The 56,608-nt window shown below is 62.9% G+C and carries 51 protein-coding genes and 1 riboswitch (2 of these 52 only partly in view); of the genes, 28 read left to right on the forward strand and 23 right to left on the reverse strand.

Features of this window, described 5'->3' with window-relative positions; genetic code table 11:
- The 9 genes from BBX50_RS06790 to BBX50_RS06830 all read right to left on the reverse strand — a co-directional run.
- Positions 1-2,006 carry the 5' portion of an ASKHA domain-containing protein gene (locus BBX50_RS06790; protein WP_065774556.1) on the reverse strand. 67 nt of this gene lie to the left of the window's left edge, so 2,006 of the gene's 2,073 nt are visible here — the first part of the coding sequence; it begins with the start codon at positions 2,004-2,006; its stop codon lies beyond the left edge, outside the window.
- A gap of 174 nt (positions 2,007-2,180) precedes the next feature.
- Positions 2,181-2,513, reverse strand: a complete 333-nt coding sequence (locus BBX50_RS06795) for a hypothetical protein (RefSeq protein ID WP_065774557.1) — start codon at positions 2,511-2,513, stop codon at positions 2,181-2,183.
- A 163-nt stretch (positions 2,514-2,676) separates the two neighbouring features.
- The gene (locus tag BBX50_RS06800; RefSeq protein WP_065774558.1) at positions 2,677-3,639 is read right to left on the reverse strand and encodes a methyltetrahydrofolate cobalamin methyltransferase; all 963 of its coding nucleotides are present in this window, start codon (positions 3,637-3,639) and stop codon (positions 2,677-2,679) included.
- 82 nt (positions 3,640-3,721) lie between these two features.
- Positions 3,722-4,813 carry a methylenetetrahydrofolate reductase gene (locus BBX50_RS06805; RefSeq protein WP_065774559.1) on the reverse strand — a complete coding sequence of 364 codons (1,092 nt, stop codon included), beginning with the start codon at positions 4,811-4,813 and terminating at the stop codon, positions 3,722-3,724.
- The gene (locus tag BBX50_RS06810) at positions 4,810-5,412 is read right to left on the reverse strand and encodes a methylenetetrahydrofolate reductase C-terminal domain-containing protein (RefSeq protein ID WP_065774560.1); all 603 of its coding nucleotides are present in this window, start codon (positions 5,410-5,412) and stop codon (positions 4,810-4,812) included. The genes BBX50_RS06805 and BBX50_RS06810 overlap by 4 nt, the downstream gene beginning before the upstream one ends.
- On the reverse strand, positions 5,405-5,707 hold the full coding sequence (locus tag BBX50_RS06815) for a virulence factor (protein WP_065774561.1): 303 nt from the start codon (positions 5,705-5,707) through the stop codon (positions 5,405-5,407). Before BBX50_RS06815 ends, BBX50_RS06810 begins: the two co-directional genes overlap by 8 nt.
- A 339-nt stretch (positions 5,708-6,046) precedes the next feature.
- Complete coding sequence (locus BBX50_RS06820; RefSeq protein WP_065774647.1) at positions 6,047-6,850, reverse strand: formyl transferase; 804 nt, start codon at positions 6,848-6,850, stop codon at positions 6,047-6,049.
- A 45-nt stretch (positions 6,851-6,895) separates the two neighbouring features.
- Entirely contained in the window at positions 6,896-7,075 is a 180-nt protein-coding gene (locus BBX50_RS06825) for a hypothetical protein (protein WP_139108536.1), read from the reverse strand.
- Between the two features lie 398 nt (positions 7,076-7,473).
- Positions 7,474-8,247 (reverse strand): pyrroline-5-carboxylate reductase, encoded by a 774-nt coding sequence (locus BBX50_RS06830; protein ID WP_065774563.1) that lies wholly within the window; start codon positions 8,245-8,247, stop codon positions 7,474-7,476.
- Positions 8,248-8,703: 456 nt separating this feature from the next.
- Here BBX50_RS06830 and BBX50_RS06835 point away from each other — a divergent pair, with 456 nt between their 5' ends.
- Positions 8,704-9,318 (forward strand): LysE family translocator, encoded by a 615-nt coding sequence (locus BBX50_RS06835; protein ID WP_065774648.1) that lies wholly within the window; start codon positions 8,704-8,706, stop codon positions 9,316-9,318.
- Between the two features lie 19 nt (positions 9,319-9,337).
- On the opposite strand, the gene BBX50_RS06840 is transcribed toward BBX50_RS06835, so the two are convergent.
- Positions 9,338-9,958 (reverse strand): DUF1638 domain-containing protein, encoded by a 621-nt coding sequence (locus BBX50_RS06840; RefSeq protein WP_065774564.1) that lies wholly within the window; start codon positions 9,956-9,958, stop codon positions 9,338-9,340.
- Between the two features lie 39 nt (positions 9,959-9,997).
- Here BBX50_RS06840 and BBX50_RS06845 point away from each other — a divergent pair, with 39 nt between their 5' ends.
- A complete protein-coding gene (locus tag BBX50_RS06845) occupies positions 9,998-10,156 on the forward strand; it encodes an entericidin A/B family lipoprotein (RefSeq protein WP_065774565.1) in 159 nt (52 codons plus the stop codon).
- A gap of 102 nt (positions 10,157-10,258) precedes the next feature.
- Here the strand turns inward: BBX50_RS06845 and BBX50_RS06850 are convergent, their stop codons facing one another.
- A complete protein-coding gene (locus BBX50_RS06850; RefSeq protein ID WP_034788208.1) occupies positions 10,259-10,954 on the reverse strand; it encodes a B12-binding domain-containing protein in 696 nt (231 codons plus the stop codon).
- A 335-nt stretch (positions 10,955-11,289) separates the two neighbouring features.
- Between BBX50_RS06850 and BBX50_RS06855 the strand changes: the two genes are divergently transcribed.
- The 7 genes from BBX50_RS06855 to BBX50_RS06885 all read left to right on the forward strand — a co-directional run bounded on the left by BBX50_RS06855 (position 11,290) and on the right by BBX50_RS06885 (position 19,150).
- On the forward strand, positions 11,290-12,864 hold the full coding sequence (locus BBX50_RS06855; RefSeq protein ID WP_065774566.1) for a trimethylamine methyltransferase family protein: 1,575 nt from the start codon (positions 11,290-11,292) through the stop codon (positions 12,862-12,864).
- A 107-nt stretch (positions 12,865-12,971) separates the two neighbouring features.
- A complete protein-coding gene (locus tag BBX50_RS06860; RefSeq protein ID WP_065774567.1) occupies positions 12,972-13,673 on the forward strand; it encodes a ferredoxin in 702 nt (233 codons plus the stop codon).
- A gap of 154 nt (positions 13,674-13,827) precedes the next feature.
- On the forward strand, positions 13,828-14,355 hold the full coding sequence (locus tag BBX50_RS06865; RefSeq protein WP_065783991.1) for a hypothetical protein: 528 nt from the start codon (positions 13,828-13,830) through the stop codon (positions 14,353-14,355).
- A gap of 451 nt (positions 14,356-14,806) precedes the next feature.
- Positions 14,807-15,583: a sulfite exporter TauE/SafE family protein gene (locus tag BBX50_RS06870; protein ID WP_065774569.1), complete on the forward strand. Its 777-nt coding sequence runs from the start codon at positions 14,807-14,809 to the stop codon at positions 15,581-15,583.
- Positions 15,584-15,706: 123 nt separating this feature from the next.
- A complete protein-coding gene (locus BBX50_RS06875) occupies positions 15,707-16,456 on the forward strand; it encodes a phosphodiester glycosidase family protein (protein ID WP_065774570.1) in 750 nt (249 codons plus the stop codon).
- Between the two features lie 121 nt (positions 16,457-16,577).
- Positions 16,578-17,105, forward strand: coding sequence for an RNA polymerase sigma factor (locus BBX50_RS06880; protein WP_065774571.1), 528 nt, complete (start codon positions 16,578-16,580; stop codon positions 17,103-17,105).
- Positions 17,102-19,150: a VWA domain-containing protein gene (locus tag BBX50_RS06885; protein WP_065774572.1), complete on the forward strand. Its 2,049-nt coding sequence runs from the start codon at positions 17,102-17,104 to the stop codon at positions 19,148-19,150. The genes BBX50_RS06880 and BBX50_RS06885 overlap by 4 nt, the downstream gene beginning before the upstream one ends.
- Before the next feature lie 418 nt (positions 19,151-19,568).
- On the opposite strand, the gene BBX50_RS06890 is transcribed toward BBX50_RS06885, so the two are convergent.
- Positions 19,569-19,916 carry a hypothetical protein gene (locus BBX50_RS06890; RefSeq protein ID WP_065774573.1) on the reverse strand — a complete coding sequence of 116 codons (348 nt, stop codon included), beginning with the start codon at positions 19,914-19,916 and terminating at the stop codon, positions 19,569-19,571.
- A gap of 151 nt (positions 19,917-20,067) precedes the next feature.
- Here BBX50_RS06890 and BBX50_RS06895 point away from each other — a divergent pair, with 151 nt between their 5' ends.
- The 3 genes from BBX50_RS06895 to BBX50_RS06905 all read left to right on the forward strand — a co-directional run bounded on the left by BBX50_RS06895 (position 20,068) and on the right by BBX50_RS06905 (position 24,170).
- Positions 20,068-20,706, forward strand: coding sequence for a PAS domain-containing protein (locus BBX50_RS06895; protein ID WP_065774574.1), 639 nt, complete (start codon positions 20,068-20,070; stop codon positions 20,704-20,706).
- 138 nt (positions 20,707-20,844) lie between these two features.
- Entirely contained in the window at positions 20,845-21,972 is a 1,128-nt protein-coding gene (locus BBX50_RS06900; RefSeq protein ID WP_065774575.1) for a pyridoxal phosphate-dependent aminotransferase, read from the forward strand.
- Positions 21,973-22,202: 230 nt separating this feature from the next.
- A complete protein-coding gene (locus tag BBX50_RS06905; RefSeq protein ID WP_065774576.1) occupies positions 22,203-24,170 on the forward strand; it encodes an acyltransferase family protein in 1,968 nt (655 codons plus the stop codon).
- Between the two features lie 106 nt (positions 24,171-24,276).
- Here BBX50_RS06905 and bmt read toward each other — a convergent pair whose 3' ends face one another.
- Together bmt and BBX50_RS06915 are read right to left on the reverse strand one after the other, a co-directional pair.
- The gene (gene bmt / locus BBX50_RS06910) at positions 24,277-25,290 is read right to left on the reverse strand and encodes a betaine--homocysteine S-methyltransferase (RefSeq protein WP_065774577.1); all 1,014 of its coding nucleotides are present in this window, start codon (positions 25,288-25,290) and stop codon (positions 24,277-24,279) included.
- A 47-nt stretch (positions 25,291-25,337) separates the two neighbouring features.
- Positions 25,338-26,669, reverse strand: a complete 1,332-nt coding sequence (locus BBX50_RS06915) for an O-antigen ligase (RefSeq protein ID WP_161490853.1) — start codon at positions 26,667-26,669, stop codon at positions 25,338-25,340.
- Between the two features lie 387 nt (positions 26,670-27,056).
- Between BBX50_RS06915 and BBX50_RS06920 the strand changes: the two genes are divergently transcribed.
- Positions 27,057-27,923, forward strand: a complete 867-nt coding sequence (locus BBX50_RS06920; protein WP_065774579.1) for a D-alanyl-D-alanine carboxypeptidase family protein — start codon at positions 27,057-27,059, stop codon at positions 27,921-27,923.
- A 308-nt stretch (positions 27,924-28,231) separates the two neighbouring features.
- Here the strand turns inward: BBX50_RS06920 and BBX50_RS06925 are convergent, their stop codons facing one another.
- The 4 genes from BBX50_RS06925 to BBX50_RS30425 all read right to left on the reverse strand — a co-directional run bounded on the left by BBX50_RS06925 (position 28,232) and on the right by BBX50_RS30425 (position 32,393).
- The gene (locus tag BBX50_RS06925; RefSeq protein ID WP_065774580.1) at positions 28,232-29,278 is read right to left on the reverse strand and encodes a glycine betaine/L-proline ABC transporter ATP-binding protein; all 1,047 of its coding nucleotides are present in this window, start codon (positions 29,276-29,278) and stop codon (positions 28,232-28,234) included.
- Entirely contained in the window at positions 29,271-30,182 is a 912-nt protein-coding gene (locus BBX50_RS06930; protein WP_065774581.1) for a proline/glycine betaine ABC transporter permease, read from the reverse strand. The genes BBX50_RS06925 and BBX50_RS06930 overlap by 8 nt, the downstream gene beginning before the upstream one ends.
- Positions 30,183-30,477: 295 nt before the next feature.
- Positions 30,478-31,476 carry an ABC transporter substrate-binding protein gene (locus tag BBX50_RS06935; protein ID WP_065774582.1) on the reverse strand — a complete coding sequence of 333 codons (999 nt, stop codon included), beginning with the start codon at positions 31,474-31,476 and terminating at the stop codon, positions 30,478-30,480.
- Positions 31,477-32,249: 773 nt separating this feature from the next.
- Complete coding sequence (locus tag BBX50_RS30425) at positions 32,250-32,393, reverse strand: hypothetical protein (RefSeq protein WP_139108537.1); 144 nt, start codon at positions 32,391-32,393, stop codon at positions 32,250-32,252.
- Positions 32,394-32,643: 250 nt separating this feature from the next.
- On the opposite strand from BBX50_RS30425, the gene BBX50_RS06940 reads away from it, so the two are divergent.
- Entirely contained in the window at positions 32,644-34,101 is a 1,458-nt protein-coding gene (locus BBX50_RS06940) for a cobyric acid synthase (protein ID WP_065774649.1), read from the forward strand.
- A 166-nt stretch (positions 34,102-34,267) separates the two neighbouring features.
- A complete protein-coding gene (locus BBX50_RS06945; protein WP_065774583.1) occupies positions 34,268-34,891 on the forward strand; it encodes a class I SAM-dependent methyltransferase in 624 nt (207 codons plus the stop codon).
- Positions 34,892-34,907: 16 nt separating this feature from the next.
- On the opposite strand, the gene BBX50_RS06950 is transcribed toward BBX50_RS06945, so the two are convergent.
- Positions 34,908-37,136 (reverse strand): adenylate/guanylate cyclase domain-containing protein, encoded by a 2,229-nt coding sequence (locus tag BBX50_RS06950; RefSeq protein ID WP_065774584.1) that lies wholly within the window; start codon positions 37,134-37,136, stop codon positions 34,908-34,910.
- Between the two features lie 192 nt (positions 37,137-37,328).
- Positions 37,329-37,730: riboswitch (cobalamin riboswitch) on the forward strand.
- 132 nt (positions 37,731-37,862) lie between these two features.
- Here BBX50_RS06950 and cobU point away from each other — a divergent pair.
- The 6 genes from cobU (at position 37,863) to BBX50_RS06980 (ending at position 45,557) form a co-directional block, all read left to right on the forward strand.
- A complete protein-coding gene (cobU, locus tag BBX50_RS06955) occupies positions 37,863-38,387 on the forward strand; it encodes a bifunctional adenosylcobinamide kinase/adenosylcobinamide-phosphate guanylyltransferase (RefSeq protein ID WP_065774585.1) in 525 nt (174 codons plus the stop codon).
- A gap of 3 nt (positions 38,388-38,390) precedes the next feature.
- Positions 38,391-39,455: a cobalamin biosynthesis protein CobW gene (gene cobW / locus BBX50_RS06960; RefSeq protein WP_065774586.1), complete on the forward strand. Its 1,065-nt coding sequence runs from the start codon at positions 38,391-38,393 to the stop codon at positions 39,453-39,455.
- A 96-nt stretch (positions 39,456-39,551) separates the two neighbouring features.
- A complete protein-coding gene (cobN, locus tag BBX50_RS06965) occupies positions 39,552-43,619 on the forward strand; it encodes a cobaltochelatase subunit CobN (RefSeq protein WP_065774587.1) in 4,068 nt (1,355 codons plus the stop codon).
- Between the two features lie 151 nt (positions 43,620-43,770).
- A complete protein-coding gene (gene cobO / locus BBX50_RS06970) occupies positions 43,771-44,415 on the forward strand; it encodes a cob(I)yrinic acid a,c-diamide adenosyltransferase (protein WP_065774588.1) in 645 nt (214 codons plus the stop codon).
- A complete protein-coding gene (locus BBX50_RS06975; RefSeq protein ID WP_065774589.1) occupies positions 44,415-44,840 on the forward strand; it encodes an EamA family transporter in 426 nt (141 codons plus the stop codon). Before cobO ends, BBX50_RS06975 begins: the two co-directional genes overlap by 1 nt.
- Before the next feature lie 102 nt (positions 44,841-44,942).
- The gene (locus tag BBX50_RS06980) at positions 44,943-45,557 is read left to right on the forward strand and encodes a hypothetical protein (RefSeq protein ID WP_065774590.1); all 615 of its coding nucleotides are present in this window, start codon (positions 44,943-44,945) and stop codon (positions 45,555-45,557) included.
- Between the two features lie 833 nt (positions 45,558-46,390).
- On the opposite strand, the gene BBX50_RS06995 is transcribed toward BBX50_RS06980, so the two are convergent.
- The gene (locus BBX50_RS06995; protein ID WP_065774593.1) at positions 46,391-46,984 is read right to left on the reverse strand and encodes an isoprenylcysteine carboxylmethyltransferase family protein; all 594 of its coding nucleotides are present in this window, start codon (positions 46,982-46,984) and stop codon (positions 46,391-46,393) included.
- A gap of 582 nt (positions 46,985-47,566) precedes the next feature.
- Positions 47,567-47,782 carry a hypothetical protein gene (locus BBX50_RS07000; RefSeq protein WP_065774594.1) on the reverse strand — a complete coding sequence of 72 codons (216 nt, stop codon included), beginning with the start codon at positions 47,780-47,782 and terminating at the stop codon, positions 47,567-47,569.
- Between the two features lie 115 nt (positions 47,783-47,897).
- Here BBX50_RS07000 and BBX50_RS07005 point away from each other — a divergent pair, with 115 nt between their 5' ends.
- Positions 47,898-48,359, forward strand: a complete 462-nt coding sequence (locus BBX50_RS07005) for a hypothetical protein (protein ID WP_065774595.1) — start codon at positions 47,898-47,900, stop codon at positions 48,357-48,359.
- Here BBX50_RS07005 and BBX50_RS07010 read toward each other — a convergent pair.
- The gene (locus BBX50_RS07010; RefSeq protein WP_161490854.1) at positions 48,356-49,147 is read right to left on the reverse strand and encodes an IS1595 family transposase; all 792 of its coding nucleotides are present in this window, start codon (positions 49,145-49,147) and stop codon (positions 48,356-48,358) included. The genes BBX50_RS07005 and BBX50_RS07010 overlap by 4 nt on opposite strands.
- A gap of 232 nt (positions 49,148-49,379) precedes the next feature.
- Between BBX50_RS07010 and BBX50_RS07015 the strand changes: the two genes are divergently transcribed.
- Positions 49,380-49,664 carry a hypothetical protein gene (locus tag BBX50_RS07015; RefSeq protein ID WP_065774596.1) on the forward strand — a complete coding sequence of 95 codons (285 nt, stop codon included), beginning with the start codon at positions 49,380-49,382 and terminating at the stop codon, positions 49,662-49,664.
- Between the two features lie 1,158 nt (positions 49,665-50,822).
- Here BBX50_RS07015 and BBX50_RS07025 read toward each other — a convergent pair.
- Positions 50,823-51,608, reverse strand: a complete 786-nt coding sequence (locus tag BBX50_RS07025; RefSeq protein WP_065774598.1) for a TSUP family transporter — start codon at positions 51,606-51,608, stop codon at positions 50,823-50,825.
- Positions 51,609-52,059: 451 nt separating this feature from the next.
- Between BBX50_RS07025 and BBX50_RS30225 the strand changes: the two genes are divergently transcribed.
- The 5 genes from BBX50_RS30225 to cbiB all read left to right on the forward strand — a co-directional run.
- Positions 52,060-52,527 (forward strand): cobalamin biosynthesis protein, encoded by a 468-nt coding sequence (locus BBX50_RS30225; RefSeq protein ID WP_065774599.1) that lies wholly within the window; start codon positions 52,060-52,062, stop codon positions 52,525-52,527.
- A gap of 128 nt (positions 52,528-52,655) precedes the next feature.
- Positions 52,656-53,498: a uroporphyrinogen-III C-methyltransferase gene (cobA, locus tag BBX50_RS07035; protein ID WP_065774600.1), complete on the forward strand. Its 843-nt coding sequence runs from the start codon at positions 52,656-52,658 to the stop codon at positions 53,496-53,498.
- Positions 53,495-54,799, forward strand: a complete 1,305-nt coding sequence (locus BBX50_RS07040) for a cobyrinate a,c-diamide synthase (RefSeq protein ID WP_065774601.1) — start codon at positions 53,495-53,497, stop codon at positions 54,797-54,799. The genes cobA and BBX50_RS07040 overlap by 4 nt, the downstream gene beginning before the upstream one ends.
- Positions 54,796-55,821, forward strand: coding sequence for a threonine-phosphate decarboxylase CobD (gene cobD, locus BBX50_RS07045; protein ID WP_065774602.1), 1,026 nt, complete (start codon positions 54,796-54,798; stop codon positions 55,819-55,821). The genes BBX50_RS07040 and cobD overlap by 4 nt, the downstream gene beginning before the upstream one ends.
- Positions 55,822-56,608, forward strand: partial view of an adenosylcobinamide-phosphate synthase CbiB gene (cbiB, locus tag BBX50_RS07050; RefSeq protein WP_065774603.1) — the 5' portion only. Its footprint extends 185 nt past the window's final position; only the first 787 of its 972 coding nucleotides appear in the window; the start codon lies at positions 55,822-55,824; the stop codon falls past the right edge of the window.

The following is a 56,608-nucleotide window of genomic DNA, read 5'->3' on the forward strand; positions in this document are numbered from 1 at the left end:
GGCAGTGTCACCACCGTAGAGAGCTTCGGGAAGGTGTCGACCTTGTTTGGCATCGCCATGGCGTTGACGAAGTGCTCCTGAAACTTTGATTCAAGCGCCGTCTCTATCTTCTCGATTTTGCTGACGGTTTGCTCGATTTCACGGCGGTGGCCGCGGTTCAGCAGTGCCATCAGCGCGCCGGTGCCGGCGGCGTTGCCGACGGCTTTCACCTCGTCGAGGTCGCAGTCGGGGATGAGGCCCAGCACCATGGCGTATTTCGGGTCGATGAAGGAGCCGAAGGCGCCGGCGAAGCGGATGGTGTCGACGTGCTCGATGTCGAGCTTTTCCATCAAGAGCTTGATGCCGGCGTAAAGTGCTGCCTTGGCAAGCTGGATGGCGCGGATGTCGTTCTGCGTCACCGTGATGCGCTGTTCGCCCTCGTGCAGCAGGTAGGAGAAGGTGCGGCCGTTCGGGATGATGCGCGGGCTTTTGGCTGCCATCGCGCCATCGACGACGCCGTCCTCAGAGATAATGCCGGAAAGATACATCTCGGCGACGATCTCGATGATCGCCGAGCCGCAGATGCCGGTGACGCCCACGGAGGCGGCGGCTTCAGTAAAGCCTTCCTCGTCCGACCACTTGTCGACGCCGATCACGCGGAAGCGCGGCTCCAGCGTTTCCGGATCGATGCGTACGCGCTCGATCGCGCCGGGGGCGGCGCGCTGGCCGGAGGAGATTTCCGCACCCTCGAAGGCGGGGCCGGTGGGCGAGGAGGCGGCGACGACGCGGTCCTTGTTGCCGAGCACGATCTCGGCATTGGTGCCGACATCGACGAGCAGCATCATCTTGTCCTGGCGGTAGGGACCTTCCGACAGCGTGGCACCGGCCGCATCGGCGCCGACATGGCCGGCGATGCAGGGCAGCATGTAGAGCCTGGCGCCGCGGTTGACGTCGATGTCGAGCTCGTGTGCCCAGTATTGCAGCGCGCCGGAAACGGCGAGCGCAAACGGCGCCTGGCCGAGTTCCGTCGGGTCGATGCCGAGGAACAGGTGGTGCATGATCGGATTGCCGACGAAGACCATGTCGAGAATATCGTGGCGGTCGACTTCGCCTTCGGCGCAGACCTTGCCGATCAGCCCATTGACCGCCTCGCGCACCGCCTTGGTCATGGCCTCGCGGCCATCCGGGTTCATCATCACATAGGAGACGCGGCTCATCAGGTCTTCGCCGAAGCGGATCTGCGGGTTGGAGGCGCCCGAGGAGCCGACGATGCGGCCGGAAAGCAGCGAGACCAGATGCATGGCGATCGTGGTCGAGCCGATGTCGCAGGCAACGCCATAGGCCTCGTTCTTCAGACCCGGCCACAGGCCGACGATGAAGGGGCGCGATGAATCCATGTCGCGGTGGATGGCCGCGGTGACGGCCCAGTTGCCCTTGCGCAGGATGCCCTGCACCTGCGGGATCAGATGCGGCGCGATGAGCAGATCCTTCCAGCCCCAGTCCTTTTCCAGCATCACCTTCAGCCGGTCGAGATCGCCGAGCGGCTTGTGCATGTCGGGCTCGTCCACCTCGACATAGCAGAGCTGGACGGCGGCGTTGCGCTCGATGACGCGATCGGTCGCAGCCTTGCGCACGACCTGCGCATTGATGACGGTGTCCTGCGGCACGTCGATGACGAGATCGCCGAGGATCTGGGCGGAACAGGAGAGGCGGCGGCCATCGGGAAGACCGCGGATCTTCTCATAGCGCTCCTCCTTGGCACCCTTATCCGAGATGTGCTCGTTGGAGGAAATGATCTTGTGCTTGGCGAAATTGCCTTCCTGCACCTCGATCTGACAGCGCCCGCAGGTGGCGCGGCCACCGCAGACGCTTTCGACATAGACGCCGAGCTTGCGGGCGGCATCGAGAACAGGGGTCCCGACCGGGAAGCGGCCGCGCTTGCCCGAAGGCATGAACAGCACCAGAGGATCTTTTTGCGCGGCTTCGGTCATGTTGGTCTCGATCTCGGAGGTGCCTTCGATGCGCATGCTATCGGTTCTTTCGTCTGGTCCGCTCTCCAGAGTGAAGTACCGGTAAGGTGTTTCATCTCAAGAGCGAAGCACGGGTAAACGATTTCAGACTGCACCGGAACCCCGCCCGATAGTTGTCCAATCCCGACATGGGCCGATCTGTTTCAAACAGTTAGGCTGCGGCAGACAGGATCACTTGCGCTGCAGACGCCGGGCGTTGCTGCGCACCCGCTTGCCATAGGGCCTCAGCGCCGCGGACGCAATCGCCGTACCGTGGCCCGAGGCGGTGCCGCCGGTCATCAGCCGTATTGTATTGTCGAAGGCGGCCTTCCAGAGCGCGACATTGACAGCGACGACACTCTCGGCCGTAGCGGCAATCTTCTCGGAAACCATGCGGTGAAGCTCGGTCACATCCTGCGTCTTGCCCATCAGCGCCGCCATCTGCATTTCCTGCAGCCGGACGGCAATCACGAAGGGCGCTTCAAACCAGAGCGTTGCGGCATCGAGGCGAAGGCGGCGTGTCATGGGAAGTCTCCACGTTTGCGTTGCCGGATGTCAATCTCGAAGTCGCAATCCGGGCATGGATGGCCGGCTTCTCGATGACTAAAGGGAGAAAGACGGAAAAGAGGCTGAGATGCCTTTTAACGCCGTTCTCCCTTTTTCGTTCAGCCTGGCGCCGAAACAGAACCTATTCGCTTGCAGCGGCTCCGCCGGTGCGGGCCGCGCGACCGCCGCGGCGTCCGCCACCGGCGGCAGCTGGTGCGGCGGCAACCACGTGGCCGCCTTCGGCCGGCTTGTGGTCGCGATAGGTCTTGATCCAGTGGGTGCAGTTCGGGTCGGTGCCGTTGAGCACGTTGGCCGCACGCACCGCTTCCATTTCCTGCGGGCGGCAGGGGTTCATGATCGCAGACGTCATGCCGGCGCCGATGACCATCGGGATGAAGCCGGCATTGATGCCGTGGCGGTGCGGCAGGCCGAAGGAGATGTTGGAAAGGCCGCAGGTGGTGTTGACCTTCAGCTCTTCGCGCAGACGACGCAGCAGCGCGAAGACCTGCTGGCCGGCGGTGCCCATGGCGCCGATCGGCATCACCAGCGGGTCGACGACGATGTCGTGCGGCTTGATGCCAAAGTCGGCGGCGCGCTCGACGATCTTCTTGGCGACGGCGAAGCGCACATCCGGATCCTCCGAAATGCCGGTCTCGTCGTTGGAGATCGCGACAACAGGCACGTCGTATTTCTTGCAGAGCGGCAGGATCGCTTCGAGCTTCTCCTCCTCGCCGGTGACGGAGTTGACGAGCGGGCGGCCCTTGGCGACGCGCAGCGCCGCCTCGATCGCGGCCGTGACCGAGCTGTCGATCGACAGCGGCACGTCGACGAGGCCCTGGACGATCTCAAGCGTCTTGACGAGCAGCGGCGGCTCGGTCTCGTTCGGGTTGACGGCGGTAACGCCGGCATTGACGTCGAGCATCGTGGCGCCCGCCGCGACCTGTTCCAGCGCATCCTTGATGACAGTGTCGAAGTTGCCCTCGATCATTTCGGCGGCGAGCTTCTTGCGGCCGGTCGGGTTGATGCGCTCACCAATGACGCAGAACGGCTGGTCAAAGCCGATGATGATCTCGCGGGTGGCGGAAGCGACGATGGTCCGGGTCATTAAGGGTCCTTTGTCCTGGCGGGGGCAATGTAATCATGCCCGTGAAATCGATGATAGGCGTCGAGTGCTCGACGCCGGTTGGTCAATGCGGGTGATGGGCCGCGGCTTCGGCCATCTGCTGCTGGTTTTCTTCCTTGCCCTCGCGAATATGCTCCAGCCGCTCGGCAACCATCGCATCCTCGGGCAGCGTTTCGTGCTTCCAGGGCTTGCGGCCCTTCAATACGCCCGATTCATGCACGATTTCTGCGACATATTCTTCCTGGCGGTAGGCCATGACGTGGATGCCGGAGACGCCTTCGATCTCCTTCACCTCGTTGATGATGTCGATGCAGAGCTGCTTGCCTTCCTTCTTCTGGTCCTGCGCGCCTTCAAGACGCGCAACCACGCTGTCGGGAATATGGATGCCCGGCACGTTGGAGCGGATCCAGCGGGCGGTCTTGGCGGATGCCATCGGCCCGACGCCGACGAGGATGTAGCATTTCTCGTGCAGTCCGAGGTCGCGCACCTTCTTCATGTATTCGCGGAACATCGGCACGTCGAAACAGTACTGGCTCTGCACGAATTGCGCGCCCGCCTCGATCTTCTTGGCAAGACGATAGGGGCGGAAATCGTAAGGCGGCGCAAAGGGGTTGATCGCAGCGCCGAGGAAGACCTGCGGCGGCGTCGTCAGCTTGCGGCCCGAGAGGAACTTCGCGTTGTCGCGCATGATGCGCACGGTTTCGAGCAGCGACATGCAGTCGAGGTCGAAGACGGGCTTGGCGCCCGGCTGGTCGCCGGCCTGCACGCCGTCGCCGGTCAGGCACATGATGTTCTGTACACCCATGGCAGACGCGCCGAGCACGTCGCCCTGGATGGCGATGCGGTTCTTGTCGCGGCAGGCGATCTGCATGATCGGGGCATAGCCCATGCGCGTTAAGAGCGCGCAGATGCCGACCGAGGACATGTGGCAGTTGGCGCCTGAGGCATCGACCGCGTTGATGCCGTCGACCCAACCGTCGAAGATTGCCGCACGCTCATAGACGTCCTGCGGGTTGGCGCTGTCGGGCGGGTTGAGCTCGGCGGTGACGGCGAACTCGCCGCGGCGCAGAACACGCTCCAGACGGCCGCGGGAGGAATGGCCGGGCAGGGGCTCAAGCGGCGCGCCGGGATCGAAGGGATTGATGTCGGGGCTCATGCCTGGCCTTCCTTGGATGCCGCTTCACGGCGCGCTGCGGCTTCCGCCGTCACGCGCAGCCAGGACGAGGTTTCGCGCAGCGACTGGTTGACCGGCTTCTGCACGTTCATGATCGCGTTGCCCTTCTCCATGTTCTGCGAGCCCTTCCAGGCCTGCACCCAGACGCAGGGCATATCCGGCTCGACCTCGCAATTGCCGTTGGCGCGAACGCCGCCGCAGGGGCCATTGCGCAGCTGCTTCGGACAGTTCATCGGGCAGGACATGCCGGTCGACGACAGCGCGCACTGGCCGCACATGCGACAGTCGAAGAGGAAGCCCTTGACGTGACGCTCGACGAAGGTGATGGGCCGCTCCACCCGGCCATAGCCAAGGGCGTTCCACAGCGGATGAAGCAGCAGGAACATATCGGCGAAGCGGTTGTAGAACCATTCGAGGAAACGGGAGTTGCGCACGGCCCAGAGGCGGACCGTATACTTGTGGCGCGACCGACGGCTCGGAGAAACTCCGGTCGGGGTATAGGCGCCGGTCGCAGCCTTTGCCGCGGGCGCGGCATTGCCCTTCATGATCTTCGGTTCGCTCGGCGGTTTGGCATCAGCCATTGTCGCGGCCTCCGGCCTTGACCAGTGCGACGAGCCGCTCGCGGTCATAGGCCGCTTCGAGTTCGGCCGCGGCCTGATCCGCTTCCGTTTCCAGATCGTCGGAGACCGGCACCGCATCGGCCTTGCGCCATTCGGCAAGATAATCGTCGGTTTCCGCCGCACCGGTGCGCATGGCGCACATGTCGATCGCTTCGGTGAAGCGCAGCGATAGCTCGCGCTTTGCCGTCGTGCGGCCCTTCTTGATGATGACCTGGGCCGGTATGTCGCGCCAGTAGACGATAATGCGATCTGCCATCGGTTGTTGATCTCCTCCCCTGCATGTTTCCTTTGATCGGTACCGATCGAAGGCCAAAAACATGCAGCACTCTAAAGCGCTACAGCGAACTTTGCGCGTCTGACAGGACGCGCGGCGCTGTAGTGCGACAATGCGCATCAACCGGCGTCCGGGCTCATCTCGCCACGACGTTGGATATGTCCAAAAACGACGCTCGACAACGAGCCGCGACGGCCGTGCTTTTGGAGACGCGCGAGCGTCGGTCGAGCGGGCGGGCGTGTCAATGCAGTTCGCAGCGGATTGCCCGCAGTTTCAGGCTTTTAAGTCGCGGCCCGCCGGGGCGACAAGCCTTTGTTCCACCTACCAGATGCGGCGCGTCAGGCCGTTCCACAGCCAGGTCCAGATCGGCGGGTGGTACCATTGCCGTGACGGGCCTGCGACATCGACCGGGCGCAGATTTCCGGCAAGCGCATCCTCAATTGCAGCGACCACAATTTCGGTGGAGGCGGCGGTCTGCAGCAGCGGATAGGTGTGCATCGTGTCGTTTCGGGCGGGCTTCTGCCGCGATTGATAGAGCACGCCGCCGGTGTCGACGCCGGCATCGACCAGATGCACGGTCGCGCCGAAGTTTTCCGCGCCACCATTGACCCGCGCCCAGTAGCCGCCCATCAGGCCGCGATAGGCCGGGTTGATGCCCGCATGAAAATTGAGAACCGGGCAGGAGATGGCGGTCAAAGTCCCGGCCTTCAGCATACGGCAGCTAATGAGGAAGACGACATCGGGTTCCAGCGCGTGGATTTGCGCGATGGCCTCTGCATCGTTGATCGACGAGACCGATGTGAGCGGGATCAACGGTTCGGGTGTTCCCGAGACCTTGTAGGTGGCGAGGATTTCTTCTGCGCGGTTCCGGGTAAAACGCTTGCCGAAGCGCGAGGCGATCATGGTGGCAAGCTGGCCGAGTGCCGTCAGCCAGCCGAGCTTGCGCGCGCGGCGGCGCAGAAAAAGCCCCTTCGCTTCCGGCTGCTCCTTGATGACGGTGATATCGGCAAACCGCGCCGCGAGCGCGTTGATCATGATCCACGGGTTTTCGCCGCCGGCGGTGACCACGACGATGCGGCCGGGGCGCTTGCCGGCGGCTTGATTCGGACTGGCGATGTCGGTCATGGCGGCCCCGCGCGTGAACAGGGCCAAGATATGCAGGCTCGTCTGTTACCGGCGGCTTAACTGGTTCCAGTACCATTCGGCCACACCGCCGCCGAGCACGACGAGAGCAACGGATTCGACCAGCTTCACATCATCGGAGAGGCCGCAGACCGCACCGATCAACAGCGCCAGGAGCAGGCCGGCAGCGCAGCCGATGGCGTAGGGCAGGTATTCGAGGACTTTCACCAAATGCCTCCCGTTCCCTCTCAGCTTCGGCCGTTTGCAAAGCGAGATGAAACGCAGCGTAGCGCAGAACGCAGCTTTAGGAAGGGCTTATTTTTGTTGCCGTCGCGAGAGCGCAGGGGGCGCTCTTCAGCCCTACCTTGGGCGAGGCTGCGCCGGATCCTCGCGGACGTGGTTGCCCCTCTCCTCGGGTTTAACCCGAGGACTAACCCTCTCCCCGCAGGCGGGAAGAGGGGACGCGGACAGCCTGCAGCGTCGCTATGTGGCGCTGTTTCGATAGGGGATTCGATGCCTCTCTTGTTAGGCGAGCGAGCGCCACTGGGTTCCTTCTCCCCGTCAGAATGGGGAGAAGGTGGCCGGCAGGCCGGATGAGGGGCATTCTTCAGGCGCGTCTGAAAACCTCAAGACGCGGCGGTGATGCGCCTGTGGATGCCGTCGAGACTTTCCCTGAACTGCTCGAAGGTCCCGTGCTCCGTCAGTTCGCGCAGCACCTGTTCGTTGATGCCGCCGCGCGTTGCGTAGTCCTCTGCCAGATGCGCGAAGCTTAAATCCGGTGTTGTCTCCGGTGCCTGACCCAATGCCGCAAACAGCGAGGCCACATAATCGCGCCCCTTGGCGTCATCCACGCCGTGATCCTTTAGCCAGCTATGGATCGTTTCGAGATACTTGAAATAGCTGGCATAGGTGGCGGTCGCGACGCTCAGCGCATCGAACTCGCTTTCGCTCGCGACCTCGATCGCCTGGCCAAGCCGGCCGAAGAAGGCCGCAACGTCCGGATCAGGCGGGAAGAGGATCGTCGGCCCCTGGCGAATCGCGATCATCGGCATCGGCAGCGCCTTGGTGACGCGCTTGACCGGGCCGACCATTTCGGCGATCTCGTCACGGGAGAAGGTCGCGATCAGGCTGACGACATGATGATCGGGGCGGAAGCGCAAAGTGGGCAGCACCTCGCGGGCGATCTGCGGCCGGACGCCGAGCATGATCGTGTCACAGGCGTCGAGCACCGCCTGATTGTCGGCGGCAACGTGAACATCGGCAAAGCGGGCGGCAAGACTTGCAGCGATCTCTTCGTTGCGGGGTGAGAGGATGACGGAGGTGGTGTCGCACTCAAGCGTCTTGAGACCGGTGACGATCGCCGAGGAGAGCGCGCCGGTGCCGATGAAGCCGAGTTTCATGAGATGTCCTGTAGCAGCGGTTTAGGGTTGGCGAACAATAGTCGCAGATGCTGGAAGGGCAAGACGCTGCAAGGGCAAGACGCAGCAAGGACGTGTGGCTGAAAGTGCGAGTGGCTGCGATTTGGATCCCCACAATCAGCGAGGCAAATCCCGGTCACGAGGGGAGGTGATTGTCGGCGCTACCTTGGCTGCGGCATTTTTTCTCGGGATACAGGCGCGGCAATCGGCATAATTTTATGCCCCACGGCCCGCCGGCGCATTTATGTATTTCGTCCGCGCTCTGCCTGTTGCGGGTTGTATGCTTTATGTATTGGCAAGTGTTATCCCGCCGTTTATCGCGCTGACATATCTCGCTTTCAATTGTGATCAAATTCAGCTTGATCATGGCAGCCTCTATTGCTGTATCTTATGCGCGCATATAGGGTTTGTTCCGATTTCACTTCGCCGGTGTTTGCCATGTCGCTCGCTGTCTTCTTTGCCTACATGCTTGCGCTGTTCCTGGCGGCGGTCACGCCGGGGCCAGCCATGTTCGCGGTCATTTCCACCAGCATCAGCCGCGGCGTCGGTCCGGCGCTGGCTTGTGGCCTCGGTATCGCGCTCAGCGACATGGTGCTGGTGAGCGTCGCGCTCGCCGGTCTGACGGTCATCGCCCAGACGTTCGGCTGGCTGTTCCTTGCCATCAAATATGCCGGCGCTGCCTATCTGATCTTCCTCGGGTATCGGATGTGGCGCGCGGCTGCGACGGTTGCGGCCGAGGCGACGTCGGGTGAGCGCGGGTGGATCCGCTCGCTGGCGCTTGGCGCTGCCATCGGCTTCGGCAATCCCAAGGCGATCCTCTTTCACGCCAGCCTGATGCCGCTGATTCTCGACCTCGACAGCCTCGATCAGTTCGGGATCGCGACGGTTCTTGCCGTCGTTTTCGCGGTCAACATCGTGACGATGGGTGGCTACGCGCTCTTGTCCGCGGCATCGTCGCGCTGGTTTCGCACCACCCGGGCAATGCGGGCGCTGAACCGGGTCGCCGGCAGCACCATGATCGCGACGGGCGTCGTGATTGCAGCGCGCAGCTAGGCCTGCGGCCACCGCTCCATCACGCTCTCAGCAACGATGTCGCCAGGTCGCCATAGCCGGTGAAGCGGTACTCGTATTCGAGCCCGAGTGTTTCTGCCGCTTTCTTCGCCTTCTCCTGCAGCGCCTCGTCCTCCTGCTGCGAAAGATAGACGAGCTTGCGGTAGTGGCCGAAATACATGTCCCTCAGCTCCGGATGCCGATCAAGCCCAAGCGGTTCGATGACGAAGGCTTCGAACTGGCGGGCGAGGAAGTCGGTGAGGAAAAAGGCGGTGATGTCGTCGTCCCAGCGACGGGCGAAATCGGCGTTGCCGGCAAAGAAGGAATAACAGTGCGGGCCGGGGATGCGCTCGACCTTTTCCTCCTCGCAGAGGCGATCGAGATGGCCGCCAGTGCCGCAATCGGCATAGGCGACGAAGATGCGCTCAAAGCCTTGCGCCCGCGCCTTGGCGATCGCCTCGCGCACGCCGGGCGTGATCTTGTCCGGCGTGTTGTGCCAGATGGCGGGAAGACAGTTGAGGTCGACATGTGCGAGGCCGTTCGCCTCGCAGACCGCCAGGATTTCCCGCGCGATGGCGCCGCAGCCGATCACGTGAACTTTTTTCGGTTGTGCACGTTCTATTGCCGGCGATATTTTTTCCATCTTGATTCCATGTGGCTATCAGCGGGAAGGAACCTGCACATGACCGTAAAGACCCTTGCAATCGTCGGCGCCGTTCTCGTCGCGCTTTCGACGCTCAGCGCCTGCGGTAACACCATCCGCGGCATCGGTCGGGACACCGCAAGTGCGGTCAACGCCACACAGGACGCCGGTCGCAGCGTGGCGAAAGCCGCCAACTAAGCGCGCCGACCCGGAAGGCGCTTGTCCGCATGTCATAAATAAGAAAGCCGGCCGCGGATTTCACCCACGCGGCCGGCTTCTTTCATTCGGAACGCCCGAAGCTCAGCCAGCCAGACGGTTGTGCTTGCGCTTCATGAAGTCCTTGGCGGTTTCGACGGCGATCGCCGCGTCGCGGCAATAGGCGTCGGCACCGACGGCCTTGCCGAATTCCTCGTTGAGCGGCGCGCCGCCGACGAGAACGACGTAATCGTCGCGCAGGCCCTTTTCCTTCAGCGTGTCGATAACGACCTTCATGTAAGGCATGGTCGTCGTCAGCAGCGCCGACATGCCGAGAATGTCCGGCTGCTCGCGCTCGATGGCTTCGAGATAGTTCTCGACCGGGTTGTTGATGCCGAGGTCGACGACGTCGAAGCCCGCACCTTCCATCATCATGCCGACGAGGTTCTTGCCGATGTCGTGAATGTCGCCCTTGACGGTGCCGATCACCATCTTGCCGAGCTTCGGCGCGCCGGTTTCGGCGAGAAGCGGGCGCAGGATCGTCATGCCGGCCTTCATGGCGTTGGCCGACAGCAGCACTTCCGGCACGAACAGGATGCCGTCGCGGAAGTCGATGCCGACGATGCGCATGCCTTCGACCAGCGCCTGGGTCAGCACGTCGTAGGGCGTCCAGCCGCGCTTGAGCAGGATGTTGGTCCCGTCCTCGATTTCCTCCTTCAGGCCGTCATAGAGGTCGTCATGCATCTGCTGCACAAGTTCCTCGTCGGAAAGGTCCTCGAGAATGATTTCATCGTCTGCCATATTGGGGTTCCTCGGTTCCTGGCACGGTGGCGCGAAAATTTGGCACGCGTCCACCAATCCATAACGGTGGACAGCTAAAAATCTGTTTTCGAAAGCGACGTCGCATATGACAAAAAGCGACGGACAGGCAGCTTCTTGCGATGCCTGCATATTCTTAACAAAAACAATATATTCGCGCCATGCGGTTTTTGGCGCTGTCTGGTCGCTTCTCGGTAGTGTTCGAGTTGCGCCACTCCTTGGCGCATTGAGACCCGTACCGGCTTTGATGCTTGGTAGCATTAGGACAAATTGATGCTTGAAGGCGCAAGAAGTGATGCGCGGGAGAGGAAAAGCGAATGAGCGACGTGACAGATCAGGGCGCGGGTGAAGGCGGCGGCCGCCGCGCGCGTGGCGAGGGACGGGGCGCGGCAGCACGGCGTGCATCGCGCACCGGCGGCGGTCCGGGGCCGTCTCTGCCCTATATCCAGCGCAAGATTCGCGAGTACGAGGTGCTCGACGAGGAAGGCTTGCAGCTCATCGAGCGCAATGCCGACACGATCCTTGAAGAGATCGGCATCGAATTCCGCGACGACGCCGAGGCGCTCGAACTGTGGAAGCAGGCCGGCGCCGACGTGCGCGGCCAGCGCGTGCATTTCCCCAAGGGGCTTTGCCGCGAGCTCCTGAAGACGGCTCCATCAGAGTTTACCTGGCATGCCCGCAATCCGGAGCGCAGCGCCCAGGTCGGCGGCAAGGCGACGATCTTCGCCCCGGTCTATGGCCCGCCCTTCGTGCGTGATCTCGAAGGCAACCGCCGCTATGCGACGATCGAGGATTTCCGCAATTTCGTGAAGCTTGCCTATATGGCGCCGTCGATGCATTCGTCCGGCGGCACGGTCTGCGAGCCGGTCGACATCCCGGTCAACAAGCGTCACCTGGATATGGTCTACAGCCATATCAAATATTCCGACAAACCCTTCATGGGCTCGGTGACGGCGCCGGAACGCGCCGAAGACACGATCGCGATGGCGAAGATCGTCTTCGGCGACGAGTTCGTCGAAAACAATTGCGTCACGCTCAACCTCATCAACGCTAACTCGCCGATGGTCTTCGACGAGACCATGGTGGGGGCGCTCAAGGTCTATGCCCGCCACAACCAGGCCTGCGTGCTTTCGCCGTTCATCCTCTCCGGCGCCATGAGCCCGGTGACGGTTGCCGGCACCTTGACGCAGATTCTGGCCGAAGTGCTCGCCGGCGCCTCGTTCACCCAGCTCATCCGCAAGGGTGCGCCGGTTCTGTTCGGCACCTTTGCCGCCTCGATCTCGATGCAGTCGGGTGCGCCAACCTTCGGCACGCCGGAGCCGTCGCTGGTTTCCTACGGTGCAGCGCAGCTGGCGCGCCGCCTCAAGCTGCCGTTCCGTACCGGCGGCTCGCTCTGCGGCTCCAAGGTTCCGGACGCACAGGCAGCACACGAATCGGCCAGCACGCTCAACATGACGCTGCTTGCCGGCACCAATTTCGTGCTGCATGCGGCCGGCTGGCTCGAAGGCGGTCTCGTGTCTTCCTACGAGAAGTTCATGATCGACCAGGATCAGCTCGGCATGATGCAGAAGATGGCCGAGGGTATCGATCTCTCTGAAAACGCCCAGGCGCTGGACGCGATCCGCGAAGTCGGCCCCGGCAGCCACTATCTCGGCTGCGCCCACACCCAGGCCAACTTCCAGACCGCCTTCTACCGTTCGCCGCTCGCCGACAACAATTCCTATGAACAGTGGGAAGTGGAAGGCGAAAAGCGCATCGAGCAGCGCGCCAATGCACTCTGCCGCAGCTGGCTGGAGCACTACGAGGCGCCTTACCTCGATCCTGAGATCGACGAAAAGCTCAAGGCCTATATCGCGAGCCGCAAGGACTCGATGCCGGACGCTTTCACCTGAAAGGGTCCCGAGCGAGCCAGGGAGCAAGGCGGCGCGGCGCAGGTGGCCGACATGATCCAGAAAGAGGTCTGGCGCCCGCATTACGAACACCAGGGGCCGAAACCGAAATGACGGCGCCTTCCGCGGAAGCGGACAAGACCATTGAAACCATCCGTGCGGCGCTTGCGCCGCACGGACTTTTTTTGCGCGGAACGGTGAATTTCGAAACCGGGGAGGCAGTACCTCTGCTTGCCGACAGCCGGCCGGCCGCAAGCGTGGTGCTGATCGGCAATATCGGCGGCTCGCTCTGGCAGCCCTTCAGCGCCTGGCGGGACCTGCCCGACCGCGGCGGATCCGATCCGCTGGACACCTGGTCGAAGGCCGTGATCCAGCCGATCGCCGACGAGTGCGGCGCCACCGCATACTTTCCCTCAGACCCGCCCTGGCAGCCGTTCCAGCGATGGGCGATGCAGGCCGAGGGCCTGAAGACTTCTCCTCTCGGCATCCTCATCCATCCGCGCCACGGGCTCTGGCACGGCTATCGCGGGGCGTTCGCCTTTGACAGACGGCTTCCGGAAACGGGGGAGCGCGTGGGCAAACACCCTTGCGACGCCTGTGCCGCCAAGCCCTGCCTTGCTGCCTGTCCGGCCAATGCGCTCGCCGCCGAACGCTTCGATATCGGGCTCTGTCGCGACCATCTCGTCAGCGATGCGGGCAGGTCGGGATGCCTGTCGGCCGGTTGTCTCTCGCGTGAAGCCTGTCCCGTCGCAAGCGAGCATCGCTACCCGAAGGAGCAGTTGCGTTTCCACATGGCGGCGCTTCAGATTTAGCGCCTGCACCCGACGTCCCGCTGGCAAAGTTGGTGGAAATCTCCAAAATGACTAAAATTGGAGATGTCGTGGAAAGGTAATATTATCAAATTTATACCGATTTGGACGGCGTGGCGTTGGAGTCCATCGTATGAGAGGTAGCCCAGTCGTATCCGTGAGTAACTATCCTCCGCATCTTTCGCGTGAGGAGGTGGAGGCGCAGATCTCCCGTCTCGACAGCATCCACGCCGCAAACAGCCATATTCTCGACGAAGCTTTCAAGCGCCTGCTGGCGATCGGCGCCGGCCATGCAGCCGTGATTGCCTCCTGCATCACCGGCTTCGATGCGCTGGTGGATCGTTCGGTGCTTACGGGCGATCTCCTTCCTGTCACGATCGACCTGCTACGGAAATTCGCGCTGACCGCCAGCGCCCTTGGCCTGCTCCTCACCTTTCTGGCGATCAGCAGCAATTACGGTCAGGTACGGAAGGAAGCCAAACGCCACGCAGTGAAGCTCGCCACGACGCTCAGGGAAAAGCGCCTGCTGCTCTCGCTGTCGCAGGACGTGCTCAACCGCGATCCCAAATCCTATGTCCTCGCAGGCGTCGGCGGCTTTGCCTGTCTCTGCGTAATTTTCGGGCTGGCGGCGGCGGCCGGATGCTATGGGCTCGTCCTGGCCATGGGGTTCCTTGCCGGCGGCTAGCTTCAGGCCGGCCGGCTGGATGTGCCTTGTTCATTCAGGCCCATTTTGATCCCAGCGTGGGCGTCTGATGATAGTTTTCGGTCGAGAGCGGTCGTAGGGGTGAGTGGCCGTCGTTGAATGGCACGGTGCCCTACAGCGCCGCGCGTCTTATTAGACGCGCAAAGGTCGCTGTAGCACTTTGAATTGCTGCATGTTTTTGTCCGTTAATCGGCTACGATTAAGGGAAACATGCAGTAGGCGACCGAGATGGATCATGCGAGTCACATGCATTTTGGGAGGAGCGCGCTCTTGTTGAAGCCGCACTCGCGGGAACCAGCTCGTTACTTTGACCGTTTCCTGCGTGATAGAACATGCTGACCGCAACTTGGTCGAGCGATAGAGCCTCCGTGTGCCACTGCACACGTGAGGCTTCGTTTTGCGCATTACCGATTACTCGTGCACGGTGCCTGTCATGGAAGACTTCTTCCTGTTTGCGATAGTCGGGTTTCTGGCTCAGGCGGTCGATGGTGCTCTTGGAATGGCCTACGGCGTCATTTCGTCGACGGTGCTCCTCGCCTTCGGTGTGCCGCCCGCCCAAGCATCCGCTTCGGCCCATGCTGCGGAATTGTTTACCACCGCGGCCTCCGGATCGGCTCATCTCTATCATCGCAACATCGACTGGAAACTGTTTCGGCGGCTCATACCCTTTGGTGTCGGTGGCGGTATATTGGGCGCCTTCGTACTGACCTCGTTTGATGGCGATCAGGTCAAGCCGTTCGTTACAGCCTATCTCGCGGCGATTGGGACCTGGCTACTCTATCGGTCGTTTCATCGTATTCCGACCAACCCCGTGAAATTGAAAATTGTGGCGCCACTGGGCGCAGCCGCCGGTTTCCTCGATGCCGCAGGCGGAGGCGGCTGGGGTCCAGTCGCCACCACCGGCCTACTCGGCGCGGGTGGACAGCCGAGATACGTCATCGGAACGGTCAATGCGAGCGAGTTCCTGATTGCACTTTCAGTGTCGCTGAGCTTCCTTGCCACAATCGTAACCGGTCACTGGGATCAAGCTGGCGAAGCCGGCGACTACCTGACAAGTGTCGGCGGGCTAATCGTGGGGGGCGTTTTGGCGGCGCCGCTGGCGGGATGGATGGTCAAAGCCTTGCAAGAGAGGACACTCCTGCGGCTGGTGGGATCTTTGATCACGCTTTTGGCAGGCTACCAAACGTTCGAACTGATTGGATCGTCCTGAGTGGCTCCGCGTCAGGTGCAGGGCGGCAGCGGGCGCGCGACCACCGCATTTTATCTCCGGCTCGCGCCAGAACCGCCGCAATCTCGGGCATGCTTGGTGTCTGATTCGATTGGACCTTTCGCCATGCCGCTTTTCCCAAAACCCTTTCTCGTCGGTGCCGTTCTCTCGGCTGGCCTTGCCGGGCCCGCGCTTGGCGCCTGCCGCGACGTTAGCCATCTGGGCCAAGACTATGTCGCCTGCAGCTTCGATCCGGCGACAAGCGATATTCGCCTCTACAACAAGGACCAGGCGGGCGTGCCGTTCCGTTCGTTTCGGGCGCTGTCGCTCGAGCTGCGCCGCCGCGACGAGTACATGGCCTTTGCCATGAATGGCGGCATGTATCACGACGACCTGTCGCCGGTCGGGCTGCATGTCGAGGAGGGACGCGCGCAGGCGCCGCTCAACACCAATTCGGGCTGGGGCAATTTTCACCTGTTGCCGAATGGAGTGTTCTATGTCGATGGCGGCAAGGCGGGCGTGGTGGCGGCGGAAGCCTACCGCGATGCCAAGCTGAGCCCACGTTTCGCCACGCAATCCGGACCGATGCTGGTGATTGACGGCCAGCTGCATCCGCGTTTCCTGCCCGACAGCACCAGTCTCAAGACGCGCAACGGCGTCGGCGTAACTGCGGAAGGCGAAGTGGTCTTCGTCATCTCGAAGCGCCCGGTGCGCTTCCACGATTTCGCGACGCTCTTCCGCGATGCGCTCGATTGCCCCAATGCACTCTTCCTCGACGGCACCATTTCCAGCGTCTATGCGCCCGACATCAATCGCCACGACCGGCTGTTCCCGATGGGGCCGATGATCGCCGTCGTCGCGAAGTTCCCGCGCTGATTTGGGCCAGAGCAACGCGCGGAATGGGATTTTTCGCAGCACAAATATTTTTCGTTTTCCACCCAAGGAATGATCGGCCTCCAACGTCTAAGGTTTGAATGAGGTGAGGGCGGGTACGGAATTGGACGTTGAACTCGTCGAGAAAGCGATGCAGGGCGACCGGCAGGCCTTTGGCCGGCTTGTCGAACGGCACTATGATTTTGTCCATGCGGTGGCCTGGCGCTGGTCCGGCAATGCGTCGGACGCGGAAGACATCGCTCAGGACGTCTGCCTGCGCTTAGGCGCTGCGATCCGCGGCTTTCGCGGGTCGAGCCGGTTTCGCACCTGGCTCTATACCCTGACGCTGAACGCGGCGCGGGATCACAAGCGGCGGCAGTTGCGTGACGACAGGCAGATGCAGGCCTATGCCAGCGAGCAGGCGGTGGCAGCGCCGGCCGCAGATCCTGACGAGGAGCAGCGCGAAGCGCTCTGGGCAGCGGTCAGGGCACTGCCGGAAAAGCAGTGCGACGCCGTGCTGCTCGTCTATGCCGAGGGGCTGAGCCATCAGGCCGCCGCCGACGTGCTCGGCTGCTCGGAAGCAACCATATCCTGGCATGTGCACGAGGCGCGCAAGCGGCTGAAGACATTGCTCGGCAAGGAGGCAGTGTGACCATGAGCGACGATTTCGAAAAGCTTGGCCGGATGAACCCGCCGAAGGCTTCCGCGGAAGCCCGCGCCCGCGCGCTTGCCGTCGCCATGCAGTCTTTCGATGAGGCCGAGAAAAGTTCGAACACCACCCAAGGATCGGCACACCCGGTTCGTCAAAGCTCCATCTTCAACCGGATATGGAGCCCTATCATGAACAGGAAACTGCTTGCCGGCTCGGCACTCGCCACCCTCCTGGTCGTGCCCGCCGCCGCCTTCCTGACGCTGGAGCTGACGCGCAACGGTGCGCCCTTCGCCGAGAGCGCACAGGAGATCGCGCTGAAGGACGAGGGAAAGAAGGAAGAGGCGCGGCCGAAGCCGGAGCCTCAGGCCGCGGCCAGGAAGATGGCCGCTGATGAGCGCGCGCGCCAGCAGGAAGCGAAAACCGCAGACGCGCTCGCCAGCGGTTCGGTCGAGGGCGAGGCCGCAGCGCCCGCTGCGCAAGCCGATGCCATGGCCAACAGCGTTGCGCGCGACAGCGCCGCCCCGATGTCGGCCGTTGACGGCGCGCAGCCGCAGATGACCTACCTGCCGGCACCCACGGTTCAGGAGGACCTAGTCGCCGCACCACCGGAAAACCGCGAGCGCTTCGGCAAGGCCGAGAGCAACCCGGTGAAAAGCGTTGCGACCGACCCAGTCTCGACCTTCTCGGTCGACGTCGATACGGCCTCCTACGCCTTCGTCCGCCGTTCGCTGATGGAAGGGCAGATGCCCGAGCGCGACGCGGTGCGGGTCGAGGAGATGGTCAACTATTTCCCCTATGACTGGCCGCGGCCGGTGAGTGCGACCGAGCCTTTCAAGGCGACGGTGACCGTGATGCCGACGCCCTGGAATGGTGGCACGCGGCTGATGCATGTGGCGATCAAGGGCTATGACGTCGTGCCGGCGCAAGCGCCGAAGGCGAACCTCGTCTTCCTGATCGACGTTTCCGGCTCCATGGACGAGCCCGACAAGCTGCCGCTCCTCAAGAGCGCCTTCCGGCTGCTGGTCGAGAAGTTGAAGCCCGAGGATACGGTTTCGATCGTCACCTATGCCGGCAACGCCGGAACGGTGCTCGAGCCGACTGATGTCAAGGACAAGGCGAAGATCCTTGCTGCGATCGACACGCTGCAGCCGGGCGGCTCGACCGCCGGCGCGCAAGGGATCGATGCGGCCTACGGCCTCGCCGAAAAGGCCTTCGTCAAGGGCGGGGTCAACCGCGTCATGCTGGCGACCGATGGCGACTTCAATGTCGGGCCGTCGAGCGACGAGGACCTGAAGCGGCTGATCGAGGAGAAGCGCAAGAGCGGCATCTTCCTTTCGGTCTTGGGCTTTGGCCGCGGCAATTACAATGACGCGCTGATGCAGACGATCGCCCAGAATGGCAACGGCACGGCCGCCTATATCGATACGCTTGCCGAAGCACAGAAGACGCTGGTGGAAGAGGCGGGCTCCTCGCTCTTCCCGATCGCCAAGGACGTCAAGCTGCAGGTGGAGTTCAACCCGGCCGCGATCGCCGAATACCGCCTGATCGGCTACGAGACGCGCGCCTTGAAGCGGGAAGATTTCAACAATGACAAGGTGGATGCCGGCGATATCGGCTCCGGTCACAGCGTGACCGCGATTTACGAGGTGACCCCGGTGGGTAGCCCCGCGGTGCTGAACGACAAGCTGCGTTATGCGGAGGCGCAAAAGCCGGCGGCTGAGGCAAGCCCACATGGCGGCGAACTCGCCTTCCTGAAAATCCGCTACAAGAAGCCGGATGGAGACACGAGCGAGCTGATGACCACGCCGGTGACCGAGGCCAATGCGGTGCCGGCGCTCGGTGAGGCATCAGGCGATGTGCGCTTCTCCGTTGCCGTCGCCGCCTTCGGGCAGAAGCTGTCAGGTGTGTCGGCGCTGAGCGACTACGGCTATGACGCCGTTATCGATCTCGCATCGGGCGCCAAGGGTGCGGACCCGTTCGGCTATCGTGGCGAGTTCGTCAATCTGGTGCGGCTCGCCAAGGGGCTTGGCGGTTCGAGGAATTGAGGACCGGATTTTGCCCTTCATCATGCAGTTGGGTGGACGGCGCGCCATGCCCCTCATCCCGCTGCCGCGACCTTCTCCCCGTCATTGCGGGGAGAAGGGACTTGCCGCACCGGCTTCGTTCCTCATGAACCATTAGCCACTCTTCACGTCCCGCTGGTGAGCGATCGCTTTCCGCTGTTTATCGGACGTCGCCGTTGCTCTCGTGCCGCGCCTGCGTGGAGAGCGTTAGGGTGGGCGGGCGCCACCATCCCTCATTCCTGTGCTTGTCACAGGAATCCAGCTGGGCCGCGTCTGCGGCCCGAGAGACCAAGGGACAATCCTTAAACCTCAGATCCGGTTCGAGTCTTTCGCCATGCCGACGCACGGCTGCTGGATCCCTGTGACGGGCACAGGGATGAGGGCGGGGAACTTTGCGGCCTCAAACTTTCGGAAACGCCCGCCCCAGTCCGCCGGATTTCGACAGGCCTGCCTTGAACGCCTGGTAAGCCGCATGCTGGCTCGATCGGCCGGCCTCCATCAGGCGCATCTGCAGGCGGGCCGGTGCCTGGCTGCCCAGCCATTCTCCGAGCTTCTCAAGCTTCAGCGAGTTCAGGAATTTCGCCTCCGAGGCAATGTCGAGGTGGCGATAGAGGCCATCCATCAGCCGTTCGTCCTGTTCCTGGTTTTCCATCAGAAGGCGCAGGAAGGATTGGTTCGCCTCGCCGAAGGCCTGGAATTTCTCGGCGACGGTGTCGCGGTCGGGAAAGGAGGCTGGGCCGGCGTTCATGTCAATGTCTCCTGTCTGCGCGTCTTCAGGCGATTCTTCTGTCCTTCGGGGATAGGCCAGCGCGGACGGGTGCGCAAGCATCGGCGAATATGTCGACATTTATATTTTGTCCAACATTGACAATATGTCTAAATCGAGCGAAACCGGATGCATGAACATCGCACCCGCCATCGCCGCTGACCTCGCCCTGCACGCGCCCACCGCTGCCGCAATCAGCGCCTTGCTCTATCCGCACGGCGAGGTCGTGCTGCACGATCTGAGGTCGGGCACGATCGCTGCGATCTGGAATTGCTTTTCCGGTCGCACCGTCGGGGAGGATTCGCTGATCGAGGAGGCGTTCACCGCGTTCGGTGGCAAGGCGGTGGTGCTCGGCCCCTATGAAAAGACCGGCGCGGATGGGCAGCGCTTCAAGTCGATTTCCGCCGTGCTGCGCAACGAGACCGGGGAGGCGGTTGGTCTCTTGTGCATCAATCTCGATGTTTCGATGATCGATACGGCGCTGAAACTGCTTTCGGCTTTTGCCGGGGCGGAACAGCCGCGGCCGCGGGCGCTCTTTGCGCGTGACTGGCGCGAGGAGATCAATGCGACGCTGCATGGCTGGCTTGGGGAGAGAGGGCTTGCATTGTCGGCGCTGAAGCGTGGCGATCGCGTCGCGCTGGTGGCAGCGCTCGACGAGCGCGGCCTCTTCCAGACACGCAACGCCGTCGATCACCTTGCAAGCCTCATCGGTGCCTCGCGCGCCTCGATCTACAATTATCTTGCCGCCGCGCGTGGCGAGGCTCCCGGATAGATCCCTGCACGCGCGGATCCACCGCTTTTAGGTAACACCACTCCGGATGAAGTGACGCTTCACGTTTTTCCCGGAACGATCTGTTTTCGCAACTATTTTCGCGCGCGATGATCGCGCCGCGACAGGAGGATATCCGTCATGACGACCTTGCCCGATTTTCGGCTCGAAACCCATTTCTCCCGCTGGGAGTTCAATGCCCGCCACCACATGACCGCGAGCGACAGCCAGACGATCAGCATGAGCGAACTCCTGGCGCTTGCCGACGATGAGGATAGTGCCGCCTGGGAGAGCGTGACGCTCGGTTACACCGAGACTTACGGCGCGCCGGCGCTGAGGGCCGCGATCGCTGCGACCTATGAGGGCCTTTCGGCTGCCGATATCCTCTGCTTTGCCGGCGCCGAGGAGGGCCTCTACTGCGCCATGCTGGCGCTGCTCGGACCGGAAGATCATGCCATCGTGACGGTGCCGAACTACCAGTCGATGGAAACCCTGCCGGTGACGATCGCCGGTGCTGTTACCGGCGTGCCGCTTCGGCCGGAGAACAATTGGCGGCTCGATATCGCCGATGTCAGGGCGGCGCTGAAGCCCAACACCAGGCTCATCTGCGTCAACTTCCCCAACAACCCGACCGGCGCGATTGCGGACCAGCAGACCTTTGCGGCGCTTGCAGCCCTTTGCGCCGAGCGCGGCATCGACCTCTTCAGCGACGAGGTCTACCGCGGGCTCGAGCGGGACCCGGCGCTGCGCCTGCCGCAGGCGGCCGAACTCTTCGATCGCGGCATTTCGCTGAACGTCATGTCGAAGGCCTATGGCCTGCCGGGGCTCCGGATCGGCTGGATTGCCTGTCGCGACCACGCGCTGCTCGAGCGCATGGAAAAGATGAAGCACTACCTGTCGATCTGTAATTCGCGGCCGTCGGAAGTGCTGGCGACGATTGCTCTCAAGGCCCGCGCTGTTATCCTGGAGCGCAACCGGGCACTGGTCTCAGCCAATCTCGAAAAGCTCGGTGCCTTCTTTGCCGAGTACCCCGATCTCTATGAATGGCGGGCGCCGGATGGCGGCTGCGTCGGTTTTGCCCGCTATCTTGGCGCCGACGGGGTCGAGACCCATTGCCGGCGGCTGGTGGAGGAGGCGGGCGTTCTGCTTCTGCCTTCGAGCCTGTTCGTTTCCGATCTGCTGCCGGTCGCCACCGATCGCTTCCGCGTCGGCTTTGGCCGCAAGGACATCGAGATCGGGCTCGATGCCTGGCGCCAACATCTCGGTTGAACCCCGGATTTCCGGCTGACGTTACGGCAGCGCGACCGATCGCCGTGCCGTATCGGCCGATGGCGATGGATCCCGACTGTGCTGAGCGAGGTGTCCGGGGCGTGGTTCTGCCCCTTTATGGCCGGTTTTGCGCCCAGAAACCGCGCAAATGTGGATATAGCCTATGGGGCTTGGCCGGAATGGTAAGGCCGTGTTAACGAACGGGCCCGGCTTTCGAGTGTTTCCCCCTGATGCATTACAGACCTGAAATCGATGGATTGCGCGCGCTTGCCGTGGTGCCCGTGCTTCTGTTCCACGCCGGTTTCGGCTTCGTCGCCGGCGGTTTTGCCGGCGTCGATGTCTTCTTCGTCATCAGCGGCTTCCTGATCACCTCGATCATCCACCGCGAAATTCGTGACGGCAGCTTCAGCATCGTCGGCTTTTATGAGCGGCGAGCGCGCCGGCTCGCGCCGGCGCTTTTGGTGGTCTGCGCCGTCTGCGTTCCTTTTGCGCTGCTGTGGATGCTGCCGCCGGAACTCAACGATTTCGGCAAGAGCCTCTATGCCGTCAACCTCTTTGCCTCAAACTTCCTGTTCTGGGACCAGACCGGATATTTCGCCCCGAGTACGGCGCTGATCCCGCTGTTGCACACCTGGTCGCTGGCGGTGGAGGAGCAGTTCTATCTCGTCTTTCCGCTGCTCCTGCTTTTCCTGCGTCGATACTCCTCGGCCACGCTGATGAAGGTCGTGGTCGGGCTCGTGCTCCTCAGTTTCGCCGCGACCCAGCTGCTGGCGGGCCTTGATCCCGCCGCGAATTTCTACCTGCTGCCGAGCCGGTTCTGGGAGCTTGGCGTCGGCGCGCTTCTGGCGCTTGCCGGGGCCGAGAAGCTCGATCTGGCGAAAGGCTATCGCGAGCTTCTCGCGCTGCTGGGGCTCGTGGCGATCGGCGCGAGCTATGTGTTCGTCCGGGAAACGGCCTCCTATCCCGGCTGGACGACAGTGCCGGTGGTGCTTGGCACGGCGCTTGTTCTGGCATTTGCCCGTGGCGACACTGCTGTCGGCCGGCTGCTGTCTCTAAGGCCCTTGGTGGCGATCGGCCTCATCAGCTACAGCCTCTATCTCTGGCACCAGCCGGTCTTTGCCTTCGCCCGGCTCAGGGCAATCGATGAAATGCCTCAGGAGATTTACGCGCTCCTGATCGCCCTGTGCTTCGCGCTTGCCTATCTCAGCTGGCGCTATGTGGAGCAGCCGTTCCGCAAGCGCGAACGTTTCGGCCGGCGCGCGATCTTCGGTGCAACGCTTGCCGCCGGATCGGTGGCGATTGCGCTCGGCTTCGGGTTCGACGGGTCGGATGGACTGGTTGCGCGAAACCGCGCGCTTGCGCAGCTTACCGAGCCGAGCGTCGGCCTTGGCAAGACATGCGATGCGGTTGCTGATCTCAGCTGTGCCACAAGCCCGACACCGGAAGTCGCCGTCTGGGGCGATTCCTTCGCCCGACACCTCGTTGATGGTGTCATCGCGTCCAAGCCCGATGTGCGCCTTGTGCAGCTTGCCAAGAACAATTGCGGGCCGTTCATGGACCTCGCCCCCGTCGTTCCCCGGCTGGGCCGCGACTGGCCGCAGGACTGTGCCCGCTACAACAGCGACGTCCGCCGGTTTCTGCTCGCCAACCGCTCGATCCGCTATGTCATCCTGTCGTCGCAGCTCAGCCAGTACCTCGAAGAGGAGACCGTGCTCGTCGGCGGCGGAGAGGAGGTGCAGTCCGGGACGAAGCTTCTGAGCGACGGATTGCGGGCAACGTTCACCTGGCTGAAGGCAAACGGTTTTGAGCCCGTCTTCGTGGCGCCAACGCCACATGATGGCCGTGACACGGGATTGTGCGTGGCGAGAGCCCGTCTCCTCGGCGAGCCGGACGAGCGCTGCGAACTGCCGCTGCAGAATGTCCGCGTGCATGATCGCGATGTGCTGAAGGTGGTCGATGACATTGCCGACGAATACCCGGTCGTCCGCTTCATGGATTATCTCTGCGACACGGACAGCTGCAAGGTTGAGGACCGGGGCGTCGCCCTCTTCGAGGACTTCGGGCACTTCTCGGCGCAAGGCTCGCGCCAGATGGGGCGCAGCTTCGATTTCTACCGTTCTTTTATCGGCGCAGCCAAAGGCGAGCCTGTCTTACAAGGCGCAACGGAGCCATCGGGCCTCGACAGTGCCGGCCTTTGACGCATCCGTGCGTCCCGCCGGACCTGAAAATTGACGGGCAAAACAAACGCCCCGGATCTTTCGATGCCGGGGCGTTTTCGTTCTGGCTTGTGTGCTTGCCTCGCGATCAGGCGCGGCGGCGGCGCTCGCGGCTCGGGGCCGCTGCACCTTCGTTGGCTGTCTTGTTGCGCAAGGGGCCGATCTTTTCAATGATCAGTTCAAGCGTCGGGCGATCGCGGCGCACATGCTCGTCCAGTGCCACCCGCATGGCAGCGAGGTGGTCGCAGGTGGTGCCGCAGCAGCCGCCGATGATCCTGGCGCCGGCATCGGCCGCAAGGCGCACATATTCCGCCATCAGCGGCGGCGTGCCGGAATAGTGGATCTCCGAGCCGCGGAATTCCGGAATGCCGCAATTGCCCTTGACGATCACGGTTGCCTCAGGGGCAGCCGCAGTCATGTCGAGCAGCGAGGAAAGGATGTCCGAGGCGCCGACGCCGCAATTGGCGCCGACGGCGACCGGGCCGTCGCCGAGATCGCTGGCAACGCCGTGGATGTCCTTCGGATGCAGGCCCATCATCGTCTTGCCGGCGGTATCGAAGGAGCCGGTATAGACGTAGGGGAGGCCCACCTTGGCGGCCGCTTCGGCGGCTGCGCGGATTTCGTCCGGCGACGACATGGTCTCGATCCAGGCGACTTCGGCGCCGCCGGCCTTCAGGCCCTCGATCTGCTCGATGAAGGCTGAAACCGCATCCTCATAGGATAGCGCTCCGAGCGGGATCAAAAGCTCGCCGGTCGGGCCGACGGAGCCGGCGGTGATGACCTTGCGCGGCGCGCTGTCGGCAACGGCACGGGCGATCTCGGCTGCGCGCTTGTTCAGCGCATGCACGCGGTCATCCGCCTGGTGCAGTTTCAGGCGATGGCGGGTGCCGCCGAACGAGTTGGTCAGGATGATGTCGGCGCCGGCATCGACGAAATCCTGGTGCAGCTTGGTGATGTTCTCAGGCTTGCTCTCGTTCCAGAGCTCGGGCGCTTCGCCGGCCTCAAGGCCCATGGCAAAGAGCGAGGTGCCAGTGGCGCCATCGGCAAGAAGAACGCCTTTTTCGGTGATGAGGGCGGAGAGGGCATTGGTGGCTGCGGTCATCGGTTTTTCCCGGCTAGAAGAGATTGTAGTAAGATATAAAGATATCTTTATGTCTTGGCAAGCGCCGGGCGATGGGAAGATGTTTCAGGCTCGGCGCGCATGCTCATCCGCCTGGCAAGGCCAAGCCCGAAGACGGCAAGCGCCGTCAGCAGCCACATCGGGTCGGCGCGGTTGAGGAAGAAGCTTTCCAGCATGGCGTTATAGGTCATGAAGATCACCACCATGACGCAGAAGTCCGAAAAGATCCGGGCTTGCGGGCGGCGATAGGCGCTCACGTAGTCGAAGAGCGGTTTGACGAAGAGAAGAGCCGTCATCAGGATGCCGCCCGGCAGCCCGAACATCAGCACCGCGTCGAGGTAGCTATTGTGGCCGGTGACGATGCCGCGCACGTCCCAACTCGCCTCGAAATTTTCTTCCAGGCCCATGATGACGGGCGAAAGCCAGAAGCTGGCATAACCCTGGCCGAGCCAGGGCCTCTCGGCAATGCTGGCGCTGGCGAATTTCCAGATGTCGTCGCGGCCGGTAAAGGTCGGGTCGTCGATCAGCGCCTTGGTGATGGCATAAAGCGTGTCGGAATAGACGGTGCCAAGTGTCAGGCCGAAGATCAGCACGGACATGGCGACATGGGCGAGGATCACCACGCCGGGGCTGCGCACGGCGCGACCGGCAAAGACGAGCCCGATCGCGATCGGCAGGAAGCCGATGGTGGTTTTCGAGCCGGTGTGCAGCACAAAATTGGCGGCAAGCAGCGTGATCGCCCATCCCCGCAGCGGCGCGCCGGCGCGCAGGCAATAGATGCCGAACATGCACAGGATGGAGAAGACCGGGGCCGACACGTTCTTGTGCAGAAGATGACCGCGCCAGAAGCCCGCATGCCAGGGTTCGTCGCCGAAGGCGGAATGGATGGCGCGATCGGGCGCGAGGAATAGCGCGGCGTAGTCGATCAGGATCAAGAGCAGAATGGCATTGGCGCCGGCGTTGACGAAATCCTTCTCGCTGCGCGGCAGCACCAGCACACCGGCCACCATGATCATCGCAATCAGGCTCAGCGTCAGGCCGCGGGCGGACGCGGCCGGGTCATAGGATTGCAGGCACGAGAGGTAGGCGATCGCAAAGATCGCGATCCAGGAGGGCGAGACGAGGCGGGCGAGGATGCGGCGGTCGACGACGAGCAGCATCGCGAACAGATAGACCACGCCAAGCACCAGGTAGCCGACCTGGTTGATGATGTTGCCATCGTTGGCGGCGTTCGGATCGGTTTCGACCGCGCCTTGAAACGGGATCAGCGTGAAGACGATGAGGAACAGCCCGAGGCCGGACAAAAGCGCGGCAAGGCCATGGACAAGCTCCACCAATCCACTGTCGATGGCCGCTGGCACCGACTGGCGTTCTCTGGAAAGATTTGCCGTGGCTGAGTTCGAATGCATGGCGATGCCGAAACCAATGGGGGCGGGGACGCCGCCGGCGGCGCGTCGGGATGCAGCGCTCACCTTGCCGCAATCAGGTTAAGCCTCGGTGAAACCGGGAAATGGACGTTGGAGCCGGCCGGACGAAAACGGCCCGTGGCGCAGGAGGCGGCACACAGCAGATATTTGCGCGCCGATTGCCGCAGGTCCTTGCCGCGCTGGCCTCCTGCCCTTAAAAAGGCGGGGTGTCTCGGCCGTGGAAAACGCGGCCGTTGCCGTGTTCTGCGGCATGTCTTCCATAATTCGATCACGATTTTCGTCCCGAGGTCGTTCGATAGCGTCGAAACGAGAAAACACGATATGCAGTCCCTTATCCGTATGGTCGCGTCTGCCGCGGTCTCCGTGAGCCTGTTGCTTGGCAGCGCATCCTTTGCCGGCGCCGGACAGGCGCATTTTGTCGTCAATGCCGAAACCGGTTCGGTTCTTGAATCCGACAATGCCGACGAGCTGAACTTTCCGGCCTCGCTGACGAAGATGATGACGATCTATCTCGCCTTTGAAGCGCTGCGGAACGGCACCCTGCAATGGGACCAGAAGCTGACGGTATCGGAACACGCCAACGGCCTCGAGCCGTTCAAGCTTGCCGTCGGCGCCGGACGCCAGATCACCGTGCGCGAAGCCGTCATGGGCATGGTCGTGCTTTCCGCCAACGACGCGGCCGTCGTCATCGGCGAAACGCTCGCCGGCAACGAGCCCGCCTTCGGCGAAATGATGACGCGGAAGGCCAAGACGCTCGGCATGAGCCGCACGGTGTTCAAAAACGCCAATGGTCTGCCGGACCCGGCCCAGGTGACAACCGCACGCGACATGGCGACACTTGGCCTCGCGCTGATGCGCGACTTTCCGCAGGAGTTCCAGCTTTTCGCCAACAAGACGATCGAGTTTCGCGGCATGAAGCTGCGCGGCCACAACAACGTCATGAAGCGTTATGAAGGCGTCGACGGCATCAAGACCGGCTACACCGACGCATCCGGCTACAATCTCGTCACGTCGGCCAAACGTGGCGGCACCCGGCTCGTCGCCGTCGTCATGGGCGGCAAGACCGCGCAGGCGCGCGATGACGAGATGATCGGCCTGCTCGACAAGTTCCTGCCGCCGAAGGAAGACGCGAGTGCGGCAAGCGTTGCCGAACCGGCGGCTGCGACAGCGACGACGACCACGAACTGACGCGCGATTTCTCCCGGTTCGTCGTTCATATTGCCGCAGATTGGCGTGAGAGTTTGCCCCTCTCCTCGGGTTTAACCCGAGGACTAACCCTCTCCCCGCAGGCGGGGAGAGGGGACGAGTTCAACTGCGGCCGCAAGTCCTCAGGCAGGCGTTCCGACGACTTTTCCGACATCAAGACGCTATCGCTGAGCAAGTTGAAACGCGGCGTTGCCGCATGTCCCTTTTCCCCGTCAAAACGGGGAGAAGGTGCCGGCAGGCGGATGAGGGGCGCCTCGCCAGGTGACGTGGCTGCCCCAATCGTGATCGAATCACGCCGCCACGCGATCCTCGTGGCTCACCGGTGTCACCATGGCGGCGATGATGGCGGAGAGGTCGAGCGCGCCGATCGGCCGGCCGTTGACATCGACCACATGGGCGGTCGCGACACGGGCGGCGGTCATGGTGCGGGCGGCCGATTCAAGCACCGTGCCGGTGACGAGCGGCACGCCTTCCGCGTTGCCTGAGAGCGGCCGCATGATCGTCTCGACATTGATGACGCGACCGCGGTTCACTTCCTTGACGAAGGCGGTGATGTAGTCGTCGGCGGGCGAAAGCACGATCTCCTGGCCGGTGCCCTGCTGCACCACGCGCCCGTCGCGCAGGATGGCGATCTTGTCGCCGAGGCGCAGCGCCTCGTCGAGGTCGTGGGTGATGAACACGACCGTCTTCTTCAGTTCCTTCTGCAGGTCGAGCAGCACGGTCTGCATGTCGACGCGGATCAGCGGGTCGAGCGCGGAATAGGCTTCGTCCATCAACAGAATGTCGGCGTCGTTGGTGAGCGCGCGGGCGAGGCCCACGCGCTGCTGCATGCCGCCCGAAAGCTGGTTCGGGTAATGGTTCTCAAAGCCCTTGAGCCCGACGCGCTCGATCCAGCCGCGGGCGCGCTTTTCGCTTTCCTTGCGCTCGACGCCCTGGATTTCGAGGCCGTAGACGGTGTTGTCGAGCACGGTGCGGTGTGGCAGCAGCGCGAACTTCTGGAACACCATCGCCGTCTTGTGGCGGCGGAATTCCCGGAGATCCGCGTCGCTCATCTTGCAGACGTCGACGCCGTCGTAGAGCACTTCGCCCGAGGTCGGGTCGATCAGCCGGTTGATGTGGCGGATGAGGGTGGACTTGCCGGAGCCCGAGAGCCCCATGACCACCATCACGCCGCCGGCGGGCATGGAGATGTTGATGTCCTGCAGGCCGAGCACGTGGCCGTGCTGCTCGTTGAGCTCGGCCTTGCCCATGCCTTTCTTGACGGCGTCGACGAAGTCGGCGCCGCGGGGCCCGAAGATCTTGTAGAGGTTCTTCACCTCGATCGCGTGACTAGCCATGGATAACCTCCGAGTGCTTCTGCAGCCGCTTGCCGAAGGCCTGGCTGGTTCGGTCGAAAATGATGGCGATACCGACAAGGGCAAAGCCGTTGAGGAAGCCGACGGTGAAGAACTGGTTGGCGATTGCCTGCAGCACATTCTTTCCGAGACCTCCGACGCCGATCATCGATGCGACGACGACCATTGCCAGCGACATCATGATCGTCTGGTTGATGCCGGCCATGATGGTGGGCAGAGCCAGTGGCATCTGAACGTTCTTCAGCTTCTGCCAGGTCGAGGAACCGAAGGCGTCGGCCGCTTCAAGCACTTCCTTGTCGACGAGGCGGATGCCGAGATTGGTGAGCCGGATCATCGGCGGCACGGCGTAGATGACGACGGCGATGAGGCCTGGGACCTTGCCGATGCCGAAGATCATGACGACCGGGATCAGATAGACGAAGCTCGGCATCGTCTGCATGACGTCGAGGATCGGGTTGATGAAGGCTTGCACACGGTCCGACCGGGCCATCACGATGCCGATCGGTATGCCGACCAGGATCGAGATGAGTGTGCAGACGGTGACCATGGCGAGCGTCACCATCGTGTCGTTCCACAGGCCGACGAGCCCGATGGCGATCATCGACAGCGCCGTGCCGATGGTGATGCCGATGTTGCGGCTGCCGAAATAGACAACCGCGACCATGGCGGCCAGGATCACGATCCAGGGCGAGCCGACGAACAGGCTTTCGAGATAATTGAGGAACCATTGAAGCGGCTGGACCACTGTGTCGATCGCATTGCCGTAGGATCGCACGAAGCCCTTGAAGCTATCGTCGACGGCCTTGCGCGCCAGGCGGATCGTGCTTTCGTCAATGGCAGGGAACTTGCAGAGCAACGCTGGCAAGACACTGCAGATAGAGGCCATTTGTTTCCCCTTCTTGGCCGGAAGTTTTTTTGAAAGCCGGCTGCGTCTCGGCATCGATCGGATCGACGACGGCGCACATTTGGGTGACCTCTCCGGGCCCCGGCACTTAAACTGTGTCAGCGAAATGTGGCGTCCGCTTATCTGTTAGCGACGCGAAGGGCCACGGTTCGCCGCCTCTGGGACGATGGCGTTCAAAAACGGACCCGCAAGAACGCCGTATCGCTCCTTAGTTCCGGTAGCGAAACCGGAACGGGCAGGCGGCCGATTCCACGACGCGCCTGCCTTCACCTGGCGGTCAGAGCGCCGCCTTGACCTTTTCGGCCACTTCCGGGCTCACCCACTGCGTCCACATGTCCGGGAACTCGGCGAGGAAGTGCTTGGCGCCATCCTCGTTGGTGCCCTGGTTCTGGTCCATCCAGGCCAGCACCTTGTTGACCGTGCCGTTGTCCCACTTGCGGGCCTTGACGTAATCCATCGCGACGCCGGCCTTCTCGGAGAAGGATTTGGTCACGACCGTGAAGACGTCGGAAACCGGGTAGGAGTTGACCTTCGGGGTCGGGCAATCCGGCACCGCGGTGCAGGCGTCCCAATCGGCCTTGTCATGGTCGACGCCGAAGGAGAGGCGGGTCATCTCGTACTTGCCGAGGATGGCCGTCGGCGCCCAGTAGTAGCCGAGCCAGCCGGTCTTCTTTTCAAACGCGTTGGCGATCGAGCCGTCGAGGCCGGCGGCCGAGCCGGTATCAACCAGCAGGAAGCCGTCCTTCTCTGCGTTCAGGGCGCGATAGAGATTGGCGGTCGAAACCTGGCAGTTCCAGCCCGAGGGGCAATTGTGGACCGCAGCCTTGCTGGCGTCTTCCGGTGCCGGGAAGAGCTCGGGGTGCTTCAGCGCGTCCTGTACGGTCTTGATGTCGGGATGCGCGTCGGCAAGGAATTTCGGGATCCACCATCCCTCGACGCCGCCTTCGCTCAGGATCTTGGCAGCTTCGATGAGGCGGCCTTCCTTGATCGCGGCATCAAGCGGCGTGCGCACGGCGTTGACCCAGAGTTCCGGCGCCATGTCGGGCTGGGCCTTTTCGTTCATCGAGGCGAAGGTCGGCATCGTGTCGCCGGTGACCAGCGTCACGGTGCAGCCGTAGCCGTTTTCCAGAATGAACTTGTCCACCTGGGCGGCGACGCCGGCAGAAGCCCAGTTCATTTCGGCAATGCTGACTTCACCACATTCCGCAGCCTGCGCGGAGCCCGCCAGAGCATAGAGGCCCGCGGCGAGAAAGGTGGAAGCGAGGAGTTTCTTCATGTTGCAAGACCTCCCAGTCTTTTTTGCAGCCAAAGTTCCAATGGGGGTCGGTGGGGTGCTACGCATCCCCCGTCACCCGGAGTAAACGTGCAGCGTGAGGTTCGGCATCAGACAAGCCAAGGGTCACCCCTACTGCGGGCGGTACGGGAGTTCGTTTTCAAGCTCTGGTCGCGGAACCCTGTCGCCGACCAGTCTCCTCTTATCCGCTCGTCAAGCCTAAGTATTCTCGTTGAGAAATCAACCTCTTCAATCGGATGAGCCGGCGGTGGGCGGGGATAGTGCGTTCTGTCTGCGACATCGCCGGCTCGGCATTTCGCGCGTGAATGGCGTCTAATTTAAGCAATAGCGACAATTCCTGCCGCAAAAACTGGCGCGAGAGGCAGTCTCGCTGCGAGCCCTGTCGAGATCGTGACGTTTCCTGTCGTGATTGCGTCACCGGATTTGTCGCGCATGTCGCGAAAAAAATTCAAAAAAAGCCGGAATTCATCTTTGATTAAGTCCTCACTAACCATCCGGTAACGATGTGAAGCTAATTGTTCTTCTCGCGGCGGGGGAACTGCCGCGGGTCCGGATCAGGTAGAGCGTCCCGGGCTCGAGCGAACCTTCGGTGCGTTACTCCGAAGTGACCAGGCGTTTTTTGGCGGCCGCATCCCTCTGTCGAGGTTGATGCGGCCTTCGCATTTTCAGGCTCATCGGCACGCACAAAAAAACCGCCCCGTAAGGGGCGGCGGGAGGAGAGCTTCGAGGGGCGAAGAACACCCCCGATCGCGAGCTTAACCGACGTTCGACGTGCGGATGAAGCCGAGCGGGCCGAAGGGTGCGTCGGCGACGAGGTTGCGCACGCGCGACTGGCTGGACGGAACCTTGGAGTTCCAGGCGATCTGAACGAAGTTGGGCTTGCTGAAGATATACAGCATGGACGTGAACCTTGAGAGGCCGGAGCCCTATGCTCCGGGGCGTGTTGCTATGTCGCTGATATAGGTGTGCACTGCGAAAAACTGAATACCAAACTCGCCATGCGATGTCGCAATTCGGCTAGCCGCCGCGACATTTTCGACAAGCCTTGCAAAGGCGCGAAACATTGCGTGAGCGGCCTTGTTCGATTGCGGCGAAATCGTGTCGAAACAGACCTTTGCCGCTGAGCCTTTCAGTGTTACCGATGCCTCCATGACACGCAGGATCATGTTGCAGGGAACCGGCTCGGATGTCGGAAAATCGGTATTGGTGGCGGGGCTCTGCCGGCTTGCTGCCAATCAGGGCTTAAAGGTCCGGCCGTTCAAGCCGCAGAACATGTCGAACAACGCCGCCGTTTCGGACGACGGCGGCGAGATCGGCCGGGCGCAATGGCTGCAGGCGCTCGCCGCCCGCGTGCCTTCCTCCGTACACATGAACCCGGTGCTCCTGAAGCCCCAGTCGGATGTCGGCAGCCAGATCGTCGTCCAGGGCAAAGTGGCAGGCCAGGCCAGGGGCCGGGAATACCAGGCGCTGAAGCCAAAGCTTCTTGGCGCCGTGATGGAAAGCTTCGAACAGATATCGGCGGGTGCCGACCTCGTGGTGGTCGAGGGCGCCGGTTCGCCGGCCGAAATTAACCTTCGCGCCGGCGACATCGCCAATATGGGCTTTGCGACGCGCGCCGATGTGCCGGTCGTGCTTGTCGGCGACATCGACCGCGGCGGTGTCATCGCCTCGCTCGTCGGCACGCACGCGATCCTTTCGGACGAAGACCGGCGCATGGTCACCGGCTATCTCATCAACAAGTTTCGCGGCGATGTCACGCTCTTTGATGACGGCATCGCTGCCGTGAACCGCTTCACCGGCTGGCCGTGCTTCGGCGTCGTGCCGTGGCTGAAGGCAGCGGCGCGGCTTCCGGCAGAGGACTCGGTCGTGCTGGAGAAGCTGACGCGCGGCGAGGGGCGGGCGCTGAAGGTTGCGGTGCCGGTGCTGTCGCGCATCGCCAATTTCGACGACCTCGACCCGCTCTCGGCCGAGCCGGAAATCGATCTCGTCTTCGTGCGGCCGGGCAGCCCGATCCCTTCTGACGCCGGCCTCGTCGTCATTCCCGGATCGAAGTCGACCATCGGCGATCTCATCGATTTTAAGGCGCAGGGCTGGGACCGCGATCTCGAGCGCCATGTGCGTCGCGGCGGCCGGGTCATCGGTATTTGTGGCGGCTACCAGATGCTCGGCCGGAAAGTCATCGATCCGCTCGGCATCGAGGGCGGCGAGCGTGCGGTCGAGGGCCTCGGGCTGCTCGACGTCGAGACGGAGATGGCGCCGGAAAAGACCGTGCGCAACAGTCGCGCCTGGTCGCTGGAACACGATGTGGCACTTGAGGGCTATGAGATCCATCTCGGTCGCACCGAGGGCGCCGATTGCGGCCGGCCCTCCGTGCGCATCGACAACCGTGCGGATGGCGCGCTGTCAGCCGATGGCCGGGTGATGGGTACCTATCTGCATGGCCTGTTTGCAAGCGACGCCTATCGCGCAGCGCTGCTGAAGAGTTTCGGCATTGAAGGCGGCGGGAGCAACTATCGCCAGTCGGTCGATGCGGCGCTTGACGACGTCGCCGGCGAACTGGAAGCCGTACTCGATCGGCGCTGGCTGGATGGACTGCTCGGACGGTAATTGCTGATTGCTGACCCGCCGCGATGACCGGGTAGACCAGGCGTTCTGACCGGGCCGAGCGCGCAGCTTACGGAAAAGCCCACAGGCTTTGTCGTTCCGCTGTAGAATTCATCAAGGACACGGCGGCGAGCCCGGTGGCCGCGAGCGCGAACGAACAGGTGTTTCGATGCATGACGAAGACAGACGGGTCCATTGGGACAATGCCTACCAGTCCAAGGGCGAGGCGGGCGTCAGCTGGTACGAGGACACGCCCGCGGTTTCGCTCGACCTTATCCGGAAACATGCGACGATCGCCACGTCGTCGCTCATCGATATCGGCGGCGGCGCCTCGCGCCTGGTCGACGCGTTGCTCGACGAGGGCATGAAGGCGGTCGCGGTGCTCGATCTTTCGCCGGCGGCGCTGGAGGCTGCACGGGCGAGGCTTGGTGGGCGCGCCGGTCAGGTGGACTGGATCGCGGCCGACGTGACCGGGTGGACGCCGGAACGGACCTATGACATCTGGCACGACCGCGCCGCCTTTCACTTCCTCACCGATCCGGTCGACCGGGCTGCCTATGTCAAGCGGCTGACCGCCGCCGTTGCGCCGGGCGGGCACGCCATCATCGCCACCTTCGCACCCGATGGCCCGGAACGCTGCAGCGGCCTGCCAGTGGTGCGCTACGATCCGGCTGCTCTGGCCGAGACGATCGGGCTATCGTTCCGGCTTGTCGAACATGTCATGCACCAGCACACGACGCCGTGGAACTCGACGCAGTCCTTTCAATTCAGCGTGCTGGAGCGGGTGAGGTAGCCTGTAGCGCAAAGCTTCAGCGGACCTGCGAAAATGTGAAGGCCCTGTCGCCGTGGTACCAGATGTACTCGTTCTCCCTGGCCCTTGTTCCTCCGGGGTTGCGCAGCACCATGCCGCAGAGGTTCGTTGTTTTCAGCCACAGGAAGCAAACTTCGTCCTTCTCAAACCTGACCTCGACGCCGCTCATGCGACCAGCGCCCATGGAGGCCCAGTCTCCGGTCAAGCTCGCTATGCCCTCCGTTGATATGACTGCCTCGTGCTCCTCGCCTGTGTCCAGCATGCGTCCACGCAACTGATGCCCAAAGAACAGCGAACGGACGTCATCGGCCGACAGCCTGTTGCTGGCGGCGAAGTCGGCGTTCATCAAGGTTTCGGGAACGCCTGCCAGGCGCAGGCCCTGATAGAACCGCTCGCTGGCAAGCGGCTGGGCCAGATCCAGCGGCGGGTGCGCTGAAATGCAGACAGCAGTGCCGCCGCGGCTGATGCGAAGCGCGTTGTAGCGGTTGACCGCCGCCTCCGCCTCGGCGCGATGGCCGAGATGTCCGGCGGCGGAGGCGAGAAGAAGGAAAGGTCCATCATCCTTCGAATTGAGTTCGATGCTCCGTCTCGCTGCCGCCGCTGCCGCCTCGAAATCCTCCAGGCTGAACTGCGTCAGCCCCAGGACGTACAGGAAGAAGGACGGAGAGTGCGGATCGAGGCGGATGGCCGTGCGGATATAGGGCAGGGCCTCGGCCGGGCGGCCGGCGGAGGTCAGCACGAACGCCGTCAGCGCGTAGCTCCAGGAGTCGCCGGGTTCCAGTGCAATCGCTTGCCTGAGTTCGGCGAGCGCATCGGCATGCTGCCAGTCCGCTCCCGACAGCAGCGCGGCCGCCTGATAGGCGAGTGCCGTTCTATGCTTTTGCGCGGTCCGCAGATACTGCCTCGCCTTCGCTCTTGCTTCGAAGCGCGGGATGCCCAGTTGATAGTGCCAGCGCCACAGGTATATGCGCGCGTAGACCATGGCCGCCGCCGCATAGGCGCGTCCATAGGCAGGATCGAGCGCAATTGCCTGCTCGAAATAGGGCACTGCCTTTGCAAAGTCCTCGGGGGTCGTGCGCCGGTGGTGTTCCCAGCCGCGCAGGAACGCATCGAAGGCCGCCGGCACTGCCGTTTCCTTGCGCCCGAAGGCCATTTGCTGGTCAGGGTCCAGCCGAAGCGCCAGCGCTTCGGCAATCCCGCGCATGACCTCGTCCTGCAGCGCGAAGACATCGGAGAGTGAACCGTCGAACTTTCCGGCCCAGACGTTGCCTCCACTGAGTGAATCGATGAGCTGGGCGTTGATGCGAAGCTGTTCTCCGGCGCGCTGTACGCTGCCTTCAAGCACATATCTGACGCCGAGTTCTTCCGAAACCTGCCTCGGCGTCACCGATTTGCCTTTGTAGGTGAAGGTCGAATTGCGCGCGATGACGAACAGACCGGACACCTGGGCAAGTTCGGTGACAAGGCCGTCGGTCATGCCGTCGGCGAAAAAATCCTGCTTGGGATCGTCGCTCACATTGGCAAACGGAAGCACGGCGATCGACGGCTTGTCTGCCACGCTCAGGTCCAATGCCTGCTCCAGGCGGCTCTCCGCCGCCGGCTCCCATGGGCGCCACCAAGCCACGCCGGCTGCGGCCGCAAACACCACCGCAGCCGTTGCGAAGGCCGCCCAGCGTCTTGCATGGCGTGTCCTGACCTTTGCCTTGGCGGCGTGGGCTTCGTCCAGCCAGAGGCGATAGGTTCGCACCGGCTTTTCGATGTGTTTCAGGTGCTGTTCGCCGAGAAAGACGAAACCGACATCGAGGTGCTTCTCGACCTGGTCGTAGGCGGTGCCGGAAATGACGATCCCGCCCGGTTCGGCAAGGCTCTGCAGACGCTCGGCGATGATGACGCCATCGCCCTGGATGTCGTCGCCTTCGACAATCACGTCGCCAAGATTGATGCCGATACGGAATTCCAGCCGGCCCGCGTCGACGCCACGGCTTTTGGATTTGACGCGCTGCACTTCCACGGCGCAGCGAACCGCCTCGACGACACTGTGGAATTCCACCAGTAGGCCGTCGCCCATGGTCTTGATCAGTCGACCGCGATGGGCGGCGATCCTTTGTTCAAACAGGTCGTGCAGGTCGGTCTGAAAACGGGCGCAGGTACCCTCTTCGTCGGCTTGGGTGAGTAATCCATAGCCGCAAACGTCGGCAATCATCACGGCGGCGAGCCTGCGTTCCATTTGCCTACCGGATAAACGATACCCCTTGGGGCGCTAGTCTATCGCAACATCTGGTATTGCTAAAATATGTTCGTTCGCGGCGCCGCATTCGTTCGTGCGCCGCGCTGCGTTCGCCCGGCAAAATTGTCGCGCGGCGCAACTCGGCGGCCTGGGTGTCGCAAGCGTCGATTGACTTTGCGGCGCCCGCTTCCTAATCATCTGGTGTTGGATGGTTCCCCCTTGTCGTGGCGATCAGGGGGAATAATTGGGAATGTGACGGATGGACCCAAATCGGGCATCCTTATCGCAGCCGACCCCGCGACTGTAGAACGGTCAGGGTTCGCCATCGGGTTCAATAACGGGCTGTCGGCCGATTGCATGGGCAATCGGGGCGGTTCGGGATTAAGCCGGAAAAGCCACTGGCGTGGCATCGTGATCAGCCGGGTTGGACGCCTCTTCTTCTACGAATCGTCCGCCTTTCACGAGACTGGAAAGCGCCGGGAAGGTGAGGCGGGCCGTTCGGGTCCTGACATCGAAACCTCGCCTTCACGGGCGAGGCGATGTGGGTCCGTGACGCCGTGAGCCAGGAGACCTGCCACCCGACATGGGCATTCCGCCCGAGGAGACGTGTCGTCTCCAACGCCATCACGGAGGTTGTTTTGGCTCTCAGATACTTTCCAGAACGCGCCGCCGGCGCGTCGAACGGCTGTTGCCATCTGCCGCTGACTTTGGCGGATTGAGGCAACGATGAGCAATCCCAGCGCCGGACCCGTTCTGGTCCTCGGCGGCGCCCGTTCCGGCAAGTCCAGCTTTTCCGAGACGCTTGTCGAAGCGTCCGGGCTCACCATGCATTATGTCGCCACGGGACGCGCCTGGGACGACGAAATGCGTGCGCGCATCGACCATCACAAGACGCGCCGCGGCCAAGGCTGGACGACACATGAGGAGCCGGTTGATCTCGTCGGCATCCTCAGGCGCATCGATGACCCCCACCATGTCGTGCTGATCGACTGCCTGACGCTGTGGGTCACCAATCTCATGCTCGAGGCGCGCGACATCGAGGGGGAGTTCGCAGCCCTTGCCGCATACTTGCCTGAGGCCCAGGCGCGCCTCGTCTTTGTTTCCAACGAGGTCGGCCTCGGCATCGTGCCCGAGAACCGCATGGCCCGCGAGTTCCGCGACCATGCCGGCCGGCTTCACCAGATCGTTGCGGAGAAATCCGCTGAAGTTTACTTTATCGCGGCCGGTTTGCCGCTGAAAATGAAGGGTTGATCCATGACCACTGCGAAGGCCAGCCACGGCAAGATCCCGGCGACCGTCATCACCGGCTTCCTTGGCGCCGGCAAGACGACAATGATCCGCAACCTGCTGCAGAACGCCGACGGCAAGCGCATTGCGTTGATCATCAACGAGTTCGGCGATCTAGGCGTCGATGGCGACGTCTTGAAGGGCTGCGGCGCCGAGGCCTGCACCGAGGACGATATCATCGAGCTCACCAATGGCTGCATCTGCTGCACCGTTGCCGACGATTTCATCCCGACCATGACCAAGCTGCTCGAGCGCGAGAAGCGTCCTGATCACATCATCATCGAGACCTCGGGCCTCGCTCTGCCGCAGCCGCTGGTCGCCGCCTTCAACTGGCCGGACATCCGCAGCGAAGTCACCGTCGATGGCGTCGTCACCGTTGTCGACAGTGCGGCCGTTGCCGCCGGCCGTTTTGCCGACGACCACGACAAGGTCGATGCGCTGCGCGTCGAGGACGACAATCTCGACCACGAGAGCCCGATCGAGGAACTGTTCGAGGATCAGCTTACTGCCGCCGACCTCATCGTTCTCAACAAGGCCGACCTGATCGACGCTTCCGGCCTGAAGGCCGTGCGCGACGAAGTCGCCTCGCGCATCAGCCGTAAGCCGACCATGATCGAGGCGAAGAACGGCGAAGTCGCCGCCGCGATCCTGCTTGGCCTCGGCGTCGGCACGGAAGGCGAGATCGCCAACCGCAAGTCGCACCACGAGATGGAGCATGAGGCAGGCGAGGAGCACGACCACGACGAGTTCGACAGCTTCGTCGTCGAGCTCGGCGCGATCGCCGATCCGGCCGCCTTCATCGATCGCCTGAAGGGCGTGATATCAGAGCACGACGTGCTGCGCCTCAAGGGTTTTGCCGATGTGCCCGGCAAGCCGATGCGTCTGTTGATCCAGGCCGTCGGCGCCCGTATCGACCAGTATTATGACCGCGCCTGGGGTGCCGGCGAAAAGCGCGGCACGCGCCTCGTCGTCATCGGCCTGCATGATATGGACGAACAGGCGGTCCGCGCTGCGATTGCGGCGCTCGTCTAGATCATTTCGTTGAATGAAATGATTTAACTCTTTGAAATAACGCAATTCCAGGAAGCCGTTTCACAGTTTCCTGGAATTGTTCGAACGGACAAGACAATGCATCTGCTTCTCGCTCAGAAAGGAACGATCGCTGACGGCAACGAAGCGATCGACCTGGGGCAAACGCCGGCCGACATCCTGTTCCTGTCGGCCGCCGACACCGAGCTTTCCTCGATTGCCGCGGCTCACGGCCGCCGCGACGGAGGCTTCAGCCTGCGCATTGCGAGCCTCATGAACCTGATGCATCCGATGTCGGTCGACACCTATGTCGAGCGTACGGCGCATCATGCCAAGCTGATCGTCGTTCGTCCGCTCGGAGGCGCCAGTTATTTCCGCTATCTGCTGGAAGCCTTGCATGCCGCCGCCGTCACCCACCGTTTCCAGATCGCGGTGCTGCCCGGCGACGACAAGCCGGACCCCGGCCTCGAACCGTTTTCGACCGTTGAAGCCGACGACCGCCAGCGGCTCTGGGCCTATTTTACTGAAGGCGGTGCCGACAATGCCGGCCTGTTCCTCGACTATGCCGCAGCGCTGGTCACAGGGGCCGAAAAGCCGCAGCCGGCCAAGCCTTTGCTCAAGGCCGGCATCTGGTGGCCGGGCAGGGGCGTGATCGGGGTTTCGGAGTGGATAGGCGTCGTTGGTGGAGGTTTACCCCCCTCTGTCCTGCCGGACATCTCCCCCACAAGGGGGGAGATCCCGGATGCGGGCGCTCGTTCTCCAGAGGGTGGAGAGCGTGAGACGAGTGCTGGACATAACGACCGTGCGAGTGCCGCCAAATCGAACGCCGAAGCTGCTGTCCTCGTGCCAACCGCCGACCTTGGTCTTGGAACGAGTGCCTACCCCCAGCCAATCTCCCCCCGTGTGGGGGAGATGTCCGGCAGGACAGAGGGGGGTAACGCTTCCACGAACCCCACCATCGCCATCTGCTTCTACCGTGCCCTCGTCCAGAGCGGCGAAACGCGGCCGGTGGAGGCCTTGATCGATGCGCTTGCGGCTGAAGGTGTCCGGGCGCTGCCGGTCTTCGTCTCCAGCCTCAAGGATGCCGTTTCCGTCGGCACGCTGCAGGCGATCTTTGCGGAGGCAGCACCCGACGTGGTGATGAACGCCACCGGCTTTGCCGTTTCCTCGCCCGGTGCCGACCGCCAGCCAACGGTGCTGGAATCGACCGGTGCGCCGGTGCTGCAGGTGATCTTCTCCGGCTCGTCGCGGGCGCAATGGGAGACATCACCGCAGGGGCTGATGGCCCGTGACCTTGCCATGAACGTGGCGCTGCCCGAAGTCGATGGACGCATTCTCGCGCGCGCCGTCTCCTTCAAGGCGGCGTCGATCTACGACGCGAAAGTCGAGGCCAACATCGTCGGCCATGAGCCGCTCGAAGACCGGGTGCGCTTTGCCGCCAGCCTCGGCGTCAACTGGGCGAAGCTGCGCCGGGCCAAACCCGCCGAGCGGCGGATCGCCATCGTCATGGCCAACTATCCGAACCGCGACGGACGGCTTGGCAACGGCGTCGGTCTCGATACACCCGCCGGTACCGTCGAGGTGCTCAGCGCCATGGCGCGGGAAGGCTATGCCGTCGGCGACATCCCCGAGGACGGTGACGCGCTGATCCGCTATCTCATGGCTGGTCCGACCAATGCGGCCAGCCATGACCGTGAAATCCGCGAGACAATTTCACTCAGCGATTACAAGGCCTTCTTCGATTCGCTTCCGAAACAGATTCAGGATGAGGTGAGCGACCGCTGGGGCGCGCCGGAAACCGATCCGTTCTTTCTCGATGGCGCATTTGCGCTGCCGCTTGCCCGCTTCGGTGAGGTTGTCGTCGGCATCCAGCCGGCGCGCGGCTACAACATCGATCCGAAGGAGAGCTACCACTCGCCGGATCTCGTGCCGCCGCACGGCTACCTCGCCTTCTATGCCTTCCTGCGCCATCAGTTCGGTGCGCAGGCGATCGTGCACATGGGCAAGCACGGCAATCTCGAATGGCTGCCGGGCAAGGCGCTGGCGCTGTCTGAAACCTGTTATCCCGAGGCGATCTTCGGGCCGCTGCCGCATATCTACCCCTTCATCGTCAACGATCCGGGCGAGGGTACGCAGGCCAAGCGCCGCACCAGTGCCGTCATCATCGACCACCTGACGCCGCCGCTCACGCGGGCCGAGTCCTACGGGCCGCTGAAGGATCTCGAAGCCCTCGTCGACGAATATTATGACGCCGCCGGCGGCGACCCGCGGCGACTGCGGCTGCTCAGCCGCCAGATCCTCGACCTCGTGCGCGACATCGGGCTCGATAGCGACGCGGGTATCGACAACGGCGACAGCGACGACAAGGCGCTGGAAAAGCTCGACGCCTATCTCTGCGACCTCAAGGAAATGCAAATCCGCGACGGCCTGCACATCTTCGGCGTGGCGCCCGAGGGGCGTTTGCTGACGGATCTGACCGTGGCGCTTGCCCGCGTTCCCCGCGGGCTTGGCGAGGGCGGCGACCAGAGCCTGCAGCGGGCAATTGCGGCGGATGCGGGGGTGTGTTCTGCTGCGGGTTTACCCCCCTCAGAGGTAGTCAGCCCCGCACGCGACGCCCGTCCCTTCGATCCGCTTGATTGCGTTATGTCGGCCCCCTGGACCGGGCCGAAACCGGTAATCCTCACCGAACTCTCCAATGCCCCCTGGCGCACCGCCGGCGACACCGTCGAGCGCATCGAACTGTTGGCCGCAAAACTCGTTGCGGGCGAACAGACCTGCCCAGACGGTTGGGCCAACACACGCGCCGTGCTTGACGAAATCGACACCCGCCTCAAACCCTCCATCTCCGGCTCCGGTGCCGCCGAAATGGCGGGCTTTCTCACCGGTCTCGACGGCCGCTTCGTCGCCCCCGGTCCATCGGGTGCGCCGACCCGCGGACGTCCGGATGTGCTGCCGACCGGTCGCAATTTCTATTCGGTCGACAGCCGCGCCGTGCCGACACCGGCAGCCTATGAGCTCGGCAAGAAATCGGCCGAACTTTTGATCCGCCGCTATCTGCAGGATCACGGCGAATGGCCATCCTCCTTTGGGCTGACGGCCTGGGGCACGGCGAACATGCGCACCGGCGGCGATGATATCGCCCAGGCCCTGGCGCTGATCGGTGCCAAGCCCACCTGGGACATGGTCTCGCGCCGGGTGATGGGCTACGAGATCGTGCCGCTCGCCGTTCTCGGGCGGCCGCGCGTCGACGTGACCTTGCGCATTTCCGGCTTCTTCCGCGATGCCTTCCCGGACCAGATTGCTCTGTTCGACAAGGCGATCCGTGCCGTCGGCGCGCTGGAGGAAGACGATGCCGACAATATGATCGCCGCGCGCATGCGGGCGGAAAGCCGACGACTGGAGGCGGAAGGCGTCGAGCCCGCTGAGGCCGCCCGCCGTGCGTCCTATCGCGTCTTCGGCGCCAAGCCCGGTGCCTATGGCGCCGGTCTGCAGGCGCTGATCGACGAGAAGGGCTGGGAGAGCCGCGCCGATCTCGCCGAGGCCTATCTCACCTGGGGTGCCTATGCCTATGGCGCCGGCGAAGAGGGCAAGGCCGAACGCGACCTTTTCGAGGAGCGTCTGCGCACCATCGAGGCGGTGGTGCAGAACCAGGACAACCGCGAGCACGACCTGCTCGACAGCGACGACTACTACCAGTTCGAAGGCGGCATGAGCGCTGCCGCCGAGCATCTTGGCGGCAGCAGGCCGGCGATCTACCACAACGATCATTCCCGCCCGGAAAAACCCGTCATCCGCTCGCTGGAGGAGGAGATCGGCCGGGTGGTTCGGGCGCGCGTCGTCAATCCCAAGTGGATCGATGGCGTCATGCGCCACGGCTACAAGGGCGCCTTCGAGATTGCCGCCACCGTCGACTACATGTTCGCTTTCGCGGCGACCACAGGGGCCGTGCGCGACCATCATTTCGAGGCCGCCTATCAGGCCTTCGTCGTCGACGAGCGCGTGGCGGAGTTTTTGCGCGACAAGAACCCGGCCGCCTTTGCCGAGCTTGCCGAGCGTTTCCTCGAAGCGATCGACCGCAATCTCTGGACCCCGCGCTCGAACTCGGCGCGGTTTGAGCTTGCCGGCATCGGCACCGCCGCCACCCGGCTTCGCGCCGGCAACGAATAGAGCGGTTCCGGGCAGCGGTTTTCCGTCCGGAATTGCTTGGAAGCAAAGACCTGGTTCCTTTTCGATGTTCAGTGAAGCACGGAAAGGAACGGATGCGGGATGAGGGCTAAGGTTGGCCGCCGTCCCGCCAACTGGAATTGAGGGAGTTATCATGAGCGACGAGACGACGAACACCGGCGAGGCCCCTGCCGAGAAGGATGATGCCCGCCACGCCATGAAGATGGCGAAGAAGAAGGCGGCGCGCGAAAAGATCATGGCGACGAAGACCGACGAGAAGGGTCTGATCATCGTCAACACCGGCAAGGGCAAGGGCAAGTCGACCGCCGGCTTTGGCATGATCTTCCGCCACATCGCCCATGGCATGCCCTGCGCCGTCGTGCAGTTCATCAAGGGTGCGATGGTGACCGGCGAGCGCGAGCTGATCGAGAAGCACTTCGGCGATGTCTGCCAGTTCTATACGCTCGGCGAGGGCTTCACCTGGGAAACGCAGGACCGCGCCCGTGACGTGGCGATGGCCGAGAAGGCTTGGGAGAAGGCGAAGGAGCTGATCCTTGACGAGCGTAACTCGATGGTGCTGCTCGACGAGATCAACATTGCGCTGCGCTACGATTACATCGACGTCGCCGAGGTCGTACGCTTCCTGAAGGAAGAAAAGCCGCACATGACCCATGTGGTCTTGACCGGTCGCAACGCCAAGGAAGACCTGATCGAGATCGCCGATCTCGTGACCGAAATGGAGCTGATCAAGCATCCGTTCCGCTCCGGCATCAAGGCGCAGCAGGGCGTCGAATTCTGATGAGCCAGAGCTGGCAGTTCTGGGCGCTGCTTTCGGCGGCCTTTGCTGCCCTGACGGCCGTGTTCGCCAAGGTCGGGGTTGCGCAGATCAACTCCGACTTCGCCACGCTGATCCGCACCGTCGTCATCTTCTGCGTGATCCTGGGCATCGTCGCGGCGACCGGACAATGGCAGAAGCCATCAGAAATCCCAGGGCGCACCTGGCTGTTCCTGGCGCTGTCCGGCCTTGCCACCGGCGCCTCCTGGCTTGCCTATTTCCGGGCGCTGAAGCTCGGCGACGCTGCCCGCGTCGCACCGATCGACAAGCTCTCGATCGTCATGGTCGCCATCTTCGGCGTGCTCTTCCTCGGCGAAAAGCTCAACCTGATGAACTGGCTCGGGGTTGCGTTCATTGCTGCAGGGGCGCTGCTCTTGGCGGTGTTTTGAACTTGAGCGCGCCTGCCCCTGGCAAGTCTGTTCCCTGAATGTTCGCCTCAATCAAGCCGCAATCCTGATACACGAAATGGTTGTGGGCGGCAGGAGGACGGCATGCAGGTTGGTGACGGTTGGCGCAAGCGCCTTGAACGGGATTATCTTTCCTTTGCAGCCTCGGCGACGGCGGCGCTGGTGGCAATCTGGGCTGCCGTCTACCTCGCGACATCTCCTGCGCGTTGCCCTATTGAACTGGTTGCTCCTTTCCTGAGCATTTTCCCGGCAATGGTCGCGGCGCGGTTGACGATCGCGTTCAGCCGATCGGTTCGCAGCACCTGGCAGTTGCTGGCGCTGTCCTGCGCGTGTGGTTTCGGCACGGTTGCCGGCCTGATCGGCGTCTACACTCTGACGATGTATTTTGCGAGCTGGGACCCCGGTGGGTATGCGGTCCCTTATCCGGTGCTGGCGTATTATGGACCGGCGTCCGGTCTGTTGATGTTCTCGGGCGCCGGTGCGCTCATGGCCGGTGCGACCTTGGGGCTATGGCTGCTTCGGGACGGGCGAGTACGACGCAATGGCGCTGGCGGCGAACCGGGCGGGATGGCTGCGTCGGTGCTCTCGCCGGTTGCCTCGCACGAGCGCGCTCTGCTTCGCAGTCGCCGATCGCGAGCGGAGGAACGCTCTTCTGGCTCTCCACGCTGCTCGGTCCCTTGGTCGTTATCCTCCCTCTGATATTTCTGGAGATGATCTTCTGGCCGCAAACTGCTCTCGGCGCAGAGAAACTGCCGTGGGCGGTCTTGAGATACTACTTCGGTGGCACTTACGCGGCCGCAATCAGCGCGGTGCTGGTTCTTGCGTTCGTATCCAATCGTTCACGCCGCTCGGCCAGGCTGGTCGCCTCGTTTGTCGGCTTGCACGTCGGTGCAGTATTCACGCTTCTGTTTGACTATGCAGACGACACCGCCGCAATCAGGCGTTTCTATTGCCTTTCGGCGGCCTTCTTGGCGATCTGTCTGCTGCCATCTGCACCGCGATCTGGTTCCCCGATCGCCGCGGCCTCGGCGAGGAGCGCACGGAACAGGCCGCCTCGGTGCGGGGATTGATGCGCGTCTTGCTGATGCCGGCTTTGCCGCACCGGCCGTCGCGACGCTCTGTTGCGGTCTTTTCGCCGCCGCCGCACACATGCTTGGCCTAGCGCCGAAGGGGCTCCTCGACAGTAGCCTGCAGGTTCGCGCTGCCGAAATAAGGGTTTTGAACTATCGGGTCTGGGCGGTTGTGGCATTGATAACAATGATGCTCCATCAGTTTCTCAAGGACAGAGCCGCCCGGTCGAGTGTCACCGTCGTCACCCTCTCGCTCGCAGCCTTTCTCGTCGGAGGCGGAATGACACATAGCCTGAGTGAGGACGTCCTTCGGAAAGTCGTGCCGATTTCGGCGGCCTCCTTCCTCGGGCTTGGTTTGTCCAGCGTCGTTGCCGGTCTTTCAGCCCTATTCCTGATCCGTCGCGGCCTTTCAAGCAGATCAGTTGACGCTGAGAGCGTCGCTGCCTGAGGGCGAGGTTTCCGTCAAACCCACCTGCGGACACGCTTGCAATAGGCGGCATAGGCCTCCCCGAAAGAACGGGCGAGGTGGGTTTCCTCCATGCGGATCTGGTAGGAAATCGAGATCCAGGCGGAAAGTGCGAGCGCCACCGAGACGACGTTGGGCACCGCGAGCACCGTGCCGATCAGTGCGGTCACCATGCCGACATAGATCGGGTTGCGGGAAAAGGCGTAGAGGCCGGAGGTCACCAGCGGCGCATCCTGTTCTTCGGGGATGCCGATCTTCCACGAATGGCGCATCGCCCCTTGCGACAGCATCGTCAGCCCGCCGCCGAGCGCCATCAGTACGAGGCCGACGGCGTGAAGCAGCGGCGTGTCGAGCGCCGGGATCCGGCCGAGGGCGGCATCGACGGAGGCCGGCAGCAGGGCAACCGCCAGCAGATGCACCACCAGCACTGCCACGATCACGCGGAAGAGCTTTCCTGCAAACCCCTCGGCATCGTCGTCATAGGTGAGCACCACCGGTGAGCGGCCGGTTTGCACGCGGCGCAGGATCGCCAGCGCCAGCGTGAACAGGCCGACGACAAGCATCAGGATGGCGGGAAGGGTGGTGGACATAAGGACCTCTGGCACGGGCGGAGTGACTGACAATGTTCGCGGCAGGGTGGCCTATCTGATCTCCGTCCACCCTCCGCGACGCATTCCCCGTAATTGCAATCTCTAGTGACTAGAGGCTCAAGAGGTCCGTGTGCTCGACTTTCGTCTTGGTTACCGGATTTCATCGGAGAGCTGGACCCTCTCCGGGCCATCGAGAGGCTGTCGCCGCCTTTGGCCGTGGCCGCCTATTGGCGATTTCCTGTCCGCGGCCGCTATCTCTCGTCGTCCGAGAGCCATTCTTGTTTCGTGATGGTCCTGGTAATGGATCGCACCAGCGGCATTCGCGCCACCAATCTTGATTACAGACACACCGCATGAGCGGGTGACGTATTTGAGGCTAGGTGCGCTTCGACCTCTCGGAGTTTATCCAGTAGCCGTTTCGTTGGTCTGGGCATGTGTCGATGTTGGCTGTTCTGCCGTGATCAAACTCCAAGTTATCGCACGAGCCGTTCCGATAAAGTGAAAGTCCGCACCCCCCCGCCATGGCCGCATATTGCCGAAATACTGGGCGGCCGAAGCCGCCCTTTTTTGCATTGCGTTGGATTAGAGGAAGGACCTGCCGTACGAGGAGCCTTTGGAATTCTTGCCCTTGGAACTCGACGTGGACGTCGTTGGGCCCGGCTTGTTTACGCCTGCTGCCAATTCAAGCTGGCCGACAGTTTTGACGATGGGTTTCTTTTCGGCTGGCGTCGACGGGACAGCAGCAATCGCGGTCGCCGCAAAAGCGAGCGATGCCAGGACGGCAATAATGATCTTCATTGGTAGTCTCCCAGGTTCGAACCTCCCGCCAAGGAATGCGGCATTAGGTAGCAAAAGCCACCAGACCTGAAATGGCTTTGCGGCTACCTTGGCTCCGGTGAAAACGGAGCCTCGAATGAGTGTAGCGTGCGAGTTGAAGCAGAAGCGGGCGGCCCTGAGTGAAAGGCTGAAACAGCTCGAAAGAGAGCGGGTCGACATCCAGGAACTCATGTGTGCGCTGGACCGCGTCATCCTGAGCTACGAGCCCGACTACCAGGCATCGGCGCTGACGAGACCTGAACAGGGTAACCGCTCTCGAAAGGCCAAGCCGTCGTCGTCCGAGGTGAAAGCGGCCATGAACGGCGTAAACAAGCGCCAAGCCGTCTTGGAGGTCCTGCGCGAGGCAGGGGAACCGATTTCGGTGACCGACTGCGCAGCGAAGTTTGCAGCCAAGATCGGCATCGCGAGCGAGCCAGCCAATCTCTCAGACATCGCACACCGCCTGTCGGCGGTCCTTACCCAACTGACGACTGCGGGACGCGTGCGGCAGTCCGGCCAGTTCGACGGTCGCAAGGCTCTGTGGGAGGTCGCCGCTTAGCCTTCCCAGATCAGGTCCGGCGGTTTGTTGCCCTGCCAGTACCCACACAGATAGCGTGACGTCGGGCGAGACAGTGCCTTGCCCAGCACCTGGAACGTATGACTGCGATTGCTCACCTGGCGGCAATCCTCGCGCCACGCGAGCTCGGCCACGTACCAGTCGAAGTATTTCAACGAAAACCGATGGTGGATGCCGACATAGGCCCGCTGAACGCGTGAGAAGAAACTCTCGACCTGGTTGGTGTTCGTGCCATCGTCGGTCTGATAGGCCTTTGAGTGGTTGACGCGCTCCAGCTTGTTGAGGCCAGCCAGGTCGTTATAGCTGCCATGCTCGTCCGCGAAGACCGTTGCTTCCCGCGACACGTGATCCCGGACGGCCGCCCAGGCTGCGTTGCTGTCTTCGTCTCGGATGATCCGGGTAAACGTCTGGCCTCCCAGTCCGCGCTGGCGGATCGCAAGAGCGCACAGACGCTTCATGTTCTGGTATTTCCTGAGGCGGCGATCAATGCGATCCTCGGCCTTATTCTCGGGACGGATGTGGCCGCCAGCGTACTTGCCGTCAATCTCGACTTCGCCATCAAGCACTATCTCCTCCCTGCGCCATGCGATAGCCTCGCGCAGCTTCATGAGGAGTACCCAGGCCGTTTTGTATTGGACGCCGATCTCACGCGAGAGCTGGAGCGCCGCCTTGCCTTTCACCGAGTTCGCCGAGAACCAGATGGCGATGAGCATCTTCTTGAAGCTCAGCTTGCGCGCGTGAAAGACCGTGCCTGAGGTGACGCTGAACACGGCCTTGCAGGTCTTCTCGGTGCATTTGAAGCGATTACGGCTCATCGTGTGGCAGCGCAACGTTCCGCACTTGGGGCAATAAGGCTCGCCCTCTGTCTCGTGCCAGCGCAGGCGCTTAAATCAGTTGTAGGCAGTCGTATCCCGCATCCTGGCGAGATCGAGCACCGTCAGCGTTCGGCACTCTGGCGAGAGCAGGAAGTGCTGGCCCTTGGGCGTGTCTTCGAGTTTCGCCATGGCTCAACCCCTCCGCGATCCGGAGGAAGGTCGGGCGTATTTCCAAGCCCCCGACCAAGACGCTGACAGCCAACACCGCAGCGTGGCGGCGATGGGCAATGGCGATGGTATCGATGGCGTTGAGGGTCATGTTCAGGCTCCAGAAGTCGAGGGCAGGCACAGCGGATCGGCAGCCGAAAAGGCCGCGGGGAGATCAGAGCTGTATGCGTATCATCCTGAACATGATCCAGTTTCCTACCTGGATTTCCCGCAGGAGTCGATCGAGGGAAGTCCAAATGGTTAATTTTGACGAGAGATGGAAGGCCTTTTGCTGGCGATCCTGGCGATGCCCGCGACTGCTTTTTGACCCATTGCGGACACTACAGAATTGATCTGCAAATAGCTGAGATGGGGTCAAGAGAAGACTAGCAGCTTTTGAAGATGAAGACCGCCAATGACAGACACTAGATGGAATGTGCCTTTCATCTGTCCTAAAGCTGCAATCAACCGCCATCGCGACTTCCGATGTAGCCGCCCCACTTGTCAAACGCGTGGTACGTCGGTTCCTCGGCTTTTGCTTGCCGAAAATACCTACAGCTAATCTCATACTCAGAAGAATACTCTGTCCAGGATTCGCACCGGATCAGTCGGCCTTCGGTACTTCTATAGCCCTTATATTTCTGATTAAGGAATGCTTCGAAATACGGAATGCTCGGATTGAAGCTAATGCCAAGAACTATCCACACCAACGTCCAAAGTGCTAGAATTCCCCCAATGGCGCATCCGACAAAGGACAGTCCTCGAAATAAGATTTTCAAGACTAGACCCCGAATCCAGTTGGCGATGGCCAACTCGTAGCACGCCTGACGGCGGCTTTGTAGGTTCGTATTCAAGCTCAATTTTCGGAATGAGGTCGATAGCTGACTTTCGTCAATACTTAGAAAGATGACCGCTCTTGGCGCTTTCCGGACGAAGCACAATTACGGCTCCCTCGCAACGTTGTCACTAGCGCGATCACGTCAGTGGCATTCACGGGGATGTGGCTGGAATTTCTGTTCTAATTCAGAAGCGTAAGCCGCTTTTGGTGGTCTTTGCTACCTAATGGCGAAGGAATGCGGGAGACTTGGCCTAGGACGAACGTCGAGCCAGCGACATACGGCAGGTGCCGTATTTCGACCCGGGAGAGGCCCGCCAAAATCGAGCATGGTTAAGGGAAATTTATGGTGCGACCACGCAATGACCGACGTCTATGCGGTAGGGCGGTCGCCTTCAATTCGGATCCAGCGCGATCGGTAAAGATGTCACTACGAGCAAGCTAACAGCCAAACTGAGGCATCTGGTAGAGCGAGTTGGGCTAGGCGTCAGCAGTTCGCTGGGCGTCTCTGGACCGTCGTCGGCAACAGCAAGAAGGGCAGGCGCGCCTTCGGCCAGTGTGAGATGGTATCCATTTGCAGCGCCCGCCTCAGAGCCCCAGCCAGATCCTCAGCGGATGGGTCGGGTCGGCAAGCAGTCGGGCTGCAAGCGCGATCGAGACGATGACGAGCAGCGGCTTGATGATCTTGGCGCCCTTGGCCATGGCGTAGCGCGAGCCGACCTGTGCGCCCAGGAACTGGGCAAATCCCATCATCAGGCCGACCTTCCAGAGGATGGCGCCGAAGAAGAGGAAGACGGCGAAGGCGCCGATGTTGGAGCCGAAGTTCAGGAACTTTGTATGCGCGGTCGCCTTCAAGACGCCGAAGCCCGCGAGTGTGACGAAGCCGAGCATGAAGAAGGAACCGGTGCCGGGGCCGAAGACGCCGTCATAGAAACCGATCAGCGGCACCAGGGTGAGAGTGAAGACGAAAGGGGTAACGCGGCGGTGCTGGTCGACGTCGCCCATGTTCGGCTTCAGCCCGAAATAGATCGCGATGGCGATCAGCAGGAAGGGCAGGACCGCCTTCAAAACGTCGCCGGGAACAACGGTCGCGAGCAGCGCGCCCAAGATGGAACCCGCCGCCGACATTAGCGCCATCGGCAATTGCTCTTTCAGGTTCACATGCCCACGCCTGGCATAGGAAAGGCTTGCCGAGCCGGAGCCGAAGAGTGCCTGCAGCTTGTTGGTGCCGAGCGTCTGCAGCGGCGGGATGCCGGCGATCAGCATGGCGGGAATGGTGATCATGCCGCCACCACCGGCAATCGAATCGATGAAGCCGGCAATGAAGGCGGCCACGAACAGGAAGACGAGCAGGTGGAAAGCGAGATCTTGCACGGAGGGGACTCGGGGGATGACGGGAATGAGGCGGGCGTTTACGCCTTGTGTCAGAGCGTGAGGCGAAATGCAAAGGCTTCCGTCCGGTGACGCCTTCTGCGCTCGCGAAGGAGGGTTTAATCTCTCGAAGAATCAGCGACTTCTCGTGAGTCGCTGCAAATCCGGTTGGCGGTCGGGCGATCGTCGCTGTTCCCGTTTTTTACTGGCGCGAGCAGAGCCGTGATCGTCCCCAAACGCGACATCGTCATGGCGCAATCCGGTTTGACCGGCTCTGCCGGCTCCGGTAAAAATGACGAATATGCGACGGCGTCCGTTTCGGCGGACTGAAAGAGCGTCCGGTGCGGCCGACCCAGTCAGGGGGCCCTCAACCGGTGCTGTCCAGATCGGCCCAGGAACGCTTTGTTCCGGCCGGCGCTTCGTTAAGGAAAACCGACGAAGGGAGCCGGCCACCGTGCCATCGGTCAAGGGGTCAAAGCAATTCCAGCAAACGTGCGAAGCGGCCCTTGTACTGGGGCTCGGTTGCGAGCGTGGCACGCTGCCTGAGGACATGATTGCGCTCGCCAAGCGCGCCTTGGCTGACGCTGGCGCCAGTGCTCACGACCTGCGACTGGTCGCCTCGCTCGATGCCCGCGCCGAAGAGCCGGCCATCCTTGCCGCCGCCCGACATTTCTCCGTTCCCGCCGTGTTTTACGATGCGGCCACGCTCGAGGCTGAGGCTTCCCGGCTGGTAAATCCCTCCGAGATCGTCTTTGCCTATACGGGTTGCCATGGTGTTGCCGAAGGTGCGGCCCTCGTCGGTGCCGGCCGCGACGCCGTGCTGATCGTGCCGAAAATCACCTCGGCGCAGGCAACGGCGGCGATTGCCGGCCCGGCGCTGGCCGGTGCGCAGCGGCACAGTACAGAAGCGGAGCGCCGCTGATGTGTGCTTATGTTGTTGAATTGAATCAATCTTTTGCCCGGCTTTCCTCGCATGTGGAATCCGGTCTTTCGCAAAACGTAACAACAGGCATCACGAGACGGTGCCGGTGTTCAGATGAGGCAGCACGCATGACCGACGACTTTTTTGCCGGATTACCGGCGCTTGAGAAAGGTGCGGTCTGGCTGGTCGGCGCCGGGCCCGGTGATCCCGGCCTTCTGACGCTGCACGCGGCCAATGCGCTGCGCCAGGCGGATGTGATCGTGCACGACGCGCTGGTCAACGAGGATTGTCTCAAGCTTGCGCGGCCAGGCGCTGTTTTCGAGTTCGCGGGCAAACGCGGCGGCAAGCCGTCGCCGAAGCAGCGCGACATCTCGCTCCGGCTGGTGGAACTGGCGCGCGCCGGCAACCGCGTGCTGCGGCTGAAGGGCGGCGACCCCTTCGTCTTCGGCCGCGGCGGCGAGGAGGCGCTGACGCTGGTCGAGCACCAGGTGCCCTTCCGCATCGTGCCCGGCATCACCGCCGGCATCGGCGGGCTTGCCTATGCCGGCATTCCGGTGACGCACCGCGAGGTCAATCACGCGGTCACCTTCCTCACCGGCCACGATTCCTCGGGTCTCGTTCCCGACCGGATCAACTGGCAGGGGATTGCCAGCGGCTCGCCCGTGATCGTCATGTACATGGCGATGAAACATATCGGCGCGATCACCGCCAATCTCATTGCGGGGGGCCGTTCGCCGGACGAGCCGGTCGCCTTCGTCTGCAATGCGGCGACGGCGAACCAGACGGTGCTGGAAACGACGCTGTCGCGCGCCGAAGCCGATGTCGAGGCCGCCGGGCTCGAACCGCCGGCGATCGTCGTCGTCGGCGAGGTGGTGCGGCTTCGCGCAGCGCTCGACTGGATCGGCGCGCTCGATGGGCGAAAGCTTGCTGCCGACCCCTTCGCCAATCGCATTCTCAGGAACCCGGCATGAGCGGAATGCTGATCGCAGCACCTTCGTCGGGCTCCGGCAAGACGACGGTCACGCTCGGGCTGATGCGGGCGCTGAGGAAGCGCGGTGTCGCGCTTGCGCCGGGCAAGGCGGGTCCTGACTATATCGATCCCGCCTTCCATGCGGCTGCGACCGGCGAACCCTGCTTCAACTTCGATCCCTGGGCGATGCGGCCCGAACTCCTGCGCGCGAACGCCTCGCATGCGGCTGCCGGTGGTCGTACGCTGATCGTCGAGGCGATGATGGGGCTGCATGACGGGGCGGCTGACGGTACCGGCGCGCCGGCTGATCTTGCCGCAGCGCTGAACCTTGCCGTCATTCTCGTCGTCGATTGCGCCCGTTTGTCCCATTCGGTGGCAGCGATGGTGCGCGGTTATGCGGATCACCGCGACGACATCCGCGTCGTCGGCGTCGTCCTCAACAAGGTCGGCAGCGACCGGCATGAGAAGATGCTGAGGGATGCGCTTGATCGGGTGCGGATGCCGGTTTTCGGCGTGCTCAGGCAAGACAGCGCGCTCGCCTTGCCGGAGCGCCATCTCGGCCTCGTGCAGGCGGGCGAACACGGCGCGCTCGAAGTGTTCATCGAGGCCGCGGCTCAGCGGGTCGAGGCCGCTTGCGATCTCGACGCGATCCGTCGGGCGGCAACAATCTTCCGCGAAGACCCGGCTCCGGCGCATGTCGAACGGCTGCAGCCGCTCGGCCAGCGCATTGCCGTGGCACGCGATATCGCCTTTGCCTTCAGCTATGAGCACCTGCTGTTCGGCTGGCGTGGGCGCGGGGCCGAGATCTCGTTCTTCTCGCCGTTGGCGGATGAGGCGCCCGATCCGGCGGCCGATGCCATCTATCTGCCGGGCGGCTATCCGGAGCTGCATGCCGGGCGACTGAGCACCGCTTCGACCTTCCGCACCAGCCTGCATTCAGCAGCCGAACGCGGCGCCCGGATCTTCGGCGAATGCGGCGGCTACATGGTGCTTGGCGAAGGGCTTGTCGCCGCTGATGGAGCGCGCTACGAGATGCTCGGCCTGCTGCCGCTGGTAACCAGTTTTGCCGAGCGCAGGCGGCACCTCGGCTATCGCCGCGTCGTGCCTGTCGACAACGCCTTTTTCGATGGACCCATGACGGCGCACGAATTCCACTATGCGACCATCGTCGCCGAAGGTGCTGCCGATCGGCTGTTTTCGGTGAGCGACGCCGCCGGTGACGACCTTGGCCATGCGGGCCTGAGATGCGGCAATGTTGCCGGTTCCTTCATGCACCTCATCGACCTGGCGACGCGATCATGAGCGTACCGATCGTTCATGGTGGCGGCATCACCGAGGCCGCTGCCCGCTACGGCGGGCGTCTCGAAGACTGGCTCGATCTGTCGACCGGCATCAACCCGTGCCCGGTCGCCTTGCCCGAAGTGCCCGAGCGTGCCTGGCACCGGCTGCCCGACCGTCAGACGGTGGACGATGCGCGACTGGCAGCCTCGCAATATTACCGCACGAATGGCGCACTGCCTTTGCCGGTGCCCGGCACCCAATCGGCAATCCAGCTGCTGCCGCGGCTCGTGCAGTTCCACCAAGGCGGTGTGGCCCAGACCGGCAGCCGCGTTGCGGTCTTTGGGCCGACCTATGGCGAATATGCGCGCGTGCTTTCTGCAGCGGGTCTTGCAGTCGACCGGATCGGCGATGCCAGTGCGCTCACCGCCGAGCACGGCTTGGCGATCGTGGTCAATCCCAACAACCCGACGGGCCGCGCCTTTGCGCCTGCGGACATTCTCGCGATGGCCGCGAGGCTGAAGGCTCAAGGCGGGTTGCTGCTCGTGGACGAGGCCTTTGGCGACCTTGAGCCGGCGTTGAGTGTCGCCGGCCATGTACGCGGTGAGGGCAACCTCGTCGTCTTCCGTTCCTTCGGCAAGTTCTTCGGGCTCGCCGGTCTGCGTCTCGGTTTCGTCGTCGCGCCGGAGCCGATGTTGGCCGCATTTGCCGACTGGCTCGGCCCCTGGGCCGTATCCGGCCCGGCGCTGACGATTTCGACGGCGCTCATGCAGGGCGACACGAAGGCGATAGCGGCGGGCATCTTGGAACGGCGCGCCGGCCTCGATGCGGTGCTCGATGGGGCAGGGATAGCCCGGATCGGCGGCACAGGGCTCTTCGTGCTCATCGAGCATCCGCGGGCGGCACGGCTGCACGAAAAGCTGTGCGAAGCGTATATTCTGACGCGCAGGTTCGACTATGCGCCGACGTGGCTTCGGATCGGGCTTGCGCCGGATAGGGCAGGCGACCGGCGGCTGGCGGATGCTCTGGCCCGCATGGAGTGTTGAGTGTCGGAGACCATCCTTCTCATCCTCGCGCTGGCGCTGGTGATCGACCGCATCGTCGGCGATCCGGATTGGCTGTGGGCGCGCATGCCCCATCCCGTGGTGTTCTTTGGCAAGGCGATCGGCTTTCTCGACACGCGGCTGAACCGGGAAGGCCTGGAGGCTGCCGCACTCAAGCTTCGTGGCGTCATAACGATCGTTCTGCTGCTGGCCTTGAGCGCCTGGCTCGGTCTCATCCTGCATCGCCTCCTTGCGGGCTTTGGCCCGGTCGGCTTTCTGCTGGAGGCGGTGCTCGTTGCCGTCTTTCTGGCGCAGAAGAGCCTTGCCGATCACGTGGGTCGCGTCGCCGAAGGCTTGCGCCGTGGCGGCCTTGAAGGCGGACGCGCCGCGGTCTCGATGATCGTTGGCCGCGATCCGAAGACGCTCGACGAGCCGGCGGTCTGCCGCGCGGCGATCGAAAGCCTCGCCGAGAATTTTTCCGACGGCGTCGTGGCTCCAGCCTTCTGGTACGCTGTTTTCGGTCTCCCGGGCCTTTTTGCCTACAAGATGCTGAACACGGCCGATTCGATGATCGGCCACAAGTCGCCGAAGTATCTGCAATTCGGCTGGGCCTCGGCCCGGCTCGACGATCTCGCCAACCTGCCGGCAGCAAGGCTTTCGATTCTGTTGATCGCCGCCGGGGCGCTTTTTCACCGTGGCGCGGGCGCCGCAAAGGACGCGCTGACGGTTGCGCTGCGTGACCACGGCCTGCACCGCTCGCCGAATTCAGGCTGGCCGGAAGCGGCCATGG

Origin of the sequence: Ensifer sp. LC11 (genome assembly GCF_001695835.1) — a bacterium.
Lineage (GTDB): Bacteria > Pseudomonadota > Alphaproteobacteria > Rhizobiales > Rhizobiaceae > Ensifer.

What these genes read in the sequence shown, in the direction of transcription:
- BBX50_RS06795 (WP_065774557.1), bottom strand. Translation starts at nt 2,513, where the DNA reads ATGACACGCCGCCTTCGCCTCGATGCCGCAACGCTCTGGTTTGAAGCG.
- BBX50_RS06800 (WP_065774558.1), bottom strand. Translation starts at nt 3,639, where the DNA reads ATGACCCGGACCATCGTCGCTTCCGCCACCCGCGAGATCATCATCGGC.
- BBX50_RS06805 (WP_065774559.1), bottom strand. Translation starts at nt 4,813, where the DNA reads ATGAGCCCCGACATCAATCCCTTCGATCCCGGCGCGCCGCTTGAGCCC.
- BBX50_RS06810 (WP_065774560.1), bottom strand. Translation starts at nt 5,412, where the DNA reads ATGGCTGATGCCAAACCGCCGAGCGAACCGAAGATCATGAAGGGCAAT.
- BBX50_RS06815 (WP_065774561.1), bottom strand. Translation starts at nt 5,707, where the DNA reads ATGGCAGATCGCATTATCGTCTACTGGCGCGACATACCGGCCCAGGTC.
- BBX50_RS06820 (WP_065774647.1), bottom strand. Translation starts at nt 6,850, where the DNA reads ATGACCGACATCGCCAGTCCGAATCAAGCCGCCGGCAAGCGCCCCGGC.
- BBX50_RS06830 (WP_065774563.1), bottom strand. Translation starts at nt 8,247, where the DNA reads ATGAAACTCGGCTTCATCGGCACCGGCGCGCTCTCCTCGGCGATCGTC.
- BBX50_RS06835 (WP_065774648.1), top strand. Translation starts at nt 8,704, where the DNA reads ATGTCGCTCGCTGTCTTCTTTGCCTACATGCTTGCGCTGTTCCTGGCG.
- BBX50_RS06840 (WP_065774564.1), bottom strand. Translation starts at nt 9,958, where the DNA reads ATGGAAAAAATATCGCCGGCAATAGAACGTGCACAACCGAAAAAAGTT.
- BBX50_RS06845 (WP_065774565.1), top strand. Translation starts at nt 9,998, where the DNA reads ATGACCGTAAAGACCCTTGCAATCGTCGGCGCCGTTCTCGTCGCGCTT.
- BBX50_RS06850 (WP_034788208.1), bottom strand. Translation starts at nt 10,954, where the DNA reads ATGGCAGACGATGAAATCATTCTCGAGGACCTTTCCGACGAGGAACTT.
- BBX50_RS06855 (WP_065774566.1), top strand. Translation starts at nt 11,290, where the DNA reads ATGAGCGACGTGACAGATCAGGGCGCGGGTGAAGGCGGCGGCCGCCGC.
- BBX50_RS06860 (WP_065774567.1), top strand. Translation starts at nt 12,972, where the DNA reads ATGACGGCGCCTTCCGCGGAAGCGGACAAGACCATTGAAACCATCCGT.
- BBX50_RS06870 (WP_065774569.1), top strand. Translation starts at nt 14,807, where the DNA reads ATGGAAGACTTCTTCCTGTTTGCGATAGTCGGGTTTCTGGCTCAGGCG.
- BBX50_RS06875 (WP_065774570.1), top strand. Translation starts at nt 15,707, where the DNA reads ATGCCGCTTTTCCCAAAACCCTTTCTCGTCGGTGCCGTTCTCTCGGCT.
- BBX50_RS06890 (WP_065774573.1), bottom strand. Translation starts at nt 19,916, where the DNA reads ATGAACGCCGGCCCAGCCTCCTTTCCCGACCGCGACACCGTCGCCGAG.
- BBX50_RS06895 (WP_065774574.1), top strand. Translation starts at nt 20,068, where the DNA reads ATGAACATCGCACCCGCCATCGCCGCTGACCTCGCCCTGCACGCGCCC.
- BBX50_RS06900 (WP_065774575.1), top strand. Translation starts at nt 20,845, where the DNA reads ATGACGACCTTGCCCGATTTTCGGCTCGAAACCCATTTCTCCCGCTGG.
- BBX50_RS06905 (WP_065774576.1), top strand. Translation starts at nt 22,203, where the DNA reads ATGCATTACAGACCTGAAATCGATGGATTGCGCGCGCTTGCCGTGGTG.
- bmt (WP_065774577.1), bottom strand. Translation starts at nt 25,290, where the DNA reads ATGACCGCAGCCACCAATGCCCTCTCCGCCCTCATCACCGAAAAAGGC.
- BBX50_RS06920 (WP_065774579.1), top strand. Translation starts at nt 27,057, where the DNA reads ATGCAGTCCCTTATCCGTATGGTCGCGTCTGCCGCGGTCTCCGTGAGC.
- BBX50_RS06925 (WP_065774580.1), bottom strand. Translation starts at nt 29,278, where the DNA reads ATGGCTAGTCACGCGATCGAGGTGAAGAACCTCTACAAGATCTTCGGG.
- BBX50_RS06930 (WP_065774581.1), bottom strand. Translation starts at nt 30,182, where the DNA reads ATGGCCTCTATCTGCAGTGTCTTGCCAGCGTTGCTCTGCAAGTTCCCT.
- BBX50_RS06935 (WP_065774582.1), bottom strand. Translation starts at nt 31,476, where the DNA reads ATGAAGAAACTCCTCGCTTCCACCTTTCTCGCCGCGGGCCTCTATGCT.
- BBX50_RS30425 (WP_139108537.1), bottom strand. Translation starts at nt 32,393, where the DNA reads ATGCTGTATATCTTCAGCAAGCCCAACTTCGTTCAGATCGCCTGGAAC.
- BBX50_RS06940 (WP_065774649.1), top strand. Translation starts at nt 32,644, where the DNA reads ATGACACGCAGGATCATGTTGCAGGGAACCGGCTCGGATGTCGGAAAA.
- BBX50_RS06945 (WP_065774583.1), top strand. Translation starts at nt 34,268, where the DNA reads ATGCATGACGAAGACAGACGGGTCCATTGGGACAATGCCTACCAGTCC.
- BBX50_RS06950 (WP_065774584.1), bottom strand. Translation starts at nt 37,136, where the DNA reads ATGGAACGCAGGCTCGCCGCCGTGATGATTGCCGACGTTTGCGGCTAT.
- cobU (WP_065774585.1), top strand. Translation starts at nt 37,863, where the DNA reads ATGAGCAATCCCAGCGCCGGACCCGTTCTGGTCCTCGGCGGCGCCCGT.
- cobW (WP_065774586.1), top strand. Translation starts at nt 38,391, where the DNA reads ATGACCACTGCGAAGGCCAGCCACGGCAAGATCCCGGCGACCGTCATC.
- cobN (WP_065774587.1), top strand. Translation starts at nt 39,552, where the DNA reads ATGCATCTGCTTCTCGCTCAGAAAGGAACGATCGCTGACGGCAACGAA.
- cobO (WP_065774588.1), top strand. Translation starts at nt 43,771, where the DNA reads ATGAGCGACGAGACGACGAACACCGGCGAGGCCCCTGCCGAGAAGGAT.
- BBX50_RS06975 (WP_065774589.1), top strand. Translation starts at nt 44,415, where the DNA reads ATGAGCCAGAGCTGGCAGTTCTGGGCGCTGCTTTCGGCGGCCTTTGCT.
- BBX50_RS06980 (WP_065774590.1), top strand. Translation starts at nt 44,943, where the DNA reads ATGCAGGTTGGTGACGGTTGGCGCAAGCGCCTTGAACGGGATTATCTT.
- BBX50_RS06995 (WP_065774593.1), bottom strand. Translation starts at nt 46,984, where the DNA reads ATGTCCACCACCCTTCCCGCCATCCTGATGCTTGTCGTCGGCCTGTTC.
- BBX50_RS07000 (WP_065774594.1), bottom strand. Translation starts at nt 47,782, where the DNA reads ATGAAGATCATTATTGCCGTCCTGGCATCGCTCGCTTTTGCGGCGACC.
- BBX50_RS07005 (WP_065774595.1), top strand. Translation starts at nt 47,898, where the DNA reads ATGAGTGTAGCGTGCGAGTTGAAGCAGAAGCGGGCGGCCCTGAGTGAA.
- BBX50_RS07015 (WP_065774596.1), top strand. Translation starts at nt 49,380, where the DNA reads ATGGCTCAACCCCTCCGCGATCCGGAGGAAGGTCGGGCGTATTTCCAA.
- cobA (WP_065774600.1), top strand. Translation starts at nt 52,656, where the DNA reads ATGACCGACGACTTTTTTGCCGGATTACCGGCGCTTGAGAAAGGTGCG.
- BBX50_RS07040 (WP_065774601.1), top strand. Translation starts at nt 53,495, where the DNA reads ATGAGCGGAATGCTGATCGCAGCACCTTCGTCGGGCTCCGGCAAGACG.
- cobD (WP_065774602.1), top strand. Translation starts at nt 54,796, where the DNA reads ATGAGCGTACCGATCGTTCATGGTGGCGGCATCACCGAGGCCGCTGCC.